The organism is Rothia sp. HMSC076D04 (assembly GCF_001814645.1).
Classification (GTDB): Bacteria; Actinomycetota; Actinomycetes; order Actinomycetales; family Micrococcaceae; genus Rothia; species Rothia mucilaginosa.
Genome location: NZ_KV817360.1, coordinates 14,754 through 71,492, shown reverse-complemented (window position 1 = coordinate 71,492; position 56,739 = coordinate 14,754). Strand labels below are relative to the sequence as shown.

50 protein-coding genes and 4 tRNA genes are annotated in these 56,739 nt (G+C 59.2%); 14 read left to right on the top strand and 40 right to left on the bottom strand.

Going from position 1 to position 56,739, the window contains the following annotated elements; translation table 11 throughout:
- Nucleotides 1-40: 40 nt before the first annotated feature.
- The 7 genes from HMPREF2980_RS00615 to HMPREF2980_RS00585 form a co-directional block, all read right to left on the bottom strand.
- Nucleotides 41-319, bottom strand: a complete 279-nt coding sequence (locus tag HMPREF2980_RS00615; protein WP_005504506.1) for an HPr family phosphocarrier protein — start codon at nucleotides 317-319, stop codon at nucleotides 41-43.
- Nucleotides 320-552: 233 nt separating this feature from the next.
- A complete protein-coding gene (gene ptsP / locus HMPREF2980_RS00610; protein ID WP_070633682.1) occupies nucleotides 553-2,247 on the bottom strand; it encodes a phosphoenolpyruvate--protein phosphotransferase in 1,695 nt (564 codons plus the stop codon).
- A gap of 100 nt (nucleotides 2,248-2,347) precedes the next feature.
- A complete protein-coding gene (locus tag HMPREF2980_RS00605; RefSeq protein WP_070689747.1) occupies nucleotides 2,348-4,354 on the bottom strand; it encodes a PTS fructose transporter subunit IIABC in 2,007 nt (668 codons plus the stop codon).
- Nucleotides 4,355-4,546: 192 nt separating this feature from the next.
- On the bottom strand, nucleotides 4,547-5,497 hold the full coding sequence (locus tag HMPREF2980_RS00600; RefSeq protein WP_005508167.1) for a 1-phosphofructokinase family hexose kinase: 951 nt from the start codon (nucleotides 5,495-5,497) through the stop codon (nucleotides 4,547-4,549).
- Complete coding sequence (locus HMPREF2980_RS00595) at nucleotides 5,497-6,288, bottom strand: DeoR/GlpR family DNA-binding transcription regulator (protein ID WP_049353963.1); 792 nt, start codon at nucleotides 6,286-6,288, stop codon at nucleotides 5,497-5,499. The genes HMPREF2980_RS00600 and HMPREF2980_RS00595 overlap by 1 nt, the downstream gene beginning before the upstream one ends.
- A gap of 400 nt (nucleotides 6,289-6,688) precedes the next feature.
- Nucleotides 6,689-7,153, bottom strand: a complete 465-nt coding sequence (locus HMPREF2980_RS00590) for a VanZ family protein (protein WP_070604178.1) — start codon at nucleotides 7,151-7,153, stop codon at nucleotides 6,689-6,691.
- Entirely contained in the window at nucleotides 7,143-8,432 is a 1,290-nt protein-coding gene (locus tag HMPREF2980_RS00585; protein ID WP_070689745.1) for a histidine phosphatase family protein, read from the bottom strand. The genes HMPREF2980_RS00590 and HMPREF2980_RS00585 overlap by 11 nt, the downstream gene beginning before the upstream one ends.
- Before the next feature lie 265 nt (nucleotides 8,433-8,697).
- Here HMPREF2980_RS00585 and HMPREF2980_RS00580 point away from each other — a divergent pair, with 265 nt between their 5' ends.
- The 3 genes from HMPREF2980_RS00580 (at nucleotide 8,698) to HMPREF2980_RS00570 (ending at nucleotide 12,024) form a co-directional block, all read left to right on the top strand.
- On the top strand, nucleotides 8,698-9,666 hold the full coding sequence (locus tag HMPREF2980_RS00580; RefSeq protein ID WP_044150924.1) for an ABC transporter ATP-binding protein: 969 nt from the start codon (nucleotides 8,698-8,700) through the stop codon (nucleotides 9,664-9,666).
- The gene (locus tag HMPREF2980_RS00575; protein ID WP_005508160.1) at nucleotides 9,666-11,084 is read left to right on the top strand and encodes an FtsX-like permease family protein; all 1,419 of its coding nucleotides are present in this window, start codon (nucleotides 9,666-9,668) and stop codon (nucleotides 11,082-11,084) included. The genes HMPREF2980_RS00580 and HMPREF2980_RS00575 overlap by 1 nt, the downstream gene beginning before the upstream one ends.
- Before the next feature lie 175 nt (nucleotides 11,085-11,259).
- On the top strand, nucleotides 11,260-12,024 hold the full coding sequence (locus HMPREF2980_RS00570) for an HAD family hydrolase (RefSeq protein ID WP_049340883.1): 765 nt from the start codon (nucleotides 11,260-11,262) through the stop codon (nucleotides 12,022-12,024).
- Nucleotides 12,025-12,144: 120 nt separating this feature from the next.
- On the opposite strand, the gene HMPREF2980_RS00565 is transcribed toward HMPREF2980_RS00570, so the two are convergent.
- The 4 genes from HMPREF2980_RS00565 to HMPREF2980_RS00550 form a co-directional block, all read right to left on the bottom strand.
- A complete protein-coding gene (locus HMPREF2980_RS00565; RefSeq protein WP_012902834.1) occupies nucleotides 12,145-12,840 on the bottom strand; it encodes a methionine ABC transporter permease in 696 nt (231 codons plus the stop codon).
- On the bottom strand, nucleotides 12,841-13,896 hold the full coding sequence (locus HMPREF2980_RS00560) for a methionine ABC transporter ATP-binding protein (RefSeq protein ID WP_044150078.1): 1,056 nt from the start codon (nucleotides 13,894-13,896) through the stop codon (nucleotides 12,841-12,843).
- A gap of 146 nt (nucleotides 13,897-14,042) precedes the next feature.
- Complete coding sequence (locus tag HMPREF2980_RS00555) at nucleotides 14,043-14,927, bottom strand: MetQ/NlpA family ABC transporter substrate-binding protein (protein WP_005507550.1); 885 nt, start codon at nucleotides 14,925-14,927, stop codon at nucleotides 14,043-14,045.
- A 311-nt stretch (nucleotides 14,928-15,238) separates the two neighbouring features.
- On the bottom strand, nucleotides 15,239-17,005 hold the full coding sequence (locus HMPREF2980_RS00550) for a long-chain-fatty-acid--CoA ligase (RefSeq protein ID WP_070689744.1): 1,767 nt from the start codon (nucleotides 17,003-17,005) through the stop codon (nucleotides 15,239-15,241).
- 147 nt (nucleotides 17,006-17,152) lie between these two features.
- On the opposite strand from HMPREF2980_RS00550, the gene HMPREF2980_RS09475 reads away from it, so the two are divergent.
- The 3 genes from HMPREF2980_RS09475 to HMPREF2980_RS00540 are packed head-to-tail and all read left to right on the top strand — an operon-like array spanning nucleotide 17,153 to nucleotide 19,110.
- Nucleotides 17,153-17,302: a hypothetical protein gene (locus HMPREF2980_RS09475; protein WP_005504480.1), complete on the top strand. Its 150-nt coding sequence runs from the start codon at nucleotides 17,153-17,155 to the stop codon at nucleotides 17,300-17,302.
- Complete coding sequence (locus HMPREF2980_RS00545) at nucleotides 17,302-17,964, top strand: sugar O-acetyltransferase (RefSeq protein ID WP_049357338.1); 663 nt, start codon at nucleotides 17,302-17,304, stop codon at nucleotides 17,962-17,964. Before HMPREF2980_RS09475 ends, HMPREF2980_RS00545 begins: the two co-directional genes overlap by 1 nt.
- A 33-nt stretch (nucleotides 17,965-17,997) precedes the next feature.
- Nucleotides 17,998-19,110 carry a hypothetical protein gene (locus HMPREF2980_RS00540; RefSeq protein ID WP_070689743.1) on the top strand — a complete coding sequence of 371 codons (1,113 nt, stop codon included), beginning with the start codon at nucleotides 17,998-18,000 and terminating at the stop codon, nucleotides 19,108-19,110.
- Between the two features lie 159 nt (nucleotides 19,111-19,269).
- On the opposite strand, the gene HMPREF2980_RS00535 is transcribed toward HMPREF2980_RS00540, so the two are convergent.
- From HMPREF2980_RS00535 to HMPREF2980_RS00510, 6 genes are all read right to left on the bottom strand, one after another.
- Nucleotides 19,270-20,745 carry a dihydrolipoamide acetyltransferase family protein gene (locus HMPREF2980_RS00535; RefSeq protein WP_070642360.1) on the bottom strand — a complete coding sequence of 492 codons (1,476 nt, stop codon included), beginning with the start codon at nucleotides 20,743-20,745 and terminating at the stop codon, nucleotides 19,270-19,272.
- Between the two features lie 99 nt (nucleotides 20,746-20,844).
- Nucleotides 20,845-21,831 carry an alpha-ketoacid dehydrogenase subunit beta gene (locus HMPREF2980_RS00530; RefSeq protein ID WP_070615321.1) on the bottom strand — a complete coding sequence of 329 codons (987 nt, stop codon included), beginning with the start codon at nucleotides 21,829-21,831 and terminating at the stop codon, nucleotides 20,845-20,847.
- A gap of 2 nt (nucleotides 21,832-21,833) precedes the next feature.
- Entirely contained in the window at nucleotides 21,834-23,000 is a 1,167-nt protein-coding gene (locus HMPREF2980_RS00525) for a thiamine pyrophosphate-dependent enzyme (protein WP_070689741.1), read from the bottom strand.
- Nucleotides 23,001-23,401: 401 nt separating this feature from the next.
- Nucleotides 23,402-24,529, bottom strand: coding sequence for a histidinol-phosphate transaminase (locus HMPREF2980_RS00520; RefSeq protein ID WP_070689739.1), 1,128 nt, complete (start codon nucleotides 24,527-24,529; stop codon nucleotides 23,402-23,404).
- A gap of 236 nt (nucleotides 24,530-24,765) precedes the next feature.
- Nucleotides 24,766-27,174, bottom strand: coding sequence for an extensin (locus HMPREF2980_RS00515; protein ID WP_070689736.1), 2,409 nt, complete (start codon nucleotides 27,172-27,174; stop codon nucleotides 24,766-24,768).
- Between the two features lie 19 nt (nucleotides 27,175-27,193).
- On the bottom strand, nucleotides 27,194-27,787 hold the full coding sequence (locus HMPREF2980_RS00510) for an ABC transporter substrate-binding protein (RefSeq protein WP_070689734.1): 594 nt from the start codon (nucleotides 27,785-27,787) through the stop codon (nucleotides 27,194-27,196).
- Nucleotides 27,788-28,038: 251 nt separating this feature from the next.
- Between HMPREF2980_RS00510 and purB the strand changes: the two genes are divergently transcribed.
- Entirely contained in the window at nucleotides 28,039-29,472 is a 1,434-nt protein-coding gene (gene purB / locus HMPREF2980_RS00505; protein WP_070689732.1) for an adenylosuccinate lyase, read from the top strand.
- A gap of 118 nt (nucleotides 29,473-29,590) precedes the next feature.
- Here purB and HMPREF2980_RS00500 read toward each other — a convergent pair whose 3' ends face one another.
- The gene (locus tag HMPREF2980_RS00500; RefSeq protein ID WP_049327021.1) at nucleotides 29,591-30,472 is read right to left on the bottom strand and encodes a hypothetical protein; all 882 of its coding nucleotides are present in this window, start codon (nucleotides 30,470-30,472) and stop codon (nucleotides 29,591-29,593) included.
- Nucleotides 30,473-30,743: 271 nt separating this feature from the next.
- Here HMPREF2980_RS00500 and HMPREF2980_RS00495 point away from each other — a divergent pair, with 271 nt between their 5' ends.
- Both HMPREF2980_RS00495 and HMPREF2980_RS00490 read left to right on the top strand, forming a co-directional pair.
- Nucleotides 30,744-31,805 carry an EamA family transporter gene (locus HMPREF2980_RS00495; RefSeq protein WP_070689730.1) on the top strand — a complete coding sequence of 354 codons (1,062 nt, stop codon included), beginning with the start codon at nucleotides 30,744-30,746 and terminating at the stop codon, nucleotides 31,803-31,805.
- Nucleotides 31,806-32,029: 224 nt separating this feature from the next.
- Nucleotides 32,030-32,965 (top strand): EamA family transporter, encoded by a 936-nt coding sequence (locus tag HMPREF2980_RS00490; RefSeq protein WP_246823616.1) that lies wholly within the window; start codon nucleotides 32,030-32,032, stop codon nucleotides 32,963-32,965.
- 128 nt (nucleotides 32,966-33,093) lie between these two features.
- Here the strand turns inward: HMPREF2980_RS00490 and HMPREF2980_RS00485 are convergent, their stop codons facing one another.
- Both HMPREF2980_RS00485 and HMPREF2980_RS00480 read right to left on the bottom strand, forming a co-directional pair.
- Nucleotides 33,094-33,882, bottom strand: coding sequence for a spermidine synthase (locus HMPREF2980_RS00485; protein ID WP_070689729.1), 789 nt, complete (start codon nucleotides 33,880-33,882; stop codon nucleotides 33,094-33,096).
- Nucleotides 33,882-34,646 carry a DsbA family protein gene (locus HMPREF2980_RS00480; RefSeq protein WP_049353203.1) on the bottom strand — a complete coding sequence of 255 codons (765 nt, stop codon included), beginning with the start codon at nucleotides 34,644-34,646 and terminating at the stop codon, nucleotides 33,882-33,884. Before HMPREF2980_RS00480 ends, HMPREF2980_RS00485 begins: the two co-directional genes overlap by 1 nt.
- 320 nt (nucleotides 34,647-34,966) lie before the next feature.
- On the opposite strand from HMPREF2980_RS00480, the gene HMPREF2980_RS00475 reads away from it, so the two are divergent.
- Nucleotides 34,967-35,041 (top strand) — tRNA-Thr (locus HMPREF2980_RS00475).
- Between the two features lie 105 nt (nucleotides 35,042-35,146).
- Nucleotides 35,147-35,413, top strand: coding sequence for a hypothetical protein (locus HMPREF2980_RS00470; protein WP_005504446.1), 267 nt, complete (start codon nucleotides 35,147-35,149; stop codon nucleotides 35,411-35,413).
- Between the two features lie 126 nt (nucleotides 35,414-35,539).
- Here the strand turns inward: HMPREF2980_RS00470 and HMPREF2980_RS00465 are convergent, their stop codons facing one another.
- From HMPREF2980_RS00465 to HMPREF2980_RS00455, 3 genes are all read right to left on the bottom strand, one after another.
- Entirely contained in the window at nucleotides 35,540-36,415 is an 876-nt protein-coding gene (locus tag HMPREF2980_RS00465; protein ID WP_044150069.1) for an HpcH/HpaI aldolase/citrate lyase family protein, read from the bottom strand.
- 235 nt (nucleotides 36,416-36,650) lie between these two features.
- Nucleotides 36,651-37,190 (bottom strand): dehydrogenase, encoded by a 540-nt coding sequence (locus tag HMPREF2980_RS00460; RefSeq protein ID WP_070689726.1) that lies wholly within the window; start codon nucleotides 37,188-37,190, stop codon nucleotides 36,651-36,653.
- 248 nt (nucleotides 37,191-37,438) lie between these two features.
- Entirely contained in the window at nucleotides 37,439-38,449 is a 1,011-nt protein-coding gene (locus HMPREF2980_RS00455) for an NAD(P)H-quinone oxidoreductase (protein ID WP_070689724.1), read from the bottom strand.
- A gap of 125 nt (nucleotides 38,450-38,574) precedes the next feature.
- On the opposite strand from HMPREF2980_RS00455, the gene HMPREF2980_RS00450 reads away from it, so the two are divergent.
- A tRNA-Ser gene (locus HMPREF2980_RS00450) sits at nucleotides 38,575-38,662 on the top strand.
- A gap of 103 nt (nucleotides 38,663-38,765) precedes the next feature.
- On the opposite strand, the gene HMPREF2980_RS00445 is transcribed toward HMPREF2980_RS00450, so the two are convergent.
- The 5 genes from HMPREF2980_RS00445 to HMPREF2980_RS00425 all read right to left on the bottom strand — a co-directional run bounded on the left by HMPREF2980_RS00445 (nucleotide 38,766) and on the right by HMPREF2980_RS00425 (nucleotide 41,891).
- Entirely contained in the window at nucleotides 38,766-39,209 is a 444-nt protein-coding gene (locus HMPREF2980_RS00445) for a hypothetical protein (protein WP_049353995.1), read from the bottom strand.
- A 188-nt stretch (nucleotides 39,210-39,397) separates the two neighbouring features.
- Nucleotides 39,398-39,835: a hypothetical protein gene (locus HMPREF2980_RS00440; protein WP_049340393.1), complete on the bottom strand. Its 438-nt coding sequence runs from the start codon at nucleotides 39,833-39,835 to the stop codon at nucleotides 39,398-39,400.
- Nucleotides 39,836-39,999: 164 nt separating this feature from the next.
- Entirely contained in the window at nucleotides 40,000-40,644 is a 645-nt protein-coding gene (locus HMPREF2980_RS00435) for a hypothetical protein (RefSeq protein WP_005504422.1), read from the bottom strand.
- Nucleotides 40,645-40,845: 201 nt separating this feature from the next.
- Complete coding sequence (locus tag HMPREF2980_RS00430; RefSeq protein WP_005504421.1) at nucleotides 40,846-41,334, bottom strand: hypothetical protein; 489 nt, start codon at nucleotides 41,332-41,334, stop codon at nucleotides 40,846-40,848.
- Between the two features lie 209 nt (nucleotides 41,335-41,543).
- The gene (locus tag HMPREF2980_RS00425) at nucleotides 41,544-41,891 is read right to left on the bottom strand and encodes a DUF4190 domain-containing protein (protein WP_049340397.1); all 348 of its coding nucleotides are present in this window, start codon (nucleotides 41,889-41,891) and stop codon (nucleotides 41,544-41,546) included.
- A 254-nt stretch (nucleotides 41,892-42,145) separates the two neighbouring features.
- Between HMPREF2980_RS00425 and HMPREF2980_RS00420 the strand changes: the two genes are divergently transcribed.
- A tRNA-Ser gene (locus HMPREF2980_RS00420) sits at nucleotides 42,146-42,237 on the top strand.
- Nucleotides 42,238-42,330: 93 nt separating this feature from the next.
- Here HMPREF2980_RS00420 and HMPREF2980_RS00415 read toward each other — a convergent pair.
- The 9 genes from HMPREF2980_RS00415 to HMPREF2980_RS00375 all read right to left on the bottom strand — a co-directional run bounded on the left by HMPREF2980_RS00415 (nucleotide 42,331) and on the right by HMPREF2980_RS00375 (nucleotide 52,510).
- Nucleotides 42,331-42,876, bottom strand: coding sequence for a SixA phosphatase family protein (locus HMPREF2980_RS00415; RefSeq protein ID WP_070689723.1), 546 nt, complete (start codon nucleotides 42,874-42,876; stop codon nucleotides 42,331-42,333).
- A gap of 151 nt (nucleotides 42,877-43,027) precedes the next feature.
- Complete coding sequence (locus HMPREF2980_RS00410) at nucleotides 43,028-43,780, bottom strand: winged helix-turn-helix domain-containing protein (protein ID WP_070599639.1); 753 nt, start codon at nucleotides 43,778-43,780, stop codon at nucleotides 43,028-43,030.
- Nucleotides 43,781-44,358: 578 nt separating this feature from the next.
- A complete protein-coding gene (gene upp, locus HMPREF2980_RS00405) occupies nucleotides 44,359-44,997 on the bottom strand; it encodes a uracil phosphoribosyltransferase (protein WP_005504417.1) in 639 nt (212 codons plus the stop codon).
- A 185-nt stretch (nucleotides 44,998-45,182) separates the two neighbouring features.
- Nucleotides 45,183-45,269, bottom strand: a tRNA-Ser gene (locus HMPREF2980_RS00400).
- Between the two features lie 167 nt (nucleotides 45,270-45,436).
- Entirely contained in the window at nucleotides 45,437-46,057 is a 621-nt protein-coding gene (locus HMPREF2980_RS00395; protein ID WP_005504416.1) for a TetR/AcrR family transcriptional regulator, read from the bottom strand.
- A gap of 80 nt (nucleotides 46,058-46,137) precedes the next feature.
- On the bottom strand, nucleotides 46,138-48,744 hold the full coding sequence (locus HMPREF2980_RS00390) for a YhgE/Pip domain-containing protein (RefSeq protein WP_070689720.1): 2,607 nt from the start codon (nucleotides 48,742-48,744) through the stop codon (nucleotides 46,138-46,140).
- A gap of 2 nt (nucleotides 48,745-48,746) precedes the next feature.
- Nucleotides 48,747-49,481, bottom strand: coding sequence for an ABC transporter ATP-binding protein (locus HMPREF2980_RS00385; protein ID WP_049352314.1), 735 nt, complete (start codon nucleotides 49,479-49,481; stop codon nucleotides 48,747-48,749).
- Between the two features lie 300 nt (nucleotides 49,482-49,781).
- Nucleotides 49,782-50,309 (bottom strand): nucleoside deaminase, encoded by a 528-nt coding sequence (locus HMPREF2980_RS00380; RefSeq protein WP_049352318.1) that lies wholly within the window; start codon nucleotides 50,307-50,309, stop codon nucleotides 49,782-49,784.
- A 41-nt stretch (nucleotides 50,310-50,350) separates the two neighbouring features.
- Nucleotides 50,351-52,510, bottom strand: coding sequence for a RecQ family ATP-dependent DNA helicase (locus tag HMPREF2980_RS00375; RefSeq protein ID WP_049352321.1), 2,160 nt, complete (start codon nucleotides 52,508-52,510; stop codon nucleotides 50,351-50,353).
- 338 nt (nucleotides 52,511-52,848) lie between these two features.
- Between HMPREF2980_RS00375 and HMPREF2980_RS00365 the strand changes: the two genes are divergently transcribed.
- Nucleotides 52,849-53,505, top strand: coding sequence for a DedA family protein (locus HMPREF2980_RS00365; protein WP_049352327.1), 657 nt, complete (start codon nucleotides 52,849-52,851; stop codon nucleotides 53,503-53,505).
- Nucleotides 53,506-53,627: 122 nt separating this feature from the next.
- Here the strand turns inward: HMPREF2980_RS00365 and HMPREF2980_RS00360 are convergent, their stop codons facing one another.
- The 3 genes from HMPREF2980_RS00360 to HMPREF2980_RS09565 form a co-directional block, all read right to left on the bottom strand.
- Nucleotides 53,628-54,452, bottom strand: a complete 825-nt coding sequence (locus HMPREF2980_RS00360) for a hypothetical protein (RefSeq protein WP_044150056.1) — start codon at nucleotides 54,450-54,452, stop codon at nucleotides 53,628-53,630.
- 201 nt (nucleotides 54,453-54,653) lie between these two features.
- On the bottom strand, nucleotides 54,654-55,490 hold the full coding sequence (locus HMPREF2980_RS00355) for a multidrug ABC transporter permease (RefSeq protein ID WP_070689719.1): 837 nt from the start codon (nucleotides 55,488-55,490) through the stop codon (nucleotides 54,654-54,656).
- A 94-nt stretch (nucleotides 55,491-55,584) separates the two neighbouring features.
- On the bottom strand, nucleotides 55,585-56,739 hold a 1,155-nt coding region (locus HMPREF2980_RS09565; protein ID WP_246823613.1), incomplete at its 5' end, for an ABC transporter permease.

Sequence of the window (56,739 nt, the reverse complement as noted above, 5' to 3'; positions counted from 1 at the left end):
GAAGCGTACCGCTCGGGGTCACCTCAGAGGCGAAAGTCAATTACTCAGCGTCGTGGTCGGTCTCGAGGATCTTAACCAGCGAGTCCAGAGCCTCTTCAGCACCTTCGCCCTCAGCGCGCAGGACAACAACGTCGCCGTGCTTTGCACCCAGGGACATCAGGGACAGAATCGATGCAGCGTCCATAGCCTCATCTGCGGGCTCACCCTTAGCAGCGATGGTCACCTCAACGGGGAGGTCGCCAGCTGCCTCAGCGAAGATAGCTGCCGGACGTGCGTGCAGGCCAACACGGCTTGCAATAGTGGCTTCGCGCTCTGCCATTATGTTTCTCCTTTGATCAAGGAACCAAAAATATATCAGTCCCTATTCTAAATGAACGGGGCGCTTCAGGACCCGCCCTTACTCTATAAATTGTACCGTTCAGCCGTACGCTAACAAGTACAAAAATGCCGGATGCAGAAATAAAACTCCGCACCCGGCATTTTCATGGACTCAGGCACCGCCCAGCACACCCCACCAAGGAGCGGCAGGCAGCCCCGAAATCGTTTTAAGGCTTAGAGGCCCAGCTCGTCCAGAATCGGCAGAGCCTGGCGTGCGCTCTCCTTCGCCTCAGCAGAAGAAATCTGCTGCAGAGCGATAGCCGCAATCTGCTGTGCCTTCTCCTTGGTCACAGACTTCAGAACCGCAGCCACAGCGGGAATAGCGCCAGCGTTCATGGACAGGGTGTCAACACCCAGACCAATCAGAACAACAGCCAGAGCCGGGTCAGCCGCAGCCTCACCACAGACGCTCACGTACTTCTTCTTACCCGCGGTGACCGATGCACGCTGAGCACCCTCAACGGTCATCTTGATCATCTTCAGCACTGCAGGCTGCCAGGGGTTGTTCAGGTGCGCCAGGTCGCCCAGCAGGCGGTCAGCCGCCATGGTGTACTGGGTCAGGTCGTTGGTACCAATGGATACGAAGTCGACCTCGCCCAGGATAGCCTCAGCGTTCATCACAGCTGCGGGGGTCTCAACCATCACACCGTGAACGGGCAGGCCGATCTCCTTGAGCATGTTCGCGAAGTTGCGTGCCTCGGAGGTGGTCGAAATCATCGGAGCCATAACCCAGATGTCAGCGTCAGAGTTCTCCGAAGCAGCCTTAATAGCCTCCAGCTGGCGGGTCAGAACGCCCGGAACGGTCCAGTCGGTACGGAAACCGCGAACACCCAGTGCGGGGTTCTCCTCGGGGTTCACGTTCAGGAACGGCAGGGGCTTGTCAGCGCCAGCGTCCAGGGTACGAACCACAATGTGCTTGCCGGGGAATGCGTCAAACACGGACTTGTAGGTCTTAGCCTGAGTCTCGATGGAAGGCTCAGCGTCGTGGCCCAGGAAGCCGAACTCGGTGCGCAACAGGCCAACGCCCTCAGCCTTCAGGCTTGCAGCCTTCTCAGCGGACTTGCCGTCACCAACGTTTGCGTACAGCGGAACGCGGGTGCCGTCAGCCAGCACACCCTGACCGTCAAAGTCAGCGACCGGCTTGCGGTTTGCGTACTTGATTGCTGCTTCGCGGTCAGCGTCGGTGGGCTCGGTGTCAACGATGCCTTCGTTGGAGTCCACGTAGACGATGGTGCCGTCAGCAATGTCGGTCACGCCCTTAGCAGCCACAATAGCGGGCAGGCCCAGGCCGCGAGCCAGAATAGCGGTGTGTGCCTGGGGGCCACCGTCAGAGGTGATCAGGGCGATAACCTTCTCGGGGTCCAAGGTCGCGGTATCAGCCGGTGCCAGGTCAATAGCAGCCAGGATGAACGGCTCATCAGAAACGGGGATGCCGGGAGCCTGCTGGCCGGTCAGCTCAGCGACGATGCGGGCACGCACGTCGTGGATGTCGGTGACGCGCTCAGCCATGTAGCCACCCAGGGCAGCCATCTGGTCAGCGAAGGAGGTTGCAGCCTCCCAGATAGCGCGCTCGGGAGCCATCTCCTGGCTCTCAACCAGCTTGATAGCACTCTTGATGAGTGCACGGTCGGTAGCCATCTGAGAGGTGGACTTCAGAACAGCCTTACCGTCGCGGCTTGCGTTCTCTGCGCGAGCCAGCAGGTCTTCCTTGACGCGGACCGATGCGTCCTTAATGCGCTGCGCTGCAGCCTCAGCGGTCTCGCCGCTCAGACGCAGACCATCCTTGGGTTCCTCGATGGGCTTAGGCATCTGAAGAACGGGGCCAATAACACGGCCGGCGTATACGCCGACGCCCTTGTAGGTAGTCATAGAGTTCATGTCCTATCTGTGGTTTGTCTACAGTGTAACGTGTTTTTTCACGCTCACGCCTGCAAACAGACGATCAAATGAAGGTGAGGTTATACGGCCTTTATGCGGATGCCTTAGAGCGGGCACCCAAAGACTTCAGCACCACGTACAGCAGCGCCGAAACGACGGTACCGGCAACAACAGCCGCCAGGAACATCAGCGGGTTCTGCGCCAGACCAATAATCCAAATACCACCGTGCGGAGCCGGGGAAGCCACGTGCGCACCCATGGAGATTGCACCGGCAATAGCGCCACCAACAATGGTCGAAGGAATCACGCGAGCCGGGTCAGCCGAAGCGAAGGGAATAGCACCCTCAGAGATGAAGGATGCACCCAGCAGCCACGCAGCCTTACCGTTCTCACGCTCGTTCTCGTTGAACAGCTTGGGGCGCAGGGTGGTTGCCAGAGCCATAGCCAGCGGCGGAACCATACCGGAAATAATGACGGCAGCCATGATTTCCTGGTTCACGGTCGCACCCGAGGACAGGCCAGCAGTTGCAAAGAGGTAAGCAGCCTTGTTGATGGGGCCACCCAGGTCAGAAGCCATCATTGCACCCAGGATCAGACCCAGCAGCAGAGCGGAACCACCAGACATGGAGGTCAGCCAATCCTGCAGGGTAGTCATAACCCAAGCCAGGGGCGCACCGAGCAGCAGGTACATTGCCAGGCCGGCGACCAGAGAAGTCACCAGCGGGGTGATGACCACGGGCATCATCGAGCCAAGCCAGCGGGGCAGCTTCAGGGTGCCCAGAGCGTACGCAATCAGACCGGCGAGAATACCGCCAACAATACCGCCAAGGAAGCCCGCGTTCACCGCAAGAGCCACCGAACCGGCGATGAAACCCGGAGCAATACCGGGACGCTGAGCCAAGCCGTACGCAATGTACGCGGCAAGAGCCGGAACCATCAGGCTCAGACCGAAACCACCGATGGTCTGCAGAACAGCACCCAGGTACAGGGTCCAGTGCACGTCACCGAGGTTGAACAGGGTTGCCGAACCCAAGATAGCCTTGGTATCCACATCACCGAGGTTCGGCATGGTGATTGCCTCGAAAACGAAGCCCAGGGCAACCAGAATACCGCCGGCGGCAACGAACGGAATCATGTAGGAGATACCGGTCATCACGGCCTTGTAGATGCGCGAGCCCCAAGCGCCATCGGTAGCGCCTGCGCTATCCTCACCGCTGGATGCGGCAGCGGCAACACGTGCACCGTTGGGGTTCTCGGCCTCAGCCAGAGCCTCCGCAATCATTTCCTTCGGCTCGTCAATACCGCGCTTGACGGGAGACTCAACGAAGGGCTTACCTGCGAAGCGGTTACGCTCACGCACGTTCACGGACACCGCAAAAATCACGGCGTCTGCGGCGTCAATATCGGCCTGGCTCAGGGTTTCGTTGCCCGAGGAGCCCTGGGTCTCAACCTTCAGGTCGTAGCCGAGTTCCTCGGCGGCGTACTTGAGGGCGTCGGCGGCCATGTAGGTGTGGGCGATACCGGTGGGGCACGCGGTCACAGCAACAATCTTCTTCACCGGAGCCGAAGCAGCGGGGGTTTCCTTCTCAGCATCAGGCGCAGCGGCAGGCGCAGCCTCGGCGGGCTTAGCCTCTGCCTTCTTCTCGCCCACGCCAAGCGCACCGTTAACCAGCTCAACGATCTCTTCAGCCGAGGAGGCTTCGCGCAGGGACGCGGTGAAGCTCTTCTTCATCAGGGAGCGTGCCAGGGTGGAGAGCAGCTTCAGGTGAGCCTGGTCAGCGCCATCGGGTGCAGCGATGAAGAAAATCAGGTCGGCGGGGCCGTCCTTTGCACCGAAGGAAACTGCCGGGTTGGGGCGTGCCATTGCCAGGGTCGGCTCGGTGACGGCGGCACTGCGGCAGTGCGGAATCGCAATACCGCCGGGGATACCAGTGTCGGTCTTGGATTCGCGCGCCTCGGCAGCCGCGTAGAGCTGCTCGAAGTCGGTAGCGCGTCCGGCATTTACGACTGCCTGGGCGAGCTTGGCAATTACGTCGAATCGGGTCTCGCCGAGGTTCTCGTCCAGCAGGACGAGATCTGCGGTGATCAGATCAGACATATTCCCTCCTCGGGTATGTGTTGGGGCGGGGGATTTGCTCAGCGGTGCCGGGCTTCTCCCCTATATGAGTTCAAAGTGTGCGCAGTGTGTGTTGAGTGTGCAGCGTGCGGATATGTGTGTACATATGCGCACAGCACCCCATCTTATATTCCCTTCTGAGAATAAAAGCTGGAGGTGCGAAAACAGCCCGGATTAGAGCTGTAGCTGACGAACAGTGACCTTCTCAGGAGTGGTCTGCTCCAGCGAAGGCATACGGGTACCGGGCAGAGCAGCAGCAGCCGAACCGTGAGCTACCGCCTGAACCAGGCAACCGGGGGCATCCTCACCACGGGTGTGAGCAATCAAGAAACCAGACAGCGACGAGTCACCGGCACCCACAGTGCTACGAACCTGAATCGGCTCATGCACAGCATGCCAGATACCCTGCTCAGTGACCAGCACTGCACCGCCGCCGCCGAGGGTGGCAAGCACGTACTCGATGCCGTCGCCGAGCAGCTTCTGGGCGGTGCGGGCGGTCAGCTCGGGGCTAGCCTCCAGCTCCTCCCAGTTATCGCTACCGGTCAGCTGAGCCAGCTCCTCCGAGTTGGGCTTAATCAGGGTGGGCTTGTGCTCACCGGCGACGGTCGCAATCAGCGGCGCCTCAGAGGTATCAATAGCAATCTTGCCCTCGTAGCCGGAGGCGCGCAGTGCCGCCACCAGCTCGGAGTAGTAGGTCGGTTCCAGACCCGGAGGCAGCGAACCAGCCAAAACCACCCAGTCGGCACCCTTGGAACGCTCAACCACCAGCTCGTCCAGCTTCTGACGTAGTTCAGCATCAAAAACGGTGCCGGGGGCGTTCAGCTTGGTGGTGGTGCCGTCCGGGTCAACCACGGTGATGTTCGAACGAATCGGCTCGCCGGTGGGCAGGTTAGCGAACTCGACGTCCACAGCCTGCAGTGCGGTCAGCACCGGGTCGGTTGCTTCACCGGGCACAATGGCGAGGGTCGGCACACCGGAAACCTGCAGGGCACGCGAAATATTCACGCCCTTGCCGCCGGGATCCTGTACGGCACCGACAGCACGCTGCACGGCACCGTGAGCCAAAGGCGCACCCAGTTCAATGGTGCGGTCCAGGCTGGGGTTTGCAGTCAGAGTAATAATCATTAGGCAATCACAATCTCAACGTTTGCGGCCTCAAGTGCCTGACGGAGGGCACCTTCGGGCTCGCGATCGGTAATGAGGGTGTCAATATCCTCGAATCCAGCGAAGCGGACCAGAGATTCCTGACCGAACTTCGCAGAGTCACAGAGCAAGACCACGCGACGAGCAGACTTGCAGATCGCGGTCTTGACAATGGCTTCGTTCATGCCGGGGGTGGAGATGCCGAAATGCGCTTCAATGCCATTGGCACCGATGAACGCAATGTCGGGGCGCATGGTGCCGAAGTGCTCTGCGGCGCGTGCACCAACAGCAGCCCAGGTCATCTTGCGCAGCTGGCCACCGACCAGCTCGAGGGTGACGCCTTCGGCTTCGGCGAGCTTGACTGCAATGTGCAGTGCATGGGTGATGACGATGCGGTCATTGCCGGTCTTGAGGCTGAAGTTCTCAGCGCCGATGTGGTCGGCGAGAATTTCGATGGTGGAGCCTGCGTCCAGGACGATGGAGCCCGCCTCGGAGTCGCGCAGCATCTGGTATGCCTTGGTGGCGATGCGGCGCTTTTCGGGGGTGTTCATGCCCTGTCGGGAGGAGATGGAGGACTCCAGGGAGGTGGACTGCTCAATGGTGACAGCACCACCGTGGACACGGCGGAGCTTACCTGCCTCTTCCAGTGCGGCGAGGTCACGACGCACGGTCTCCATGGTCACATCGTAACGGCGCGCAAGGTCAGCGCCGTTGACACGACGTGCGGAGGCAACAAGCTTTGCAATTTCGGCACGGCGTTCTTCTGCGAACATAAATCTGGTGTTCCTTTGGGCTAGTGGGAGGAAATCTGTGCGTTCTTTTCTGCGTTCTGCTCGGCTTTCAGGACCGTGAGAGACATGGTTTCAGCGAACCGACAGAACGCTTTAGGGTAATACTTGATTTTATGTGGGTTTTTGTGGGCAAGTCAATATAAAACGCTGTATTTACCGGAATATTACCCGAATGTTCCCTACCGAAACCACACCTATTTGCGAGCTGTTGCCTGTTTATGTCTGTTTGACCTAATGAACTGTTGGGTTTTCCCGCTCCCCCCTCATCCGCACAGTATCCAACACCTACACGGCGCCCTCACAGAATAAAAAGTGGAGGCGCTAGCTCCGAAAATCCTCAGCGAGAATCCTCGAAACCAGCGCCTCCACCGGGCACAGAACCTTATTTACCTTGACGTTCACGACGCACGCGACGCCAACGATGTACCCCCAAAGCACCCGCCGCACCCAGCAGTGCACCCGAACCGTTCATCAGCACATCCACCGGATCGCCGGTACGATCAGGCATGAAACTCTGGATTGTCTCAATGCAGGCGCTGACCAAAAATCCCGAGTACAGCACGTGCGGGCGAGCCTTCGGTTTGAGTAGCAGGGCGAAAAGAAAACCGCCCGGAATGAACATGATGACGTTCGAAAGCTGCTCAATGCTCGAATAGGTGATGAACGCAGGCAGCCACCCCTCGGCGTGGCCGGTATCCAGTAGCTGCGCCAGGCGGCCGCCCATCTCGTTATCGTCCACGTGCACGGGGGCGAACACGATACTCGCCACCACCGCGCAGTACAGCGCCGTGACGGGCCAGAGAATCAGCCGCCACACGCGAGCGCCAGACCATTCTTTACCAGACAAGGCGACCCACCTCGTCGAACTGCTTGGTCGAATCCCACGCGAACAGGCCCGGTACGTCAATCGTGAGCGGTTCGGCGTTCGGCACGGTCACGGTCCATTCTTCACCAGCTGCGGCGGAGAGGGCGCGGCGGATAAAGCTGCCGTGGCTGACAGCAATAATCTTCTGGTCGCCCGAGGCTTCAGAGAGTTCACGCACGATATTGCGCAGGGTACGCACCGCACGAATGTACACGTCACGTTCGGATTCCACATTCGGGTAGTAGCGTTCGGGGGCGCGGCGTTCGGGGGCGGGAATGTCCAGGCCCTCACCGGCACCGTAGGCGCGTTCCACCAGCTCGGGGTAGGTCTTGTGCACCTGCAGGTCGAAGTGCTCACCGACCAGCTGCGCGGTCTCGTGGGCGCGGGAGAGCGGCGAGGACACCAGCACGGTGAACTCCAGGCCCATGTCGGCGAGCTTCTTGCCGGTGGTGCGTGCCTGCTCGCGACCGGTGTCATTGAGCGGAATGTCGGTGATGCCCTGCATCAGGTTCGCCTTGTTCCAGTCGGTCTGGCCGTGGCGAATCAGGGTGAGGGTCGTGTTCTCGGCGCCCGCCGGTACTTCCTCGGGGCCCAGCTCAGGTTCCAGATGCTGCACGACCAGGCGGTCGATGGCATCGTCCAGGTACTGCAGGGGCACCTCGGTGAGGGAAGCGTTCACGGGGATCGGGTAGATGCCGTCCTCGTTGAGCAGTTCGGGATGGCGTTCAGCGACCAGGGCGGTCATGGTCATGGCAATCAGCATGCCGTGCGCGGCGACCACAACGGTCTGACCCTCGTATTCGCGGCGGACGCGGTTCAGCGCCGCGAGGGAGCGGGCGAGGAAGTCCTTCTTCGGTTCCACATTGAAAGCATTGTTGGACTGGCGGGAGGCGAGGATCAGCTCGCGGGTAGCGATCTGCCCTTCCAAGTCGCCAAAGGAACGTTCCTGGAAGCCGTCAACGGCACCGCGGTAGGGTACGCCCAGGCCTTCGGCTACGATTTCGGCGCTTTCTACGGCGCGGGAGAGCGGCGAGGAGACGATAGCGTCCACGGTGGTGCCTTCAGCTGCTGCCTGCTTCAGGGCGCCGATAGCGGTGCGGACCTGTTCTCTGCCGGTGTCGTTGAGGGGGATGTCGGTGCCGCCCTGGAAGCGGTGGTCAATGTTCCAGTCGGTCTGGCCGTGGCGTAGGAAGATGATGCGGGTTCCTGCCTCGGGGTCGGCTACCGGAGTGATGATGGGGGTGTTCTGTGCGTCGGTCATCCTTCTAGTATGGCACTGCCTCCATGCAGTTCAAGGCCGCCGCGCAGTTCAAGGCCTCGGTGCAGTTCAAGGGGTGCGCGGCTTATCCCTTCTGCTGAGGCGCACTCATACCGCGGTATGAGCTGCGGGGTGGTTGAGCACCCGGTCGGGCGAATTTTTTCAGGGTTTTCCCATATTTTTCAGCCCCCAGACGGAGGGGTGAGCTGCCGAGAAGCTGAGATGATAGAAGAGTACTTCCGTTAGTTCATACCCAATGAAGGTTGTCATGACGCAGAATCCTCAATCTCAGAACCCGCAGTTCCAGGCTCAGAACCCGTACTCAATGACCCCTCCGCAGGCGGCGCAGCCTGCCGGTCAGTATTCCGCTCAGCAGGGTCAGCCCCAGCAGGCTCAGCAGAGCCAGGCGGGCTACTATCAGAGTCAGCCGCAGGGCTACCCGGCTCAGGCACCTCAGCAGATGCAGCAGGCGCCCTTCGCGCGCGGCGCGATTATTTCTGCCCGTAACCTGCACAAGTCGTACGGCAATAACCCGGTGCTGCGTAACGTGAGCCTGGATATTTTCCCCGGCGAGTCCGTGGCGATTATGGGTCCTTCCGGTTCCGGTAAGACCACCCTGTTGCACGCGCTCTCGGGCATTATCAAGCTCGATGCCGGTTCTGTGCTGTTCAATGGCCCGACCGGTCAGGTGGCGGTGGAGTCCCTCAGTGAGCGTGAGCGCACCTCCCTGCGCGCTAACTCGTTTGGTTTCGTGTTCCAGCAGGGTCTACTGGTTCCCGAGCTGACCGCAGAGGAGAATGTCTCCCTCGCCGCGATGATTGCCGGTGTTCCCCGCCAGCAGGCGCGTTCCATTTCGGCTGATCTGCTGAACCGCCTGGGTTTGGGTCAGATGCTGGACCGCCGTATGGGCGAGATGTCCGGTGGTCAGGCTCAGCGTGTGGCGATTGCCCGCTCCCAGGTGAACGGTGCCCCCGTGACTTTCGCGGATGAGCCGACCGGCGCGCTGGATTCGAAGACCGCGCGTGAGGTGATGGCTCTGCTGCTGACCATGATTCCGCAGCAGGGTAAGACTCTGCTGGTGGTTACTCACGACCCGAACGTGGCGGCGGCGTGCTCCCGCGTGGTGTACCTGCAGGACGGTCAGATTGTGAGCGATCAGCGCAATAACCAGGGCGGTGTTCCCGCTTCCCAGAACCACGCTCAGAGCTTCGGCGCTCAGTCTCAGGCAGGTGCATAATGCAAATCTATGCTCTACTCGCCAAGCGAACCCTATGGAGTTCGCAGGCGATTCTTCCCGTGCTGGCTTTTGCCGCCTCCTCGGCACTGTTTTTGACGGTTGCCGGTGGTGTTCAGGCGCTGAGTACGTGGCTTGAGCACGCCAACGTTGACCACGAAATGATCAACCTGATGGGCATTCAGAAGCTCTACATGGGTTTGGCGTGGGTTGCCGCTCTGGTGCTGATTGTTCCGCTCTTTACCTTGGGCGCTTCGGCTGCTCGTTTGAGTGCCCGCCGCCGTGATGAGCGTCTGGCGTCCCTGCGTCTGATTGGTGCCTCCACGACCCTGATTGTGGGTCTGTCCGTTGCGGACGCGCTGGTGTACTCCCTCGTGGGCTTCATTATCGGTCTGTTGCTTTACCTGGTGCTGATTTTCCCGTTCGGCGCTTTGCACTTCATGAACGTTCCGCTGGGTGCTGAGAATATGCTCCTGCCGGTGAGCGTGATTTTCTACTGCTTCCTGGGCTGTATGGTTCTGGCGGCTCTTAGCTCCCTCTTCGGTCTGGCGAAGGTCAGCATCAGCCCGCTGGGTGTGCGTACCCGCGCGAAGGCCGGTTCCGCCGGTTACATTGCTCTGGGTATCGGTGTTGTTCTGGTCATTGCCGTGATGATTCTGGCTTCGACCTCGAAGGGTTTTAGCATGTTCTCACCCTTCCAGGACGGCGGTGCCGATAGCGCGATTAAGAACCTAGCGATTTTCATTGCTCTGCCGGGTCTGCTGATGATGGTTGCTATCGACCTGATTGGTACCTTCCTGGTGTGGGCGTACGCAAAGATTCGTGTGCGCATGACCCAGAAGGCGTCGGTTCTGCTGGGTTACCGTGCGGTGCTGGAGTCCCCGCGCGGGGCGTGGCGTCAGGTTTCGGGTGTGGCACTGTCGACCTTCTTGGTGACCTTCTTCGGCCCCATCCTGATTCTGGCGGGTGAGATGAACAAAACGGCGAAGGAGGTAGGCCCCGCCGCCGGCCCCTTCATGACCATCATGTCGGACATGTTCCAGGGCATGCTGCTCATGCTGTTCTTCTCGTACCTGCTGGTCACCCTCTCCGCAGTGTTGAACCAGAGCGCCGCCATTTACGAGCGTGGTTCGCTGTACTCTTCGCTGAATATGATGGGTACCCCCACGAGGATGTTGCAGGCTTCGCGCCTTACCGTGGTTTTCGGTCCGCTGGTGCTCATTAGCGTGGTTTCTGCGCTGCTGGGTCTGCCGCTGACGGCGTTGATTGCGGCGCAGGGTCTTTCCGGTGAGATTCTGACGAAGATGTTCGGTATGACCTTCGGCGCTATTGCACTGGGTCTGGCGCTGGTCTATGTGGGCCTGTTGGCGACCATTCCGTTTATGCGTCAGGTGACTCATAAGCCGGTGTCCGCTCTCTAAGCTGTACGGCTGCTACCCTCCCGTTGCGTTCTCAGTGGATGCGGCGGGAGGGTTTCTTCATGTCCAACGTTTGTGTTGCGTGCTTTTGTGCCCTCGCCCGGTTTGCGCCCTGCATGTTTTCTCACGCACCGGGCCACCGCTTCCATAGCCTAAAGCCCTGTGAGAGACTGACATTATGTTTGAACACACAGTACCCCCCGAATGGTTCCCCCGCTGCGCAATCTTCGACTGCGACGGCATCCTCCTCGACTCCGAGACCGTCTGGAACGATGTGCAGCGTGAGCTTTTCGCCCGCTGGTCTGTTCCCTTCACCGAAGAGGTGGAGCACCGCCTCACCGGCCTGGCGGCAGCCGACGTCGCGCAGGAGCTTGCCCTGCTCTCCTACGAGGCGCAGAACGGTCAGAAGCCGGACACCGCCTCCGCAGAGTACGCCGAACACCATGAACGCGTGATGAAGGACCTGCTCACCACCGAGCACGAGGTCATCAGCTCCGGCGTGGACCTGATTGAGGGTGCGCAGAAGTTCCTGGGCTTCCTGAGCGAGCACATGCCGGTTGCGGTGGCGTCGAACTCCACCGCGAACATTCTGACCCTGAAAATGGAAAGCTACGGTTACGCCCCGCTGGTGCGCACCTGGGTCAGCAGCAACGACGTTCCCACCGGTAAGCCCGCCCCGGACATGTACCTGGAGGCGGCACATCGCCTCGGCTTTGAAGGTCACGAGGCGCTGGCGTTCGAGGACTCCCCCGCGGGCGCGCAGGCGGCACGTGACGCCGGTACAAAGGTTATGATTTACGTTCCGGAAGGCACCGACCCGGCAAAGGCACCGGCCGGTTTTGGGCGCTTCGATTCGTTTAATGACCCGCAGCTCTGGGAGGCGGCACGCACCTGGATCGCCAAGCTTGAGGCGGCACAGCAGTCGGAGGCGGCGCAGAACTAAGAGGCACCCGCCCCACCGCCTCACCTGGCAGGCGGCATCAAGAAAGACCCCCGGCCCGCTCTTCAAGAGCAGACCGGGGGTCTTCTATGCTTTATCAGCTGTGCCCATGGGGGCATGAGCCTATCGGCGCATAACCTTCTTCGCCAGGAAGTTACCGATGAACTGAACCAGCTGAACCAGGACGATAATAATCGCCACAACAGCCCAGGTGATCTCATCGTTAAAGCGCTGGTAGCCGTCCACAATCGCGATCTTACCCAGACCACCGGCACCCACGTAACCGGCCATAGCGGACATATCCACCACGCCAATGACGAGGAAGGTGTAACCGAGAATCAGCGGACCAAGCGCCTCCGGAATCATCACGGTGAACAGGATGGTCAGCTTTGAAGCGCCCATCGCACGCGCCGCCTCAATCACGCCCGGGTCAATGGAGACCATGTTCTGCTCCACGATACGGGCAATAGCGAATGCAGCACCGAAGCTCATTGCGAAGACCGCCGCATTCACGCCCAGGCGGGTACCCACCACGGCGCTCGTCAGCGGGCCCAAAGCCGCAATCAAAATAATGAACGGAATCGGGCGAATCACGTTCACCAGAATATTCAGGATCGTGTACACGAAACGGTTCTGGAAGATGTTGCCCTCACGGGTGGTGTACAGCAGAGCACCCACAATCAGGCCGACCAGACCGGCGCACAGCATGGTGATAGACACCATGTAGAACGTATCGCCGATAGCCGGGAGCAGCTTCTCGGGCAGGAACTCGGACCAGTCCGTCTTAGACGCAGCCAGCGGAAGAGTAGTAGCAAACATTTAGCGCACCTCCTGCACGCGGGCAACGGTCTTCAGTTCGGCAACGGCGGCATCAATGCTGGTGATTTCGCCAAGGAGTTCCAGGGTGAGGGTACCGTACGCCTTACCCTGCAGGGTCTCAATACCGCCGCCCACAATGTTGAAGCGGACGTTACGGGCGCCCAGGTAGGACAGCACCTTACCGAGCTCCTGGTTACCCTCCACAATTTCAACGTTGATGAGGTAACCCTTGTGGTTTGCGCGCAGCTCAGCCGCTTCCTTGCCGGTGGGGGCGAGCTTGACGGTGGTCGCAACAAACAGCTTTGCCACGTCGGTCTGCGGGTTGGAGAAGACGTCGTAGACGTTGCCCTGCTCCACCACGCGGCCGGACTCCATGACAGCCACACGGTCAGCGATGCTGGAGACCACGTCCATCTCGTGGGTAATCACCACGACGGTCACACCCAGTTCACGGTTCACACGCTTAAGGAGCGCAAGAACTTCATGAGTGGTTTCCGGGTCCAGCGCGCTGGTGGACTCATCCGCCAGCAGCAGGGCGGGGCTGGTCGCGAGCGCACGAGCAATACCCACACGCTGCTTCTGACCACCCGAAAGCTGGTTCGGGTAATGACCTGCACGGTCGGCAAGACCCACGAACTCAAGCATTTCCAGGGCGCGTTCGCGGCGGTCCTTCTTAGACCAGCCGGCAATCTTCAGCGGGAACTCGACGTTACCGAGCACGGTGCGGGAGTTCATCAGGTTGAACTGCTGGAAGATCATGCCGATATTGGTGCGTGCTTCACGCAGTTCGGAGTCGCGCTTACCGGAAATCTCGAAGCCGCCAACGGTCAGGGTGCCGCTGGTGGTGGTTTCCAGGCCGTTGATGAGGCGGACCAGGGTAGACTTACCGGCGCCGGAGTAGCCGATAATTGCAAAGATTTCGCCGCGGTTAATGCTGAGGGAGACGTTGTCCACAGCAACTACTGCCTTGGGGCCGTTGCCGAAGACCTTGGAGACTCCGTCCAGAACCACCATGGGCTCGGTGCTGTCACCGAAGCTCTGTACCAGTTCACTCATAAGTTTGTATCCGTTGTATGTCGTGGTTGGGGCGCTAAAGGGCATTAACGCCGTTACGCAAAGGACGGTAAGCCTGTCGTGACCCGCATCGGGTGCTTAGACTTACCGCCTTTGCGTATGCCTAGAGGAGGCGTGTATTTAGAAGATTACTTCTTGGCGCGCAGCTTGGCTTCTTCGTTAGCCAGGGACTGACGTAGCTCGTCGGTGCTCACGTTGACCTCAACAGCGGTGCCGCGGGTCTCTTCCTGAACAACATCCATGACGGGCTTGGTGTGGAAGATTTCAACAATCTTCTTGTAGGTCTCGTCGTCAGCCTTGTCCTTCTGAGCAACGAAGAGGTTCACATACTTGATTGCCGAGGGGTCGGTCTTGGGGTCGTCCTGAGCCAGGGCGTCTGCGGGCTTCAGACCTGCATCCTTGAGGAAGTCGTTGTTGACGACTGCGCCATCAGCGGACTCCATGCCAACCACGGTCTGGGTTGCGTCGACGGGAGTGACCTTCACCTTGGAGTTAGCGGTGTCCACGTCGTCGATGGTGGGTGCGTCAACATCAGCGTTCTTGAAGGTAACCAGGCCGTTGGTCTTCAGCAGCTTCAGAGCGCGTGCTTCGTTCACGGTGTCGTTCGGGATAACGATCTCGCCGCCCTGGGGGATGTCAGCCAACTTGGAGTGCTTCTTGGAGAACAGAGCCATCGGGTAGATGACGGTCGGGCCGACAATCTGCAGGTCCTTCTTAGCGCTCACGTTGTAGTTGGACAGGTACGCGATGTGCTGGAAGCGGTTCATGTCGATGTCACCGGCGTCCAGTGCGGGGTTCGGCTCGGTGTAAGCGCTGAACTCCTTGAACTCAATGTCGATACCCTGCTTCTTAGCTTCTTCCTTCAGGGTCTTGTTGAACTTCTCAGAGCCAACCACACCGATGGTGACCTTCTTAGATGCGGAAGAGGAGGAAGAGGAGGAGTTGGTGGAACCGCAGGCTGCCAGGCCAAAGACCATGGGGACAACTGCGAGTGCAGCAGCAAACTTCTTCACGGCTATGAATCTTTCTGTTGAATGATGATGCGTTCCGCCGGGTGCTCACGTTGGTACTAGCACATCCGATGGGAATGATGATGGGACAATTACAGCACGCACAAGGGCGGGTGTGGAAGTTAATGGCTATTCATGAGACACAGAACGTCAAGGTCGTCATATTTTGTCACAATTCGTCATGCGGTGATTATTTGCCAGGTCACAAAGCGTCATTGACGGTGTATTCAGGCGCACACAAAACGCCGGCCCGGGGTACAAAAACCCAAGCCGGCGTCCATAGTGCCACCCGTTACGGGCGGTGGGGAATCAACCTACTGATCGAACTCGCCCGAAGCAATCAGCTGCTCACGCACCTTACGGCGCAGAACCTTACCCAGCATCGAACGGGGCAGATCATCCACCACCACGATGCGGCGCGGAACCTTATAACGAGTCACCTTCGAATAGCAGTGCTCACGCAGAGTATGCTCCTGCACCACCCGGCCCGGGGCGGGAACTACAGCGGCGACCACCATCTCGCCACCGGCGGGCAACGGAATACCGACTACCGCCGCATCCGCGACCATATCGTGCTGCTTGAGGGCGACCTCAACCTCCGTCGGGGAGACGTTGAAACCGCCGGTAATAATGACTTCCTTAATGCGGTCGACAATCTGAATGAAGTAGTCCTCGTCCAGGCGCACAATATCGCCGGTACGCAACCAACCCTCGGGGGTGATGGTCTTCGCCGTCTCGTCCTCACGCTTCCAGTAGCCGGCAAAACGCTGAGGGCCCTTCACCCACAGCTCGCCCTCTTCACCATCAGGCACGTCCTCGCCGGTCTCCGGGTCCACCACACGAATATCGGTGGAGGGGAACGGAACACCAATAAAACCGGCACGGCGAGTGTCATTGAGCGGGTTGCAGGACACCAGCGGCGCGCACTCGGTCAGGCCGTAGCCTTCCACCATGAAACCGCCGGACGCTTCCTCCCACTCGGCAACCAGCTCAGGCGGCAGGTTCATCGCACCAGAAACCGCGTAACGGATACCCTCCAGGGACACGCCGCGCTTCTTCGCCTCATCCATGAGGCGGCGATACACCGGCGGAACCGCAGGAAGAATGGTCGGGCGGGTCTTCTTCATCGCCTTCAAAATCAGGTCCATGTCCACGGTCGGGAACAGCACCAGGCGGGCACGGCACAGCGACGCAATCGTCACGCCCAGGGTCATACCGTACGCGTGGAACAGCGGCAGAACCGAGTAAATCACCTCGTCATCGCCCGGGTTGATCCATGCCTCACCCATGCGGCCGTTAGACTCCAGGTTGCGGTGCGTGAGCATCACGCCCTTTGGCAGGCCGGTCGTACCCGAGGTGTACTGCAGCAGCGCAATATCGTGCGCCGTCGGGCGGCGATGCGACGGGTCAATACGCTCGCTCTTCACCAGCTGAGCCCACGACACCGTACCCGGCGCAGGACCGGTCAGCTTCTCACGCGAAGCACGCGCGCTCTTCAACGGCAGCTTCAGCGCGGTACGCATCAGCGCGGGCATCGCCGAAATCATGTTCACCGAATAAATATGGTTCGGGCGGATATCCGCCGGAAGACCCGTAATATGCGAGGCGATCTTATCCCACACAATCGCGACCTTCGCGCCGTGATCCTCAAACATGTGGCGCAACTCCGCGCCCGTGTACAGAGGGTTATGCTCCACCACAATCGCGCCCAGACGCAAAATCGCGTAGAACGCCGCAATATGCTGAGGGCAGTTCGGCAAAATCAGCGCCACACGGTCACCCGCCTGCACACCAGCCACACGCAGACCCTCCGCAGCACGCTCAATCTGGTCCCCCAACTCAGCGTAGGTTGTGGTCGCGCCAAAGAACTCCAGCGCCACCTTGTGGGGTACGGTGCGGACCGCCTCGTCAATGAGGTGGCTCAGCGACGTCTCGGGCAGCTCAATATCGCGGGCAGTCCACGAAGAATAATTCTTCAACCAGGGGCGATGCGCCAACGGATGCGTACCAGCCGATACGCCAGCGGGGGATGCAGGTGCCGCCGCATCCTGCAGGTTCGTGTTCTTCTGAGCCTCAGTCATGCATTGATTGTGCCTTCCCACACCCTCACGCTTCAACTCAGCACCGTTTCTTTCCACGCTGAAAATCACACGGTACACCCACCCCAGATACCGCAATAAACACCGAAACACTAAGGCAGAACCCCGCAACTCTGGGATACTTAAAGCATGAGTAAACGACAGCAAGACATCACTGACGAGCAGTTCAAGAAGCTCCTCCGCGAAATTTCCAAACGATTCGCTATCGCCGGAGGAGTCGTCATCCTGTTCGGAATGGCCATCATCGCACTTGCTTACCTTCTGGGAGGAGCCCACTAATGCACACCCCGCAGCGCCCCAACGGCGACATCTTCAACCGCATGGTCTCCGGCGCCGCCTACATGCCCGACGCCGAATGCGCCGCGCAGACTAAGCGCATCCACGCTGCAACCGTCCTCGCCGAAGAACACTACGCACGCGGCGAGCAGGCACAGGCAATGCACGTCTACCGTGAACACCTCGGCCACCTGGGCGAGCACTCGCACATCCGCCCCGGTGCACGCTTCGACTACGGCGTGAACACTTATATTGGTGACGGCTCCTTCTTCAACTTTGGCTGCGTCTTCCTGGACGTCTGCCCGATCCGCATCGGCTCCACCGTGCTCGTCGGCAACAACGTACAGTTCCTCACCCCCACCCACCCGCTCAACCCGGTCGACCGCGCCGCATACTGGGAAGGTGGCGAGCCCATCACCGTTGAAGACAACGTCTGGATCGGTGGCGGCGCCATCATCCTGGGCGGTGTGACCATCGGCAAGAACTCCGTGATTGGCGCGGGCACCGTCGTCACCAAGGACGTCCCGGCTAACTCCCTCGTGGTGGGCAACCCCGGCCGCGTCATCCGCACCCTGGACGAGAACGAACGCCCGGCATACCCGCACACCTACTCCGCAGAAGCCCTGGAAGAAGCACGCGCCTTCTACGCTGACCGCAACCGCTAAATCAGCACCCAGGACTAGAATCCAAAGGATTTAATGAACGCACAGAACAACCCCCCGCAGCAGCGCCCGGCCGCCGCGGCGTCCTCCCCCACCGAAAGTGACCTGTGGGAGGCGGCATTCTCCTCCGACGACCCCACCGTGATTCTGACCGATGAGGAGCTGAACGCGGCACGCCGCGCCCACGAAAAGGCGCGTGAGGCGGCCTCTTCGGCTCAGTCCTCCGCGCAGTCCTCGCAGGATGCGACCCGCCCCCTCACCGAGGCGGCTACCGCAACGCAGCCGCTCCTCTCCGCAAACAGCACCGCTCAAAGTGCAGACTCCGGCGCTGACTTGGGCGAACCCGCTACCGACAACCTCAGCTGGCTCGACAAGCCTGCAGCCCCCAGCACGGACAACGTGCGCGGCGGCGTAGCTAGCGCACCCCCTACCGCACCGACCGCAGCGGCAAGCTACGAGGTGCCCGCACCCGGCAACGCCCATGCGGCACCCAGCGCCCCGCAGGCTGCCCCCGCGGCAGATGACCACTTCGTCATCCCCACCCCCGCAGGTGATGCCGCTGGCTCGGAACCCATCCTCACCGCCGCAACCGCACTGTCCATGCAGAAGAGCCGCTACTCCCGCATGCACCTACTGCCCGGCCTGCTCGGCTGGCTGATCACCATCTCCCTCATGGACGGTGGCCTGTGGGCTATCCAGTCGTGGCTGACCCTGACCGGTCAGAGCGAGTCCATCGAATACGCCTCGGTGGTCTCCCGACTCTTCAGCGGCGCGTCGAACGCCGTGCCGGTCGCGGTGGCGTTGAGTGTGCTCATTTTCTTCGCTTACCTGGTGGGCGGTTACGCGGCGGGACGCATGGCACGATTCGCCGGCGCGAAGCAGGGCATTGCCGTGTGGCTCTGGCAGATTATGGCGCTCATCCTCGGATCCCTGGCGACCTTCCTCATGCCTCAGCTGTTCCAGAATAGTGTCGCGTCCCTGTCGTTGCAGAAGCTGATTGCGGGCGATTTCGCGAACGGCCTGCTCGCGGTTCTGCTGGTTCTGGCGTTGAGCTTCCTCGGCGCTATCCTCGGCGGCCTATTGGGACGCCTGTACCACCGCCGCGTGGACAAGTACCCGAGCGACCAGGTGGCACGCGAGGACGCCTAGTCTTCTAAGCACCCGCGCCTCGTTGCGATAGGGATAAAACGTGCAGAAAACCTCCGGTACCTTACGAAAGGTACCGGAGGTTTTCTGTATCTAAGTATCTGTATCCTAAACGGCCTTAGCTACCCAGCAATACGGCGCTGACTAGCCAAAATGTTCCGCTTAGTGGTCCAGCAGCAGTGCAGGCTCCTCAAGAATCGCAGCCACATCAGCCATGAAACGAGCTGACAGGTCGCCATCCACCACACGGTGATCGAAGGAGCCACCCAGGGTCGTCACCCAGCGAGGAATGACCTCACCATCAACCACCCACGGCTTCTGCTTGATCGTACCGAAGGCAACAATCGCCACCTCACCGGGGTTAATAATCGGGGTACCCGTATCAATACCCAGCGAACCGATGTTCGTAATGGTCAGGGTGCCGTTCGCCATCTCAGCGGGCTGAGTCTTACCCTCACGGGCGCGAGTGGTCAGGTTGTTCAGCGCGATAGCCAGCTCACGCAGGGACAGCTCCTGAGCGTCCTTAATGTTCGGAACCATCAGGCCGCGCGGGGTCGCCGCAGCAATACCCAGGTTCATGAAGTGCTTAATCTGGATTTCGCTATCGGTCCAGGTCGCGTTGACCTGCGGGTTACGCTCAGCAGCCCAAATGACCGCGGCGGCAAGTACCAGCAGCGGGGTGACCTTCACGCCCTCAAAGTGGCGGGACTTCTTCAGGCGCTTCACGAACTCCATGGTGCGGGAGGCATCAACATCCACGAAGATGGACACGTGCGGGGCGCTAAACGCCGAAGCAACCATAGCCTTCGCGGTAGCCTTACGCACGCCACGCACCGGGATGCGCTCAATGCGGTCACCGGGGGTGGCTGCGGGCTGCCAGAACGGCTGGCGGGCGCCGCTATGCTGCACATCGCTCAGGTGCGCCACATAGTTCATGAGGTCCTGCTTGGTCACCTGGCCGCGCGCACCGGTAGCGGTCACGTTCGCCAGGTCAACACCCAGCTCCTTTGCGGCAAGACGCACCGGAGGCGGCGCGAGGGTCGGGCGGTGCGGAACCTGCTCAGGAGCCAAAGTCGGTGCGGGAGCCGCTGCGGGCTCGGGCGCCAGACGCTGCACCACCGAGTTCAGCGGGGTGTTCTCCACAAAGCGGGAGGCACGCTCAGCCAGCTCGCTTAGCAGGCCCTGGTTGCGGTTCGCCGAGTCAGCGGGGGTGTGCGCCACGGGTGCCTGAACAGCCGGTGCGACCGGTGCCGCAGCGGCCTGTGCGGGCTGGGCTGCGGAGGCGGGGCGCTTGCGGGCGCGGCGCTTCACAGCGTCCGCCTTGGGGCCGGAGCCGACCAGTGCGGTGCCGGACTCAGCCTCTGCCGCGGCGGGTGCCGCTGGAGTTGCGGGTGCGTTGTCGCCGCCGGAGATGCTGATGATCGGGGTGCCCACCTCAACGGTTTCGCCTTCGGCAACGAGCAGCGCCTCGACGGTGCCGGCGAAGGGCGAGGGAAGTTCCACGACGCTCTTCGCGGTTTCAATTTCGACGAGGACGTCGTTGATGGCGACCTCGGTGCCGACTGCCACCTTCCAGCTGAGGATTTCTGCTTCGGTCAGGCCTTCGCCCACGTCAGGGAGCGGGAAAATCTGGGACATTTTTACCTCTCACTAGGGCATATACCCTATACGGAATATTCTGTGCGGGCTCGCAACCCGCAATAGCGCAACACGCTGATACGTCAGATCAGGGAATGCCTAGTAGTCAAAAGCGCGGTCAACCGCCTCAAGAATACGATCAATATCGGGCACGTACTCTTCCTCAACACGGGACACCGGGTACGGCATGTAGTAGCCGCCCACGCGAATCACCGGCGCCTGCAGGCTGTAGAAGCAACGCTCCGTAATCGCCGCAGCCAACTCACCGCCCATGCCACCGAAGGTCGGCGCCTCGTGCGCGACAATCAGGCGGCCAGTCTTCGCCACCGAAGCGGCAACGGTCGGCACATCCAGCGGCGAAATCGAGCGCAGGTCAATGACCTCAATCGAGCGGCCATCCTCCACGGCAGCCTCTGCCGCAGCCAAAGCAACCGGCACCAGCGGACCGTACGCAACGATGGTCGCGTCCGTACCCTCACGCACCACCTGGGCGCTAAACGGATCAAAGGAAGTGTCGTTAAAGTCCACTTCACCCTTGAGCCAGTAGCGGCGCTTCGGCTCAAAAATAATGACCGGGTCGGGGCACTCAATCGCCTTGCGGGTCATCCAGTACGCCTCGTGCGGGGTCGAAGGGGTCACAATGCGCAGACCCGCGGTGTGGGCGAACAGCGCCTCCGGGGACTCGGAGTGGTGCTCCACCGAACCAATCACGCCACCGTACGGAATGCGGATAGTCACCGGCACCGTGTACTGCTTATCGGTGCGGTTGTGAATCTTCGCCAGCTGGCTCGTAATTTGGTTGTAGGCGGGGAACACGAAGCCGTCGAACTGAATCTCCGGCACGGGGCGGTAGCCGCGCAGCGCCATACCGATGGAGGTGCCGATAATGCCGGACTCTCCCAGGGGCGCATCCATAACGCGGCGGTTGCCGAAGCGCGCCTGCAGGCCCTCGGTCACACGGTACACGCCACCAAGCTTGCCGATATCCTCACCGAGCATGACAACGGTGCGGTCGGTTTCCATGGCGTCTTCCAGGCCGCGGGTAATCGCCTTGGCGAGGGTCAAACGTTCAATTTTCTCGCTCATGCTTACTCCTCTTCAAAGCCTGCAACGTAGTTACGATAGAACTCGCGGTCGTCTTCCACCTGCTGGTGTTCCTGCACGTAGACGCGGTCGAAGAAATACTCAAAGTCGGCAACCTCAGAGTTCAGCACTGCCTCACGCACGCCGTTCGCGACCTGCTGCGCAGATTCTGCAACCTCTTCGAAGAAGGCATCATCGGCGTAGCCGTTATCACGCAGGTGCTTCTCCAGGCGCAACATGGGGTCGCGGCGCAGGGGACCTTCCAGGTCGGCATCGGTGCGGTACTTGGTGGGGTCATCCGCGGTGGTGTGCGGGCCGAGGCGGTAGGTCTCAGCTTCAATCAGTACGGGGCCTTCACCGGCGCGGATCTTCTCCATGGCGTAGCGGGTTGCGGCGAGCACGGCGAGAACGTCGTTGCCGTCCACGCGGATACCTTCAAAGCCGTAGCCTGCGGCGCGGGTGGACACCGGCACGCGGGACTGCACCTCGAAGGGCACGGAGATAGCCCAGCGGTTGTTCTGCACGAAGAAGAGCACCGGCGCGTTATAGGAGGCGGCGAAGACCATAGATTCGTGTGCGTCACCCTCGGTGGAGGAGCCGTCACCGAAGTAGACCGCCACAGCGGGCTTCTGGGTGTCCTCGGCGGGGTCGGTTGCCTGACCCTGACCGGTGCGGCGGGTGCCGGTTTCAGCCTCGATGTCGGCGTCGAAGTTCAGACCCATGGCGTAGCCGACGGCGTGCAGGGTCTGGGCGGCAAGCACCTTGGTGTAGGTGTGGAAGTTATGTGCCTTCATGTCCCAGCCGTGGGTGGTGGAGCCGCGGAAGATGGTGATCAGGTCGCGGAAGTCCACGCCACGCGTCAGGGCGACGGCGTGCTCACGGTAGGAGGGGAAGATATAGTCGTTGGGCGCGTAGGCGAGTGCGGAACCGACCTGTGCGGCTTCCTGGCCTCGGCTGGGCACCCAGAGGGCGAGCTGACCCTGGCGCTGCAGGGCGGTTGCCTCGTCGTCGAATCGGCGGGTGGTGTACATGAGGCGGGATGCCTCGCGCAGGGTGTCTGCGTTGACGTCTTCGATGTACCGACTGTAGGTGGGGTGTTCGTGTACGGTGCCGTTTTCATCCATGAGCTGGATGCGTTCGGGCACTCCGGGGTACTTGTCGTTCTCGTGCATCTAACCTCCACACGTGACGAGGGCTTGGCCCTCAGCGGCTTGGGTTTTAGTCTCAACTTTCACCTGATGGTGCAGGGTTTGAGGTGTTCCGGTAAGCCTGTGAGGGTCTGGGCATATATAGTTACCAGTCTACTCTTTTCGGCTTTATCTCGCGGCAGTTACGCTGATAACGCAGTGTATTATGCCCTGTCATTCACTATTTGAACATCATTAAATTAAACCTCCTATATATTCTTTTTTGGGAATATATGGGAGGTTTAATTTAGCCATTGAAACCATTTTAAGGGCCAGACTTTTCTCTCCGGGGCACAAATATTGAACTCTAAATAATCCTCGACAAGGGAAAATAGTACATTGTTCAATTAGGGTCGAGTGGGTGCCCCACCCCTTCACAAGACGCTCTAGAGCCCCTTCGCGAAGACCTCACAGAGCGAGAGGAAACGGTCATTCGCCTCCACCTCGCCAATGCTCACGCGAACACCCTCGGTGCCGAACGCACGCACCGACAGCGCATGCTCAGACATCAGCTGCACAAACTCACCCGTGCGCTCCCCCAGGGGCAGCCACACAAAGTTCGCGTAAGTGCTCGGGAAATCGTAGCCCAGCTCGCGCAGTCGAGCGGTCACGCGCTCACGCTCAGCGACCAGGTGGCTCACACGCTCCATCACCGCATCCTCATGCTCGATGGAGGCGATAGCCGCCGCCTCAGCCAGCGCCGTCACGGCGAACGGGGTTGCCGCCACCCGCAGGTGCTGCGTAATCTGCGGATGCGAAATTGAGTAGCCCACGCGCAGACCCGCCAGGCCCTGTGCCTTGGAGAAGGTGCGCAGAATGATGACGTTCTCGTAGTCGCGGTAGATGTCCATGCCGTTCAGCGGGGCTTCTTCACTTTCCGGCACGGTGGAGGCGGCGCAGAACTCGAAGTACGCCTCATCAATCACCACGGGGATGTGGGCGGGCACCTTCTCCAGGAACGCACGGATCTGACTTTCGGTGACGGCGGGGCCGGTCGGGTTGTTGGGGGTACAGACCAGGATCAGGCGGGTGCGTTCGGTGATAGCTGCCGCCATGGCGTCCAGGTCGTGTGAGCCGTCGTGCAGGTTCGGCACCTGCACGCTGCGAGCGCCCATAATGCCGACGAGGATCGGGTATGCCTCGAAGGAGCGCCAGGCGTAGATGACCTCGTCCTGCACGCCGTCGGCGTTTACGCCGGCGAAGGTTTTGAGGATTTGGTTGAGCGCGCCGAGGCTTCCGGCACCGGTGACGATGTCGTCAGCGTCCACGCCCAGTCGGGCGGAGAGCTTGTGACGCAGGGCGGTGGAGAGCGGGTCGGGGTAGCGATGCGCGGTCGCAAATTCTGCGAGGACGCGCGCGACCTCGGGTACGGGGCCCAGCGGGTTCTCGTTCGAGGAGAGCTTGTACTGGGTGAGGCCTTCAACGGGTGCGGGCGGCTTGCCTGCCGCGTAGCTGGGCAGGGTGTTGAAGACGGGGCGGACCGGGATGTTGGCGTGTTCAGCTGACTGGCTCATGGTTCCAGTATGTGCCTGCGGGCGGCTCGGAGGCTAACGCTTCTCACCTGGAGAGCAGGTCGCGAGCAGGCTGTAGCTGTGCAGGCAGCAGATACTGGCCGCAAGCGCTGTACGCAAAGATGGAGGGGCGCCGCCGGGGTTGTTCCCGGTGGCGCCCCTCCTTTTCTCTTCTCTTCTCTACTCGTCCCCTCCACCCTCCACCGAGCCGTTGAGATTGGTGCTTTTAGACTCGGTGTTTAGACCATCAGGGGTTCACGCTCCTCGAGGGGAGTCAGGTCCTCGGGATGGCCTGGGGCGCGGAACCCGGGGTCAATGTTCTCGGGAGGAGCTGGGACGAGGAACCCGGGGTCAATGCTCTTGGGCGGGAGCATGGGTGCAGGCTTCTGGCCTGGCTGGATGGGAATGAGCGACTCAACGCCGCCGTAGTCTCCACCCTGTCGGGGCCCGGGGAACGGGTCCCTGAGCACAGAACCAGGACTAGGGAGCTGCAGCTGATCGATGATTGGCTGAGTAACAGCCTTTTCGATGTGCGTATGCAGATCTGCAGGTTTGGGCAGAATGTCCGGCGGGATCAGACCTGCAGGCGGTAGCTGTCCCTCTGCCTCGATTCGAGTGGGCATCTTGATGGGTGCAGGCTCAGGGCGGCTCAGGTCGCTCGGCATCTTGATGGGTGCAGGCTCCGGACGACTCAGGTCCCCGGGCATCTTGATGGCAGGCGGCAGATGCTGCGGGTTGTATCCCTGTAGGATGGGCACCTTGGGCATCTGCGGCACAGGCATTTCGGGCCATGCAGGCTTCGGGCTATGAGGCTTTTCCTGCGGAGTCGGCTCGGGATGAGGGATGGTCTTTTGGACACCCTCGATGACGGCGGGGATTTGCCCAGCAACCGCCCAGGCGGATTCTCCAGCTTCTCGCTGAAGACCCTCGGCCTTCTGCTTGGCAATCTCCATGCCCTGCTGGACATCTGAGACGGTGTCTTCGATGCCACGCTTTGCTTGCCCCAGACGCCCGCCTGTCTTCTCATCAGCGAACTCAGCTATACCCAAGGCACCAGGCACCGTTCCTGATACAAGGGCTGCCGCGCCGTAGCCCTCGGCACGTCTGATAGTTATGTCCACTCGTACAGCGGGAGGCAGACCATCCGGCAGGCTTGAGGCTGAGGTTACCTTCTGTTCCCCCAGCGCGTACTCTTTACCGTCCATTGCGGCACGCATACCGCCAAATACCGCTCCACTATATCCTTCGCGTTCTAGGGTTTCTCGATATTTTCCTCCATCATGTTCAGGATTCTGGACGGTCATTGCTGTATCACGGTCGTCAGGATGCCATCCATCTTCTCGCCATGCAGAGTCAGGAACCCAGTCTCCTTCTCCTTCCACGTAGTCCACAGCAAAATCACGGCGTTTGGCGGGCAAGCCTCGTAGCGGAGCCCCTTGGGCGTAGATACCCACAATGTTGATTTCTTTAGCGACTTCAGTACTATTCGCCATGTTGTAGGCAATCATGGCGCCCTGGCTGAAACCCTCCATGTACACGCGTGCGCCCTGAGGCGCGCCGGCATCGCGGAGGGCTTGCAAAACCATCTGATAGGCGGGGTTTTCCAGGGTATCTTTGCCCAATGCTTCGCGTTCGGCACCAGGGACATCTATGATGGATCCGCCCCAGGAGTTAAAGTTGGTACCCGGAACGCTCACCACATACAGGGCATGGGCGGGGTCGCCTTCGTGCCCTGCTTCGTACATGACGGTGACGAGCACGGCACTACGTTCAGCGGTCGAGGGGTTTTGCCGGGAATGCTCAAATTCCTGATCCTGTGCCTTAGCAGCCGCAAGAAGACGATCTGAGCTGGCACCTACAGAAAGCTGGCTTTTCTCACCACGATGCGTAGCAATACCGTATGCATCGGCGGAAGCGGTCCGAATATTATGAGCCTTAGTGCCAAGATAGGTATCGATTCCAGATTTGACGATACTGAAGATACTAAATAAGCCACCTCCCAGTGCCTTTCGAGCAAGTCCTCGCGGAATGCCCAACATGTCTGCAACGCGGTCAATTGCTCGCTGATGGGCAATTTCAGGGTTCCATAATGCGTCCATGTAGGCGGTGAAGCCGAAAAGAATACCCGCTACGAGAGGCGAATACGGTAGCGTCCGAGATGCCGAGAAGTACCCAAGCTCGGGAATGGTGAGCTTCAAGAGGTAGTTAGCTTCGCCGGGTTCTCCAGCGATGAGGCCGCGCAGGTGGTCTCGGGTGCTGCGTCCGTCGGTGAGCTTACCGTCCTTTGCGATGCCCATGGAGTCGAACCAGCCTGCGACGATATTTTCGGTCTGCAGGTAGGAGCTGTGGGCGGCTCGGACGGCGGCTGCGGTGGCGCCGAACTTTGCGGCACTCATACCGAGGTCTGCGGCGAGGCTGGTGCAGAGGGCGGCAGCCTGCTGGGCGCGTCCGTTGATGCCGAGGAAAAGACGGGTTTCAGCGGCGATACCGAGAATGGGCATGGTGCGGTCGGCGCAGGTGCGGCTGACGGTGTCGAGCCCGTCGGCGATGGCGGGCATTTCTTCAAGCTCAACGCTGATGGTGCCTGCGGTGGGCCCTGCGGAGTTGCTGAGGTCACCGATGGGCGCAACGGTGGGTCCGGTAATCATGGTGTCTCCTAGGGTGAGGTTAGTGGGTTCGGATGAGCGAGCTCAGCCCGTCGGGCAGGTTCACGTGCATGAGTGAATCGAGCGTTGACTGGGCTTTTTGCACGCCTGAGCGGGCGATGATTTCGCCGGGGTTGAGTTTTTCGAGGGCGTCGGCGGCGCTGTCGGCGAGTTTGCCGAGTAGGCTATCTACGGCGGAGGCGGCGGCTTTGATTGCCTGCGCTTTGCCGGTGAGGTCGTTGGCGAGTTCTTCACCGGCGGCGGCGATTATGGCGGCGGTGCCTTCGGCTTGTTCGGCTTGATTGCGGATTTTTTCGCTGTGTTCTTCGAGTTGTCGCCGGTAGGCGCGTCCGGCTTCGGATGCCCAGCGATCGCCGTTGAGTTCATTGGCACGTTGGTGTGCGGTGCGGATTTCTTGGGCTTCGGTGCGCATCCTGTGGGCGAGTTCTGCGCCTTTGGCGCGGGCGAGGGCAGCGGCTGCCATGAGCTGCTCGGCGAGGGCGTGGCCGGCGGCGGTGCCGATGCCCATGTGTCCTGCTGCGCGGAGGATATCAGTCGGTTCGATTCTGGGCAGGTGGGGTGCGGGAGGTGGTGCAGTGTCGGCAATCGTGGTCATGGTGTGTCCTTTCGCGGCGGGTTTGTTTTAGGCTAAATCTGCCGCGGTGACTGTGCAGGCTGAGTACGCCAACCTGTGGATAACTCAGGCTTGTTTCGAAAAATTCGCACGTTTTGACCCCTCAAGACCCGAAAAATACCCCTTCCGCAGCACCTCGTTTTGTCATATTTCTGCAACTAACCGAGCCACCCGTCACGTCCATATGCTCTTCCCGCCTCTTTTTTTCAGCGAATTCATGCAAAAATAGAGCTATGTCTCACACCAATAACACCTTCTTGCCTTCTGGCCGTATTGACCTGGGCACCGGCGAACTTGCGCTGGGCCCCCTCGACGGACGCTACGCATCCGTGACCGCGCCCCTGACCAACTACCTTTCTGAGGCGGCTCTGAACCGCGACCGCATCCACGTTGAGGTTGAGTGGTTCATTTACCTGTGCGAGCACGAGGTGCTGCCGGGTCTGTCCCCGCTGAGCGAGGAGCAGAAGAAGGGCCTGCGCGCCATCGTGACCGATTTCAACGCTGATTCTGTGGCGGAGCTGGCTGAGATTGAGGCTGTCACCGTTCACGATGTGAAGGCGGTCGAGTACTACATTGGCCGCCGCCTGGAGGGCCTGGGCCTGGGTCACCTGGTGCCGCTGGTTCACTTCGGCTGCACTTCTGAGGACATTAACAACCTCTCCTACGCGCTGGGTATCAAGGATGCCGTTGAGAACGTGTGGATCCCCGCCGCTGAGGAGCTGATTGAGGTTCTGCTGAATCTGGCTGAGGACGGTCGCGACGTGCCGATGCTGTGCCGCACTCACGGCCAGCCGGCAACCCCCTCCACCCTGGGCAAGGAGATGGGCGTGCTCGCCTACCGCCTGAAGCGCCAGGTCAAGCACGTGAAGGCGACCGAGTTCCTGGGCAAGATTAACGGTGCGACCGGCACTTACGCTGCTCACTATGCATCGGTGCCTAGCGCTGATTGGCAGAAGATTTCTCGTGGTTTTGTGGAGCACCTGGGTCTGACTTGGAACCCGCTGACCACTCAGATTGAGTCGCACGACTGGCAGGCCGAGCTGTACTCGGATATCGCACACTTCAACCGCGTGCTGCACAACCTCTGCACCGATGTGTGGAGCTACATTTCGATTGGTTTCTTCCGCCAGATTCCGGTGGCCGGTGCGACCGGTTCGTCCACCATGCCGCACAAGGTGAACCCGATTCGTTTTGAGAATGCGGAGGCTAACCTGGAGCTCTCCAACGCTCTGCTGGATTCGCTGGGTTCGACCCTGGTGACTTCTCGTTGGCAACGCGACCTGACTGACTCCTCGGCTCAGCGCAACATTGGCGTGGCGTTCGGCCACTCGGTGCTGGCTATCTCTAACGTGGTGAAGGGCCTGCAGCGTCTGGATATTGCGACCGACGTGATTTCCGCTGACCTGGATTCCAACTGGGAGGTCCTGGCTGAGGCTATCCAGATGGTGATGCGTGCGGAGGCTATCGCGGGTGTTCCCGATATGGAGAACCCGTACGAGCGTCTGAAGGAGCTGACTCGCGGTCACCGCGTGGATGCCGCTCGTCTGAAGGAGTTCGTGGCTACTCTGGGTCTCTCCCCTGAGGCTGAGGCGCGTCTGTCGGCGCTGACTCCGCACACCTACAACGGTATTGCGGCTCAGCTGCTGGATCACGCGAAGAACGCGTAGCCTGTAGCGCCCGCTAATCAACAAAGCTAAACACTAAAGACCCCGGATTCCTAACTTAGGGATCCGGGGTCTTTAGCGTGTTGGGTCTTTTTATGTTCTGGTTTTATGACCAGCGGGTTTAGCGGCCGAGCATGCGGCGGTGGCCGGTTTCGGTGTCGTGGCCCTTGCCGCGGGTGAAAACCTTGCCTGCCGCCTTTCCTGCGTCCTTGACGCCCTTGAGGAGGGCACCAGCCACGCCGGAGGAGCTTTCCGAGCCGTCGCCACCCTGTACGCGGGGTGCGCGCGGGGTAATCATGAGCTCTGCGGGGAAGTAGGCGGGTGCGTCGCCGAAGGCACGGCGGGTGTTGCGCACGACGTCCTTACCGAGGGTCAGGTTTGCGCCGCCACCAACGACTGCACCCACGCCGAAGGGCAGGGCACGGCCGAGCAGTGCGCCGGTCTGGCGGGTCAGGAATCGGCGGATGAACATATTGCGGATGGTGCGTTCGACGCTGAACATCTTGCCGCCGGAGGAGTTACCGAGCAGCATGCCCCACTTGTTGGAGACGCCGCTTGCCTTGCCGGTCTGCAGGAGCACGGTGTTCATGAGCTGGGAGCCTTCGTCACCGAGCATGATTGCCATGACCATGGAGCGGGCGGTTTCGGCGTCGTGTACGTGCACGCCGTGCAATTCTGCGACTGCCTGGGCGTAGAGGGCGGTGCGTTCGAGGTAGCCGCCGACTGCGAGCGCGGACAGGCTCATGGAGGTGACGGTACCTACGCCGGGCACGAATGCGGATGCGCCGGTGACGCCGCCGATGGCGGTGATGTCGCGCAGGTAGGTGCGGTCGAGGCGCTTGTGGATTTGTTCGGGGGTTTCGTCGGGGTGCGCTTCACGGAGTTTTTTGACGATGGACAGCGCGAGCGGTCGTTGCATGCGCAGTACGTTGTCGAGGGTGGTGGTTAGCGCGGGACGGGGGTTGCCGTCTTCATCGAATAGAGACTTCTTCGGGTCAAGCATGCTCTCAGTAAATCACGGCTGGGTGAATATTTCCTGAATATGGGGGTTGTGGTGGGGTTTGGGGGTGTTTTTTCACTGAGGGCGTGCGGGTGGTATGCGGTTGGTTAGGGTGTTTTGGTCATTATTTGCGCCCATTTTTAAACCGCGTAAAATTGTCCTAGATTACACACTATTCATTGTTTGCATAGTGCGTGACCTGTTTCACGATGATTCCGGGTCGCGCCTGATGACAGATAGCGGCTAATACCTCTTCTGGACTATAAGGATTGCTATGACTTCTTCCACCCATACGCCCAATGCTGCGCGTTCTCCTGTGATGACTCAGGGGCTGGGTGTTGCTTACGCGACCGGCGCGATTATTTCGGCGCAGTTCGGTGCGGCTCTTGCTAAGCAGCTGATGGGCGATTTGGGCCCGTGGGGCGTGGTGACTCTGCGCCTGTTGACCTCCACCATTTTGATGTGGGCGTTTTTCCGTCCGCAGATTCGTTCGTGGACTCGTGCGCAGTGGCTGACTGTTGTTGTCATGGGTATTGCGCTGACGGGTGCGAATGCGTTCTTCTATGTGGCGATTGAGCAGGTTCCGCTGGCGATTGCTGTGGCTATTGAGTTTATGGGTCCGCTGGTGTTGGCGACGGTTATGTCGCGCCGCAAGCTGGACTTGGTGTGGATTGCCCTGTCCTTTACGGGTATGGCGATTCTGACGGCTGAGTCGCAGGCGAAGCCTGAGGATTTCGCCCTGGTGGGCGTGTTCTTTGCGGTGCTGACCGCTATTTCTCGTGCCGCCTACATTTTGGCGACTGAGAAGGTGGGCGCGCTGATCCCGGGTATGGGCGGCATGGTCATGGGTAACGCGGTTTCGACTCTGCTGGTTCTGCCGTTCCCGTTCCTGATTAGTGGAAATAACCTGTTGAAGGTGACCCAGGATGTGAACCTGCTGGCTATTGGTTGCCTGATGGGTCTGTTGGCTTCTGCGCTTCCGGCGTTGGGTGAGGTTTCTTCGCTGCGTCTGCTGCCCGCGCATATTTACAGCGTGGTGCTGTCCCTGGAGCCTGCGATTGCGGCGGCTGTGGGTATTGTGATGCTTGGTGAGGCTACCGGCCTGGTTCGTTGGGTTGCTATTGCCCTGCTGGTGGCTGCGAGTATCGGTATTTCAATTTCTCACGCTCGTGCGCAGAAGAAGGCGCAGGAGGAGGGCACTATGGAGGATCCCGATCGCTACCTGCCCGGTGCGGTGGATGCCCACGCGGTTGATATTGCGCAGATGGCAACCAGTTCCATTACGCTTCCGTCGGCCGCGCAGATTAAGGCTGACCGTGAGGCGAAGGGCCTCTAATCTGCTGAACGGTAGCCGTATCAACGGTTTCTAGCACCCCCGGGTGACGAGTAGGATAGTATCTCGTGTTGCCCGGGGGTGCACTTTTTAACTGCGCTAGTCAGGTTCTTGCCCCCCCGAGTCGATTCGTCACCTGTACACCTTGAGAGATGCACCGCCTCCTTGTGAGGTGCAGGAAGGAGAATCATGCCGCATACTTCATCTCAACGACCGCACTGGGCATTATGTTTGTGCTGATATCCTGCTCGTCGCTGCAGTTCGGTGCCGCGTTCGCGGTGAGGCTCTTCCCGCTGTTTGGTGCTCTGGCTATTAGCGTCAGCCGTCTGGCAATTGCTTCCATGGTGGTGGGTAGCGCCGTGTGGTTGGCGGCGCGTTGGCGTACCCGCCGCGGCGGCGAAATGCCGCCGGGTGCGCTGTCCTGGTCGAAGGAGCAGTGGCGTGCCGTCATCATTTTCGGTATGACTTTCGGTCTGATGAACGGCTTCTTCTATTGCGCGATTGACCGCATCCCGATTGGTTTGGCGGTTGCGGTGGAGTTCTTGGGCCCGCTGGCGTTGGCGTCCATGCTGACGCGCAGGCTCCGCGACGCGGTGTGGGTGCTCTGCGCCCTGGCGGGCATGCTGGTGCTCGGCTACGAGGCGGCAGTCGGCAAGGATACCGACTACCTGGGTCTGACGTTCGCGCTGATTGCTGGCGTGTTCTGGGCGCTGTATATTCGCTCTAGTGCGAAGGTGGGTGCCCTGGTTCCGGGTGCGAGCGGCCTGGCGGTGGCGATGCTTGTTGGTGCTGCGTTTATTGCCCCTGTGGCGGCGGTTGTTCCAGCGCCTCAGCCGATCTGGAATGCGGTGCAGGATCCGATGTTGCTCCTCATGATTTTTGGTACCGCCATGTTCGCTTCGGTGATTCCCTATAGCGCGGAGCTGATGGCTCTGCGCAACCTGCCAGAGCGCGTATTTAGTGTGCTGATGAGCTTGGAGCCCGCTATTGCGGCGATTGCCGGTTGGGCGCTGCTGAATCAGGAGACCGGCCCGATTCGTTGGGTGGCGATTTTCCTGCTGATGACTGCGAGTGTGGGTATTACGCTGACCACCACGAAGGGTGGTTCCCGCAAGCAGCAGGATGTCGGCGAGGACCCCGTCCCCATGCCGCTACCCGAGTAAAGCCAATGTCCTGAGTAAAAATCCAAATTCTGCCGGTGTACGGCGCGCGGCGTATAGAAAACCCCTATAGAAAACCGTTGAGGCGGGTACCTGGTTGGTACCCGCCTCAACGGTTTTGTATGTCAGGTTTAGCTCTCAGCCAGCTCATCCAGCAGGTCGCGCAGCTCATCGGTGGTGAGCACCTCCGCCGGATGCGGGCCCAGGGCGTACAGCCAGTCCTGGGTGTCCTCGTCCAGCTCACGGGCGGTACCAACCAGCACGAGGTTGCCCTCATTCTGCCCGCTAAGCATGGAACTTTCGCACAGGCACCACACGTGGTCGAAGACTTCCAGCATGGCGGTTGCCTGCAGCTGGAAGAAGGGCAGACCCGCGTCGTCACCCACGTTGATGGCGACCATACCGCGCTCGTTCAGGGCGTCCTTGAGTCCGCGGTAGAAGTCGCGGTTCGCCAGGTGGGCGGGTGCGTCCATGCCGGTGAAGATGTCGAGAATGATCGCGTCGAAGCCGGGCACGCCCAGCAGTTCGGGCAGGTTCGCCAGCTGCTCGCGGGCGTCACCGACCACCAGCTGGCAGTCGGTTCCGGCGGGGAGCGGCAGGCGGTCCGTTACGAAGCCCATGAGCTCGGGTTCAATATCCACGGCAACCTGGCGGGAGCCGGGGCGGGTCGCCTGAATATAGCGCACGAGCGTGAGCGCACCGGCGCCCAGGTGTGCGGCGGTAATGGGTTCGCCGGCGGGTGCAAGCGCATCCACCGCGTTTGCGATGCGGCGCAGGTACTCGTAGAACACGTAGTCGGGGTTCTGCACGTCCACGTGGGACTGCTCGGCGCCACCGATTTCGAGGACGTAGCCGTGGTCGCTGAACCCGTCCGGGTGGATTTCGGCGCGCTGACCGCCGGAGAGCTGAATGTGCGCCACTACTTCACGCCAGCTTCACGCTTGAAGGTGCTGACCAGGTCGTCCACCGAGGAGGAGGAATCCAGACCCTCAACGACCTTGTCGTTCACGGCGAAGGTGGGGGTGCCCTTCACACCAATCTTGACGGCGTGCTCGTAGTCGCGCTGGATGGGCTTGACGGTGTCTGAGGCTAGTAGGACCTTGTCGAATTCTTCGGTATTCAGGCCCAGTTCCTTGGCGTAGTCATTGAAGAGGGTGCGCAGCTTATCGCGTTCTTTGATGTTCTTCCAGTCGTTCTGGGTGGCGAAGAGCTTGTTCGCCATTTCAACGTGCTTACCCTGAGCTGCTGCGGCTTCTACGGCGAGCGCGGCGGGTACGGCGTTGGCGTGCATGTTCAGCGGCATGTGACGCACGGTCACGTTCATGATGCCGTCAAGCTTCTTGGCGGCTTCTTCAAACTTAGGTTCTGCCTTAGCGCAGTAGGGGCACTGGTAGTCGGTGTACAGGGTTGCGGTGCCTGCACCGGGTACTTCGCGGTTGAGGCGGTAACCGACGTAGCCGTCATCGGCGGTTGCCGAAGCAGTACCCGAAGGGTCAGCGGATGCCGAAGCGCTAGCGGATGCACTTGCCGAGGTAGCGGCGGTGCTTGCAGATGCGCTCGCCGAACCGCTCGCAGACGCCGATGCGGAAGGCTGGGAGGAGCTGGAACCGCATGCGCTCAGCCCCAGGGCGGCGGCGGGCACTACGCCCAGTAGCAGGGTGCGGCGGTTGAGGGGTGAAGTCATGGTGGTTCCTCTCTCTACGGGTGGCGGGCTGGCCTGTTTGCTACATCTGTGGTTGATTAATCTGTGGTTGATGTGCACTCTGAGGTGCTGTCAGCCGCCGTGGGTATAGGGTTTATTGTATGCCTCTGCCCTGAACTTTCCCTATCTTCGGGCGGGTTTGCGGGGTGAATGCAGTGCACACCATAGCCGCCCTGTCGCCTGCTCCCAGCTGCGGGGCCGGTGTTGAAAGTAATTAGCCTCTCCCCCGCCTTTTTGGTACTATTGCGGGGTATGCACTGTTCACCGGTTGCTTTCGGGCAGTTGAGAACGGCAGCATATGCGCCTCTATAGCTCAGGGGTAGAGCATTTCCCTCGTAAAGAAAAGGTCGTGGGTTCGAATCCCACTGGGGGCTCCACATCCGCCGTAACGCGTGCCGGTTTCCGGTGTGTTGCGGCGGTTTTTAGCATCTGAGAGTTGTCGTTTTCTCGAAGATGTCACCGTCGAACTTTAGGAGATTCTCATGTCTTCTCGATCCGCATCCGCTAAGCGCCAGAGTGGCCGTGCGCAGGCAGGTCGCGCCGCTGCGGGCTCTGCACGCCCGATGAGCCCCACGATGCGTTTTGCTCTGGTGTACGTGCTGGCGCTGGTGGTTTCCCTGGCGGTGTGGTTCTTCTACCGTTCCGTGTATGAGGATGACACCTCGTTCCTGGTGCCGATTGTGATTTCCTTGGTGACTTCGTACGTGTGCGCTCATGCGCTGACGGGCGGCAAATCGCCCCGCAACTAGACCGCCGACCAGCAGCCCGCCAGGCTGTAGCCTCGTGAGGTTTCAGGCAGACAAAAGCCGCGCATCCGGTTCCCCGCTCGGGGGTCGGATGCGCGGCTTTTTACGTGTGTACTTTAGACCAGCGCCTTACTTGGATGCGCGCTGGAAGTCGCTGTCGGTCTTGCCCCACAGGCCGTAGACCTTGGCGAGTTCCTTGACCTTCTTTGCACGCAGGTAGCGCGGCAGGTAGGAGCCGTCGCGGGGGCCGTCGAGGGGCACGTCGAGCATCTGGTGTGCTTCTTCGATTTCGAGCTCGCTCGGGGAGAATGCCGCGTTGATGGTCTCAGCCTGGCGAATGTCGAGGGTGATCTTACCGGTCATGCCGTGGTCGTTCGCGTAGCCGCATGCCTTGGAGAGGTCAGCGCCGTATGCGCCGAGGGTCGGGCCGTCGATGGGGCCGGGCAGACCGCCCAGGGTGGAGGCAATCACCAGTTGCGAACGCACGTAGGCGAGCGCCATGGGGGTTGCGGAGGAGCCGGTGTCGCGGCGGTAGTCGCCTGCGCCGAATGCGAGGCGGAAAGTGCCGATTGCGCGCGCAATTTCGATGGAGTGGTGCACGCCGAGTGCGGACTCGATCAGCGCGATGATGGGGGTTCCGGGGGGCAGCTCGGCTGCGGTGCGGTCAATGTCGGTCGCGTGCTCTGCGGTAGCGAGCATGACGCCTCGCAGGCCCTTCACGTTCTTGAGGGCCTTGACGTCCTTCCACCAGTGTTCGGTGGTGATGGCGTTGATTCGCACCCATGCGACGACGCCGGAGTTGAGCATACGGACGACCTGTTCGCGAGCGGCGTCCTTCTCTTCGGCGGGGCAGCCGTCTTCGAGGTCGATAATGATGGAGTCGGCCTCGGATTCGAAGGCCTCTTCAAAGACTTCTTCGGAGGAGTTGGCGCGCACGAGGAGCCAGGAGCGTGAGAGGCTGGGGCGCAGCTGACGCGCACGCTCATTGCGGTGGAATTCAAACATGGTGTGTGACTTCTTCCGTGAATTGTATATGCATTGGGTTGTGCCGTAGAGGGGCAGGAAAAAGCCTGCGGTTCTTCCGCGCGTACCATCGCATTGTGTCGTCACCTCCATTGTGACGGAACCGCATAAGAAGTGTCCTACACCTCCTCTTTAAGCGTATCGCCTGTTGAAGTGCACATCAAACTAGCTCGCCTGCTGACCGCAATTTAGGCCCTGTGTTATGCCTCAACCGGCGCTATGCCTCAACTAGTTGGGTGCGACCCACCGGAATACCGTCGTCGAAGGTCAGCTCGCCGGCGGCTTCCTTCTGGGCGCGCTGAATCAGACGTTCGGCGTCCTCAATGTGCTGGATGACGGTTTCCACGCGACGGTGCACGCTCACCTGGCGGTCGCATCCGGTGGCGCATTCGCCGAAGCAGCGTGCCATGGCGAGTGCTTCCGCGCAGAGTGCCACGGCGTTACCCGCCTTGGAGAGGGCGCGGTTCAGGTCGGAGTATGTGCCGAATGGGGAGGCGGGAATATCGCCGTCGCTGGGGGCGAGGCGGTGCGCTTCCATAGCGACCGCACGCACGCGTGGGATGAGGTCGGCGAGCGCGTTAGCGTCCGGCACGATGAGCTCAATCATGGAGGCGGACGGATCGGTTGCCGCTAGGCGTTCGAGGACCTGGTGGAAGCGGTCAATACCGCGAATGAACCGGTCGTGGGATCGGCGCCAGATACCCTTACCGAGTTCGGCGTCGTCGCGGCGTGATTGCAGGTAGCTTTTAAGTCCCATGTGCCCTCCTCTGCGTGGTGTGTGTGCCGTGTTGGTTGGTCGGTGGAGGCTGCCGGCGTTGGGCTCTGTGGCGACCCGCAAACCTCCCTGTACTTAGGTTACCCTAAATCTCTTTTGGTGACGAGATGTCAGCAGTCAACTGTTTATTTCAAACCCAGATTTTCTTCACGCCGCTCACGCGACGCTCCCCGCAGCGCCAGTCTAAAATGGCACCGGCCTAAAATAGCACCGCAGGGGCGCAGCGATTTCTAGACCATGCGCAGCACAATCTTGCCGCGATGCTGACCGGAGTCGAAGTATTCGTGGGCGGCAGCCGCCTCCTCCATGTCGAAGATACGGTCCAGACCCACGCCAATCCTGCCGGATTCAATCAGCGGCAGCACGTGTTCGCGTACACCGCGCAGAATCTCAGCCTTCTGCTGATCCGAACGGGTGCGTAGGCTCGTGGCGTGCACCGACAGGCGGCGGGAGAGCATATACCCCAGGTTCACTTCTGCTTTGGCGCCGCCCATCAGACCGATAATGCACAGGTGCCCGCCGTCGGCGAGAGTGTGCAGGTTATCGTCCAGGTACTTTCCGCCCACGACGTCGAGGATGTAATCGGCGCCGCGTCCGCCGGTTTCAGCCAACAGAACTTCACGGAACGAATGTTCTGTATAAATAATGGGTTCAGCACCTAGTGAGCGAACATATTCTGCTTTTTCCTCGGTTCCCACGGTTGCAAACACGCGGGTACCTACGGCGAGCGCCAGCTGAATAGCGTGCACACCGATACCGCCGGTACCACCGTGCACGAGCACCACCGCGGGTTCGCCGTCTTCCTTGAGGTTTTCGGCGGGGTTCATGCTCATGCCGCAGGTGAGCACCAGGTTCGAGTAGACGGTTGCCGCGACTTCGGGAATGCCGGCGGCTTCAGCGAAACTCAGCTGTTCGGGTACGGGCAGCACGTGGTCGACGGGGACGGTCACGTAGTCGGCGTAGCCGCCTCCAGCGAGGAGCGCCATGACGGGGGTGCCACGGTTCTCCACAGAGGCGCCCTCACCGACCGCCTCAATAACGCCGGCTACTTCGAGGCCGTAGATGGCGCTCGCCCCGGCGGGCGGCGGGTAGAATCCGCGGCGCTGTAGCGCGTCGGCGCGGTTGATTCCGGCGGCGTGAACGCGGATGAGAACTTCGTGGGATCGGGGTACGGGGGCGGGGACTTCACTGATTGTCAGAGCCTCAGGTCCACCGTGGCTGTTCTCAATAATTGCTCTCATGAGTCCTCCTCATTGCCGGAAGCACCATCGTTGGTGCGCGATTTACAGAAAGCTTATCGCATGAGATAATCTCGTAGTGCCCTGCGGCACGGCATTGCCATAAAATGCCGGTCTCTGGCGCGTATGGATGGTTGTCCGAGCGGCCGAAGGAGCTGGTCTTGAAAACCAGTAGGCGGTAACCCCGTCTCAAGGGTTCAAATCCCTTACCATCCGCGTTTTAGCTTCTGCTCCACGTGTGGAGCGCAAAGAGCCCCGTTCCTCGTATTGAGGAACGGGGCTCTTTGCATACGCCGTTTTGAGTTACCGGAGGGCGTCGTCAGTTGATTTGTGACAAGGCATTCGCAATATACATGAAGAGGGCGGCGATACCGATGAAAAAGCATAGCCCCAGCCAGTTGAGAATACGACCCGCTAGGGCAGGTACACCGTGCCTCTGCGCTACCCACCCCTGCCAGATACCCAGGATGTTCAGCACCGGCGCGGCGAGAGCTACCTGCAGACCACTTTCTCCAAGACCCTGGACAAGCAACCAAAACCCTAGAACGAAAGACAGCGGGCTGAGGAAGCCGAAAAGCAGGGAGAAGTTCGCAGCCCTTTTACCGTCTTGTGTTCCTTGCACAGCGGGAGGTTGCTCGCTCGCAGGTTGCTCCCAGTCGTCCGTGCCGTCAGTCTCCGGCTGTTGGCTGTCATCCGCTTGGTAGAGCTTGGCGTATTCAGGGTTGTTATCAAAATCTTCGTTATTTTGGGGTAGCTGCGACATCGCATCCACAACCTTTCACATTCCGCACGAGGGGGGTGTTAACTTCACCCTAGACCCTCCCCCGCCGAGAGAACAAGCATGTCGAGCCGATTCCACCAAACATACGGCATACATACAGCAAAGCCTCGTACCTCAACACGAGGAACAGGGCTCTTTGCATACGCCGTTTTGAGTTACCGGGGGCGCCGTTATATGCGGCCGGCTACGGCAATCAAGAACAATGCGACGATGATGGCGAAGGGAAGGGCAAAAATTACACCCGCCCAGCTGAGAATACGACCCGCTAGGGCAGGTACACCGTGCTGTTTCGCTACTCGCCCCTGCCAAATACCCAGGACGTTCAGCAACGGTGCAACAACAACTATCTGCAGACCACCACTGTCAAAATCGTGGACAAACAACCAGCACCCTAGAAAGAAAAATAGGAGGCCGAGGGCGCCGAAAAGCAGGGATACGTTCGCTGCCTTTTTACCGTCTTGTGCCCTTTGCTCGTCGGAAGGTTGCTTGCTCGCATGTTGCGTCCAATCGTCCGTGTTGTCAGCGTCAGACTGCGGGCTGCCATTTCCCTGGTAGAGCTTGGCATATTCGGGATTGTAATCAAAAACTTCATTATTTTGGGGCATCATAACCTTTCAATACCGGGCGTTATGCCCACCCTAGACTTTCCCCCACCAAGGGAACAAGTATGTCGAGCCGATTTCACCAAACATACGGCATACATACAGAAAAGCCCCGCACCTCAACGTGAGGAACGGGGCTTTTGCGTACCCTCCAATGAGGGTGAAAGTGTTTAGAAAAGTACCAGCATCTGCGCAGTCTCCACGAGCCTAGAATTTGCGGCAGAATCAGAAAGAGCCAGCATAATCGCCAGCAGCATACCGCCGCCAAAAAGCACCAGGAACATGCCACCAATGACTACGCTAATCCAGTTCAAGATACGCCCAGCCGAAGCAGCCGCGCCATAACGCTCTGCCTCGTTCGCCTTGAAAATACCGATAACACCCAGAATCAGGGAAGGCAGACCAAACAGCCACCAGCTGAGAGTCACTATACACGCCAAGCTGATAATACCCAGCACCGTGGAAGTCTGAGCAGCCTTCTCACCGGCAAGCTGCTCGGGGGTCTTCTGAACAATGCCAATAGGAACCATCATGGGCTGACCGTACTGGCCGGGCTGCTGGTACTGCTGACCGTACGGGTCGTACTGATTCTGACCATACGAGTCTTGACCGTACGAATTCTGACCGTACTGGTCATAAGAATACTGATCGTAGGAGCTCTGCCCGTACTGGCCGTAAGAACCCTGACCGTATTGGCCATACTGACCGTACTGAGTGTTCTGCCCGTACTGGCCGTTCTGGTTGTACTGCTCGTTCAGACGGTTGTAGTCCGGGTTGTAGTCGTAGGGGTCTGAACCCCGAGGATTCTGAGACATGGCATCTCACTTTCGTACGGCTGGTGTGTGTTAAACAGTATTCACCCTAACCTATCACCGAAACGGGTACAACTACATCTGTCGCACAAACCCGCGCAATACATTTTAAGAGGGCAGTAGAGTGCCAGCTGGTACGCGAAAGCCCCGCTCCTCAATACGAGAAACGGGGCTTTTATGTACCCTCTAGGAGGGCGAGACCTTTTAGAAGAGTGCCAGGGTGCTGACCAGCTCAGTAAAGTGGTTGGAAGAGGAAGAAGCAGCACCTGCCGCGCCGATAAGACCCAGCAGCAGGAAACCACCGATTACAACCAAGAATAGGCCACCAAAAGCTGCGTTAATCCAGCCCATGATGCGACCACCCGAAGCTGCAGTGCCAAAACGCTCAGCCTCATTAGCCTTCATAATGCCGATAACACCCATGATCAGCGAGGGCAGACCGAACAGCCACCAGCTAACAAAGAAGTTGCAGATCAGACCAATAATGCCGAGCACCATGGAGGTCTGACCAGCCTTCTCGCCAGCAAGCTGCTCGGGGGTCTTCTGAACAATGCCGACGGGCACCATCATGGGCTGACCGTACTGACCAGGCTGCTGGTACTGCTGCTGACCGTTCTGAGCGTTCTGCTCGTTCAGGTTGCCGTATTCCGGGTTGTAGTCGTAGGAGTTAGAGTCCTGCGGGTTCTGAGACATGTGGTCCCTCTTTCGTGTGAATGGTGTGTATTGAACCTTACTCACCCTAACCTATCGCTGAGGTGGGCACAAACGGATTCGTCATTCTGGAGCTATACGCACCATATATGCACTAATTAGAAAACTAATTAGGCACGCAAAAGCCCGCGTGCGCACGGGGCGCTCGCGGGCTTTCTCAAATCATGAGGCTACTGCAGGTAGCTTCAATCTTACTGCTTTACAAAAATCTTCAGAGCGACCAGCAAAATAATACTGACGACACCCAGAACAGTACCGGCAATAGCCATACCGCGGTTCTTCAGCTCGGGGTTATTCATAGCCAGGCGGCCGGTCGCAATAGCTACAGCACCAAGGATGAAACCGAGGACAAAGAAGCTCACAATACCGCTCACCAGAGAGACAATCGACAGGGTCTTTGCCTTCTTCGCCTGAGCCTGCTGCTCAGGGGTCTGAACGGGCACACCGTAAGGAGCCTGCTGATTGAACTGAGGTGCCTGCTGGCTAAACTGGGGGTCCTGGTTGAACTGGGGCTGGGGGTTGTTGGGGTTTTCAGACATGATCTCTCATTTCGTTGAGTAAATAAGACACCTCTGGCAACGTTGCATGGAAAAATCACACGCCAGAGACGCCCTCTATTTATCGGTTGGACAGTAGCAGTCTATCGAAAATGTATATGAGCCTCAAAGCGCACAATCCATAATCCGCCCTATAAAGCAACACATACTCAGAGATATCCTCCAAAGCACGGGCCGAATTGACCAAGCGCAAAACAGCCTATATTCTTATAGGGATGCGCTCACGAGCGCACCGTGGAGACGTGCCAGAGCGGCCGAATGGACTTCACTGCTAATGAAGGGTCGGGGTTAAACTCGACCGGGGGTTCAAATCCCCCCGTCTCCGCCACAAAAAGCCCCGTACCGGTTGGTACGGGGCTTTTGCTTTACCCATCTCATTCAGGCACGAAGCCTAGAAGCTCTTGGGCTAGAAGTTTCAGGACTAGAAGCTCTTGAAATCCACGAGGCGCGCATCCGCCCCATCAAGCAGAGCCCACTCCCCCGGCACCTCAAACACCGCAATGGAAGAGGGCGGGAAACCGTAGTACACATCCATGGACGCGTTCGGGTCAGAATCAGGGCTCATCAGGCGCTGCGCGGCGTCCTGCACACCGGGCAGATGCGAAACCACCATCAGAGAATGAACATTCTCCGAAACGCTGTTAATGCGCGCAATAATGCGGGACGCAGACACCTCGTACAGCCCCTCATCCAGATGAGCAGTAGGCGCCTTCGCACCCAAACCATCCGAAACCCAAGTCGTCGTCTGACGAGTACGCAAAGCCGACGACGACATAATCTGCTCCGGAATATAACCGCGAGCCGCCAGCCAGGCGCCAGCAGCGGCAGCCTGCTCATGGCCGCGCTTCGTCAGCGGACGATCAAAATCATTCAGACCCCAATCAGCCTCCGCATGGCGCATAATAATCAGACGCTTAACCCCGCGGCGGTGCGAACCAGATGCAGTGTTGGAAGAATTTTCAGCCATACACCCATTCTATCTAGAGGGCGCCGGAACATGCCGCACACCGCCACAGCACGCACACTAACACCCCCAGGCGGGCACAAGTAAACCCCGGTGCACCGGCATCACGCCAGCACACCGGGGTGCACTCTACAGAAGCTAAATTCTGTACACGCTAAATCGAGTATTCCGGAGCAGCCCAGACAACAACCTCGGGGTGCTCAAAGAAGCGGTAACCCTGACCGCGCACCGTACGCACGGTACCCGACAGGCGACCCAGCTTCGAACGCAGACGACGAATATGCACGTCAATCGTACGCTCATGCGGATGCTCGTCACCGGAGCTCCACAGCGCCTTCAGCAGCTCCTCACGACCCACGGTGCGGGAAGAGTTCTCCACCAGGTGTGCCAGCAGCTCGAACTCCTTGAAGGTCAGCATGAGCGGCTCACCATCCAGGAACACCTCGCGGCGTGCCAAATCAATCAGCACACCCGAAGAGTGGCTATTCGTGGTCTCTGCTTCGCGGGCGACATTCGCCTCCGGGTGCATGTACATTGCGGTCGGATCACCGAGCGCATTACGCACCACCTCAAGGTCGCTACCCTCAGCGTTCACCGGAGCCAACGCCACAGCGGCGTACGACTCCGACTCGGGAGCCAGGTGGTGTGCATAAGTGCGCAGATCCTGAACGATACGCACCAGGGAGGTACCGTTCGCTGCAGCAAGTTCCTCGTTCAAACCAACATAGAGCACAAAGCCGCGTGCCTCATTTTCCTGAGCCTGCTTATGGGCAGAGTCACCGGCTGAGAAAGTCATCGGACGCAACGTTGCGGCCTGCGCAGCGGGACGCTGAGGCTGCACGACCTGGCGCTTAGCGGCGCGGCCGCGCTGGGAGATGTGCACATATCCAGGTACAGCGCCTGACATGATTCAACCTTCTCTCAAAGTCTGTGTACGGGATCCCTGTCGTACGTAGTGTGGGGTGCGCCGGAAGTGACGCCGAGTCAAACAGTCCCCAATACCTGTTCGAGCTTCAATCCTCTTACTTAATATTTCTCCTATTTGACGGATAAATCAAGCGGATTCGGCATAGTGGATTCATCTTTATGGGCAAGAGGAGTACAATACCCCCTCTCGCGTTTTGGGGTTTCAGGGACTACCTGAAGCTTTCAGTATTTTTTCTCTTATAAATATTCATAGCTTCTTTTATTTACTGGTTTCACCCTGTATTTTCATGTGAAGCTGTGAATATGCTCAATATATTTTGAGTCCTTCAAAGCACTATAGTGTTCCTCATCACATATTATCAAGGGTGTTTCATAAACCCACACAAGCGCCCAACAACACCATAAACACCCAAGACAGCAGACCGTTAGACACACATCCCCCAACACCACACCATATGACCTGCACACAGCCTCCAGCAGACACAACAAAGCGCCCCCGCACATGCTTAAACATATGCAGAGGCGCCCCACTCACATCACGTGAATAACGCTGAAAAACTACTCAGCCAGACCGTACAGGCGGTCACCAGCATCGCCCAGACCCGGAATAATGTACGCCTTCTCGTTCAGACGCTCATCACGAGCAGCCAGGAACAGGTCAACATTCTCCATACCCTCAATGCCCTTCTCCAGAGCAGCAATGCCCTCAGGAGCAGCAATCAGGCACACGCAAGTCACAGACTCAGCACCACGCTCACGCAGGAACTTAATGGCCTCAATCAGGGTGCCACCGGTAGCCAGCATCGGATCCAGCAGGTACACCTGACGACCAGTCAGGTCCTCCGGCAGACGCTCAGCATAAGTCACAATATCCAGCGTTTCCTCGTTGCGAGCCATACCCAGGAAGCCCACCTCAGCGGTCGGCACCATGCGAGTCATACCCTCAAGCATGCCCAGACCAGCACGCAGAATCGGAACAACCAGCGGCTTAGGATCAGCAATACGGACACCGGTAGTAGTCGCCACCGGAGTCACAACCTCAACCTCTTCCACACGAATCTCGCGAGTCGCCTCATAGGCAAGAAGGGTCACCAGCTCATCAACCAGCTGACGGAAAATCGGGGACGGGGTGTTCTTATCACGCAGAACACTAATCTTGTGAGAGACCAGCGGGTGGTCAAGAATCTTAATACGCATAATACGATTTTACCCACCCCCGAATCAGCAAGCACCGGCAAAGCCCCGGAAGTGGCACACAACCTATAAAACGAGGCGAAGTACCCCCGCACAAACACCCACCAACGCACCCGCCAACACCACCCCAGAACAATCCAGGCATGCAAAAACCCGCCGAGACGAATCTCGACGGGTTTTCGTTGGTGCGGTGGTGGAGGGATTTGAACCCCCGTTGGCTTTTACACCAAACATCATTTCGAGTGATGCACCTTCGGCCGCTCGGACACACCACCAACAGTGGAAAACTATAGCACACCCCCAACAGGAGGGCAAGAATGAGCCTACATATCGTGCGCGTACGGCAGCCGGGTGTCGCCCCTTTCACGGCCCCTTTCACCGTGCCCTTTTCGACACCCGACACCGAAGTCCCGGCTACGTCTACAGACCCTAACAGGTCCGCCTAATGACGGATATACCCATCTACAACCAGCATGACAGCACGCGTTGCATCCTCAGCATTGCGCTCCGCCTGATGCACTTCACGATCCATAGCAAACATGTAAATCGCGCCGAACATAGAGATCGCAATCGCACGAGGATTCTGAGCGGTATCAACCGTATAGCGGCGAGCCACAGCCTCCGTCATCTCCTCCAAAAAATCCAGAAGATTCAGACGGTTATCGCTCATCGCCTCAGTCCAACCATCCGCACCCTTCCACGCCTCCGAAAGCCACATCCGAGTAAAACCCGGACGGTCCTCAAGATACTGGAACGCGGCGCGAACAGCACTCCGCAACGCCTCACGCGGATCAGAATGAACCGACGCCGCGCGACGCGCATCGCTCAGCAGCAACTGCGTGCCGTACTGAACCAGCTGATCCACCATGGTCTTCTTAGAACCGAAGTTGTAATACACGGTTCCCTTAGAAACACCCGCCCGGGCAGCCACCTCTTCAACAGTGGCGTACTCAAGCCCCTTTTCGGTCATGATTTCCATAGCAGCGTTGAACAACTTCAACTGAGTTCTACCTGTACGGCCGGGACGACGACTTGAAGCTTCAGCGACTGGGCGCTGCAACATCAGCAGTCCTCCCTCCCTTTTTGCAGATATATCTCTATTTTATTAGACAGTTTTCCCCCGGTGCGACCAAACAGGGTTTGTTACACCGTAATCTCCGGAGCCAGCTTCTTCAGCGACCACGTACGATCACGACGCGTGCCAATGTAACCCAACATCAGACCAGCCAGACCCCACAGAGTCAAAACCAGCATGATGCCCCACAGGCTCGACTCATTAATGCCATACGCCAAACGACGCGTACCCGCCACCGCATAACCCATCGGGAAGAAATCATGCATCCAACGAATCGACTCAGGCAAAGTCTCATACGGCATCGTGCCGCCCGCAGTAATCAACTGCAGAATCAGAATGACCAAAGCAACAAGCTTGCCCGGCGCACCCAAAATCACCGTCAAACCATGAATGAAACCGGTAAAGACCAAAGCCACATAGCAGAGGAACAGCCACACCAGCCACGGATGAGCCATCTCAAAGCCCAAACCAAACTTAATCGCGGCAAACATCAGAGTCGCCTGAGCAATACCCACCAGGCCGAACGGCATCCAGCTACCGAGCATCACACGAATCGACGGAGCATGCGACGCCAACGCACGGTTATTCATCACGCGCAGCGTCTGAACCAGCATCAAGCCGCCAATCCACAACGCCAAGCACATGAAGAACGGACCCATGCCCTCACCATAGTTACGAGCCGACGCCAAGGAATCATGCGACAAAGTCACCGGGTTCGACATCGTATCCGCAACCTTCGCCTGATCAGTCGGCGCAAGACTCGGAACCTGCTTAACACCAGAAGCCAGGCCGCTCTCCAGCGACGAAGTACCATCCTTCAACTCGGAAGCACCATCATTCAGCTGAGCAGAACCATCAGACAGCTTCGCCGTACCGTCAGAAAGCTGCGACGCACCATCCTTCAGCTCATTCGCGCCATCAGCCAACTTCTGCTGACCCTCAACCGCAGACTGCTCCTTCTGCGCCAAAGTACCGCTACCATCCTTCAGCTCGGCAGTACCGCTCTTCAAAGAATCAGTACCCTCCTTCAGCTCAGAAGCACCACCAGACAAAGTCGCAGAACCACTCGCAAGGCTCGAAGCACCCGAAGCAATCTTAGAATTACCATCAGCCAGGCTCGCCGAACCTGACGCCAACGAGGACGCGCCAGCATCCACACGAGCGGCGCCATCAGCTACCGACGAAGCGCCCTTGGCAAGCGAAGACGCACCGGAATCCAGCGAATCCACGCCAGCAACCAAAGTCTGAATCTTCACCGCAGTCGACGACGAACCATCAGAAATACAATGGCTCGACTTCAATGCGCTCAGCTTCGACAGGGCATCAGCAGCGGCAGCATCACGAGTAGCCAGGTGCGACTGCAGAGCCTTCTGATTCAGCTCAGCAACCTCATTCTTCGTCTCCTCAGAATCAACAGCAGCCACCAGCTGATCAGCCTGCTCCTGAGTCAACGTACCCGCCTCAACCAGAGGAGTCACCTGAGCACGCACCTTCTGCGCAGTCGCAGACACCACGGTATTCGACAGATCACGACCAAAATCGCCACTACCGGCAGACGTATCCGTCTCATGCAGGCGCATGCACATCGCGTTCAACTCGGCCGGCAACTCACGAATACCCGCCTGATCCATACCTTCACGCAACTGATGGATACCAGACGCCAAATCATTAGCACCCTTCGCCACCGAAGCCGAACCACTCTTCAAGCTCGCAGTACCCTCAGCCAGAGTCGCCGAACCATCCTTCAGCTTCGACGCACCATCAGAAGCAGACGCCGCAGCCGAAGCCAAAGTCGACGAACCATCCTTCAAACTCGAAGCACCATCGGCAAGCTTCGCAGCACCAGAATCCAGCTTCTCGGCACCAGAATCCAAAGTCGAAACGCCATCAGCAAGCTTCGCGGCGCCCTCCGCCAACTGCTTCTGACCATCCAACAACTGGGACTGACCATCAGCCAGAGAAGAAGTACCATCCTTCAGCTTCACGGCACCATCATTCACCGTGGCAGTGCCGTCCTTCAGCTGAGTGATAGCGTCCGCCAGCTTCACCGTGCCGTTATTCACCTTCGACGCACCATCAGCAGCCTCACCCATCTTCGAATGAATCGTCGTGAAGCTAGCCAACAGCGAATTCGCCGTAGAATTACCGACCTTCTCCGCCACCGAATCACGCACCGCAGTGCCCGCCTTCGTGACAATATTCGTCAGCACATAGTTATTGGCATCATTCGTAATGACCTCAATGCCCGCCGAACGCGCATCAATAGTGCCCGTCTTACCGTCAGCATCAGGCTTGAACGAACCGGCACTCTGCAAATTACGGGAGAAGTCCTTCGGAATCACCATCGCAAAGTCATAGGTGCCGTTCTCCACGCCCTCAACAGCCTCAGTGCGAGTCTGCACCTGACGCCAATCAAACGTGCCAGCATCCAGCAGGGACTGGCGCACATCAGCACCGGTGTTCACCTGCTTACCTTCAGAATCCTCCGCGCCCTCATCCTCAACCACCAGGGCACCCACAATGCCATTCACATGGCCGTAAGCATCCCAGTTACCGTACAGGTACAGGGCGCCGTACAGCAGAGGAATGCAGGACATCGCAAGCAGCACCAGAACCGGCAGAACACCGCTGGTCAGGCGCTTCAGCTCAACGAGTGCAACACGCAGAACAGTCATTCTTACTCCTTCTCAGCGTTTTCGCCATGTTCGGGGGAATCATTGGAGGGTTCAATCTCGCCCTCAACAGGAGCCGACACGTTTTCCTCAGAGGCTTGTTCCTCAGGGGCACGACCGACCACAGCACGCGCACCATGCCAAGACTCAGAAATATGAGGCACAATCGCCACCACCGTGCGCGGGTGGTCCTCATCGGCGGCAAGCTCCTCCAGGTACGGAAGCCACATGTACGTATGGTTCAGGTGGCGGGAAGGAGTATCAAAAACCAGCAAGTCAGAGGGGCTATGCTGCGCCAAAGCAGCCATCAGCTCAATGTTCATCTCGCCGCTAATCTCGTCCATCCACAAGCCGTCCAGGTCCTCAAGACCGCGCTCGGCCAGCCAGCGGCTCGCGCGGGAACGACCAAAAATCGGCAGGTTATAGGAGAGCATCTCCGACACGTAATCGTGCACGCGCATATGCTGCTCAGGAGCGGTCACATCAGGAGAGTCCACCACGCTGCTGAGAGCACGCAGACGCTTCATCGAAATAGGGCGAGGCTCATCATCGCCTTCGCTCCAGCTAATCGTGCCGCCGGACAGGGGAAGGCGACCAGTCAGCGCCAACGCGAGAGAGGTACGCTCCAACTGGCTATCCGCCTGAACAATAATGACTTCACCCTCACCCACTGAGAAGGTGGTGCGGTCAAAAAGCGGAGTGTGGCGCCCTTTCGCCCAAATATTGTCAACGCTTAACACGGTTAGATCCCCTCAGAGAATGGATGGTTCGGGTGAGTTTCTGGGAGTCATCCGCGGGCACCGCGCGGGGTATTAAACGTCAAGCGCGGGCAGGCGGAGGCTCCAATGCCTATATATGGTAGACCCGGTTATGTGTGATGTGGTGGGCTTTTCTTGAAATTCAGGGGTCATTTTTGAAATTTTTGAAGTATTTTTCAAATAAATCGGGTTTTTCGTACAAATAACGCGAAAAGCCACGTAATCTCTGCACGGCTTTTCGCGTTTTACGAACCATCTTTTAGGGGTGAGGCCTAGGGGCGATCAGGGGCGGCGTTCCTTAAAGAAGTCCACCATCAGCTGCGCACACTCATCAGCACACACACCCGCATACACCTCGGGAGCCGGAGCAACCCTGCCGTCACGCAGCACATCGTAACGACTGCCAGCAGCCCCCGTCTTCTCCTCCCAGGCTCCAAAAACCACCGTCGAAACGCGCGACGCCAGGATCGTGCCGGCGCACATCAGGCACGGCTCAACCGTCACCACGAGCGTGCACCCGTCCAGGCGCCACTGACCACGATGCGCCGCCGCCTGACGAATCGCATTCACCTCCGCATGGGCACTGGGGTCATGCTCCCGCTCGCGGGTATTGCCCGCCGAACCAATAATGACGCCCTGCTCATCCACCACCACAGCACCGATAGGGATCTCGCCACGCTCACCCGCGGCGGCACCCTCGGCGAGGGCGCGGACCATCCACTCGCCGTGTTCGGGGCGAGCGGGAATATCGCTGAGCACAGCGGAAGAACCGTCTGTGACCGTCAATTTTGAATATTCCGAATATGACATACAACCTCGTCAGGGGAATAAATAAACACTAATGGGCGCAACTAGTGGGTGGCAGCCAAAGAGAAAGGATACACCGCAGAAGCACCTGCCAGCCGCAGCTCACGCGCCACAACCGTAAACGCCCACCGCGAATCCACCACATCAGAAACCAGCAGAACAGGGCACCGATGCTCACGCACATAGTCCAGAACCTCTGCAGGCACCCGGTACGAGCGCAGCACATCCGCACAACGGAACGCGCTATTACCGCCAAAGAAACGCGGCTCCCCCACCAGAGACACCCAGCCCAAATCCACCAGACGACCCACCGACGCCAATCCCCTACCCAGGGACTGAGCCAAACGAGGACGCACCGGCGAAGGCAGAGTCAACACCGCCACCGGACGACCCGCCTCAGACCACTCCCAAGCGGCAAGCACCTTCACGCAAGCACGACCCAGCTCGGCAGGGACCTCAGAATCAACCGGCTCACCCAGCTCATTCGTCGCCAGAAACTCACGCAGACGAGTACCGTACCCCATGTCGCTCAGACGCGCCAAAGCGTAACCGGATTCAGCCTGCTCATCCTTAGACAAACGACCGCGCGGCGCATCCGCACCCATCAGCTGATCCAGCCCGCTCGGCCACATACGGCGCGGTTGCAGGGGCACACCCACCGTATTGAAGCTACTCTGCGCCGCCTGCTGCGCCTCAGCAGGAACTTCAACCGGGTACCAGGGACCCGCACACACATCGCAACGACCACAAGCAGTCGCGGAAGCATCATCAAGCTGCTGAGCCAGGAAAAGCATACGACACTGACTAGTGCGTTCATACTCGAGCATAGCGTTCTGCTCCAGCACACGCGCCTGCGCCACCGCCGCGTAACGGGCACTATCGTACTGCCACGGCGAAGAGGTTCGACGCCAATAGTTGCCTTCCTTCACGGCGGCACCCTCAACATCCAGCACCTTCAGCAGAAGCTCCAGGGTGGAGCGGCGCAACTGAACGCGCGCCTCCAACGCGGTAATGCTCAACCCCTCCGGGGACTGGGCGAGGGTATCCAGCACCGCCAACGCCTGCTCCTCGTTAGGCATGGAGGCTGTCGCAAAATACTCCCAAATGGCGCGGTCTTCACGACCGGGCAGGAGCAGAACATCAGCGTTGACGGCGCCTCGTCCGGCGCGGCCAATCTGCTGGTAGTAGCTCACCGCAGACGACGGCGCGCCCAGGTGCACGACAAAACCCAAATCAGGCTTATCAAAACCCATACCGAGGGCACTTGTCGCGACAAGAGCCTTCACCCGGTTTTCCTTGAGTGCCTGCTCTGCAACCAGCCTCTCATCCGGGTCAGTTTTGCCGGTGTAGGCGAGCACTTTGTAGCCGCTGGCACGCAGAGCATTTGTGGTATCTTCTGCCGCAGAGACAGTCAACGTGTAGATAATGCCCGAACCGGGCAGGCTGTTCAGGTGCGTGAGCAGCCAACCGATGCGTTGCGCCTCATGGGGCAGGGTCAGAACGCCCAGGCGCAGGGACTCGCGGGACAGCGGACCACGCAGCACATGCACGGGTGCGGTGGTATCGGTGCTGAGCTGTTCGGCGATATCGCGGCTAACGCGGTCATTCGCGGTTGCGGTAGTCGCCAGCACCGGCACACCCACCGGCAGAGATCTAATGAGCGAACCAATACGGCGGTAGTCGGGGCGGAAGTCATGGCCCCAGTCAGAAATACAGTGCGCCTCATCAATGACGAGCAGACCCAGGCGCGGCAGCAGGTACGGCAGCCACTGCTCACGGAACGCCGGGTTATTGAGGCGTTCGGGGCCCACCAGGAGCACATCAAGCTCGTCAGCTTCGAGGCGGGTACGGATTTCATCCCATTCGGTGACGTTCGCGGAGTTCACCATGGCGGCACGCACTCCCGCGCGGGATGCCGCCTCAACCTGATCACGCATGAGGGAAAGCAGCGGGGAGACGATAAGAGCCGGGCCCATACCGCGGGCACGCAACAGCAGGGAAGAAATAAAGTAGACCGCAGACTTACCCCAGCCGGTACGCTGCACGACGAGGGTGCGGGCGCGGTCGGCTACGAGGGCGCGAATCGCCTCATACTGGCCGTCGTGGAACTCGGCATTAGTGACGCCGGTGAGGCAGCGCAACACTTCACGGGCTTCAGCATGCAGGAGATCGGCGGGGCTGGACGCTGGCTGTTCGGGGTTCATGGTTCTCTCCAACGGTGGATGGTTGGGTCAATCGCTACGCCGCGACGCGCCGTGCTCTCTTTCCATCATGTCACACCCCGGTATCGCCCGGCTCTGCGGATAGTCATTTCTTGAGGAAGCGTGCGAGCGCCGCGTCACCTCCGGCTGTTTAGCCGCGATGGTGGGGAGATTTACGCCTCGCTCACCCGTGCGTCCGGCGTAAATGCCGGTAGAATTGTGCCAGTAATACACAGCCTCCGCATAGTTTTGCACAATGTTCACCATAGGTACACTTTCTATGCTGGTGTTATTCCGCCGCCGATCCGTGCGTGCGGTCCACTCACAGTTCAGGATTTTTCATGACTTTTCTTGCCATCGCTTTGGCGCATCTTCCGGTTGCGCTCTTGGGCCTCGACCTTGAGCAGTTCCTGCTCGATACCGGCCCCTGGGTTCTGGTTGTTTCGGCAATTATCGTATTTATTGAGTCCGGTGTTCTTTTCCCGGTTCTTCCGGGTGACTCCCTGATTTTTGCTCTGGGTATGCTTCATGAGCAGATGGGCCTGTCCCTGTGGGTTGCTTTCCCGGTCCTGGTGCTGGTTGCTATTGCTGGCGCTGAGGTTGGCTACCAGATTGGTGCCCGTTACGGCCGTAAGATCTTCAAGGATGACGCGAAGATTCTGAGCACTAAGAACCTGCACACTACTGAGGAATTCTTCCAGAAGCGCGGTAGCTTGGCTCTGGTTCTGGGTCGTTTCGTGCCGATTGTTCGTACTTTTGTGTCTCTTGCGGCTGGTATTTCTTCGTACGACCGTAAGAAGTTCCACCTGTGGAATGTTGTTGGCGCGGTTGCGTGGATTGGTTCGATTGGTCTGGCGGGTGTGCTGCTGGGCGGTATTCCGTTCGTGCACAACAACATTGAGTACATTGCTGTGATTATTGTGGCGGTTTCTGTGGTGCCGGTTATTATCGAGTACCTGCGTGGCCGTTCGAAGGCGAAGCAGGAATCTGCTGAGTAATACGTGAGTCCTTCTCGGCTGCTGAGCCGGGGATGAGAAAGGGTGGGGATACCGTTTGGTATCCCCACCCTTTTCACGCTCTGAGCCTTTTGGTGATAGTGGCGCCGTTTGAGGCAAACATCCTAGTTGAGGCGGTTCCCGCCTTCATTGAAGTTCGTGTTAGGTGCCTGTGGATTCTGATCAACCACCTGACTATGCGACGTTCTGCCGGTAGCCGTGTACGCCCACACAGATGGACGGGTCAGCAACACAATATTCCGGATGTAGAGGACAGTAATGAAGACACCAATCGCAGTATCTATGAGAAGAGTGACCGCAAAATCTGCAGAGTCGCGGGACTGCAACTCGTCCATCAACAAGGCGAGATAGCTGGAGTCTATGAGGAAATCTTCCACATACACAAACATGCGGCTCAAGACCTCGTAGGCGCTGTACATGAGGGTAAGTATGTGCGCCCATCTGTGTCCTTTCCAGGTCATCCAGAAGAGGAAAATCTGGATAAGAACAAAGATGAGAGGGTACCCCAGCATACGCACGATAAGCTCAGGTAGCGTCACCACACCGGCGATTGGTTTACCGTAGAGCAGGAAGAATTGGATAGTACTGAAAAGCGACAGAATAATAATCGCGGCGGTGCACCACTTAGCACTGTGCAGAGCCTTCGGGCGTACCCGCCCCGCATGTTCGGAGGCGGCAACGTAACCGGCGGTCGCGTCCCGGTAGCCGGTAGTGGCATGCTCGGGAGCGCCGTTGCTGGGTGCGTTATCCTCTGCCGCGTTATTGTCTACCGCACCGGTGGGGGCGGCGTTGTTGGTGGCGGTGTTGTTGGATGTGCCGTCACCCTCTACCGTGCTACTTTCAGGCTCATTGGACGGTAGCAAAACACTGTACTCGGGAACCGTGTACTCCGGATTATTCAAGGGCTGCTTCGGGGTACGTTCTGACATCGTCGTTCCTTTCTCCCCTGGCACCCACCCCGCGCTACAGTGCACGGAGCGGGCGTTAAAGAGTCTTACCTTAAGGATATAAAGAGGCGCGCCGCACCCTAGGAAAGCAGTACCCTTTCTCAGCGTATTCAGAGGTATCCGAGTAACCACGTGCACCATTCCGAGGGCTAGCCCCGGAACTCCTGACGTTGATGTTCCTTTCTACGTGCCCCATCCCGCGCTACGGTGCGGGGGTCGAGGGGTATTTCCCCCTGATGAGGTGCGTTCGTCATCCTCATCGTCAGCGAAAATCTCTCGAAGTTCTGCCGGGACCTGACCGGCAGCCTGTCTCGTCTCAGACATCATCTGCTGGTGTTCTAGCGCACGTGCCCCGCTAACGATTTGGGTGTACGTCCTAATAGGAGCACGAGTCAGCAGCACAATCATCAGGAGGTAAAGAACGAGAGTAAGAACGCCGCTCGCGATACGCACCAGGCTGGACGCCGCAGCCGCTCTAGAGCTTAACTCCGAGAAATTATCCGCAAGAATAAGCACACCGCTAGCAGCCGCGAGAGCGCAGTAGATGATGGCAAGAATGCGCGCCCACTCACGGCCATCCCAGACTTTCCAGATGATAAAGATCGGGATGATGGAGGCGAAGAGGGTAAACGCCAGCATGGAGAAGAGAGTTCTCACCACCATCTCAAAATCGATATACGACTGCCATGGGAGCATAACCGACAGAAAATTACTCAGGGTCCCCAACGCAATCATGGCGGTTGCACACCATATGACGCTGCGCATAGCCTGCGGGCGCTTCGGAATTACCTGCTCGGCGGAGACAGTCGCGGTGTAGTCGGCGGTCGCCTCCCGATAGCCGGTAGTGGCTTGCTCGGGGGTGCTGGCGTGCTCGGGGGCGCTGTCGCCGGGCGCGTTGTCCTCTGCCGCACTACTCTCCACCGTGCTATTTTCAGCCTCGTCGGAGGGCAACAGCACGCTGTACTCGGGAACCGTGTACTCCGGATCGTTCAACGGTTGCTTTGGGGTGCGTTCTGACATCATTGTTCCTTTCTACTCTTCGCGCCCCGCCCCGCACGCTATAGCGCAGGGCGGGTGCAGAAGAGAGTTTCCCCATGAGGAGGGGCATCTTGCCCTAGTTGAGGCGGTAGCCTTCTTCGGTGTACACGGAAGTATCCTTGTAGCCGCGCTGTTCGCTGCGGGAGTTCCTCCGTGCATCCGTGCGGCGGGTCGTCTTGTACTGCTGCGCGACCGCTTCTTCAGCTCGTCGGTTAGCTTCCGTTTCTTCCCAACGCGTCTGCTCTTCTTCCATGTGAGCACGCATTTCTGCGTCCTGATGCCTAACGACCCGAGTCTCACCGGCGTTCACCTGTTCGCGCGCCTTCAACCGCGCCAACCTCGCGGTAGCCATATAAACCCTGGTGGAACGGCTCAAGAGCAACACAACAATCAGGGTGGAGAGGAGCGTAATCAAGGTGTCGGCAACATTCCTAGACAGCACAGCTGCCGCGTAGTACTGAGAACTCCACGTCTGCGTGCCATTCAGCAACCGGGAAAGATAACCAGTCGTCAGGAAGGTGTTCACAAAATCTATCAAGCCCCTGATAGCTATATAAGCGAAGCTAATAAAGATGACGACATACGCCCAGAATCGACCTCTCCATAATCGCCAGAGAACAAACATCGGTATGGCGTGCTCAACGAGGAGGAGCACTACACCGGGGATAATGAAACCCACCCATAATTCGACGCCATCGGCTGAACGCCCGTCAATCATATGTAGGAAGATTTTATGGGTTGCTTCCACCGCCATAATGGCGACAAAGCATCGCATGACGCCGCGCAGCGCCTTCGGGCGCGGCGGGAGCACCACCTTAGGCGCGGCAGGCGCGGCAGGCGCGGTAGAGCCAGCAGTAGCCTTCTCGCCCCCGTGTGCTTGCTCGTGGGGCTTACCCGCCTCACCAGTGGAGGCGCCACCAACATTAGGCTTTACACCCGCCTTCTGGGCGCGCTGAACCTGCTGTATCTCATCCAGCAGGCGGTTCTTCTCCACCGGATCATTCGAGAGCGCATAATCGGCAGAAAGCTCACGCAACAGATGCTCGGTAGAGTCCTTAACAGGGCCCTCTTCCTTCTCGAGCTGACGAAGAACATCCTCGCGAGTCAGCTCTTCGTCATCCTCGGCACCCGAGGTGTTTTCCTCGATAGCCCACATCTGTTTCCGAATTACCGCACGGCTCGGAACCGCCCCCACGGCAGGGCGAGTCAGCAGGAACATGAGGACGGCGCT

Bases quoted from the DNA above. Each gene is read 5' to 3' on its own strand.
- HMPREF2980_RS00390 (WP_070689720.1), bottom strand. From the start codon at position 48,744: ATGACTGTTCTGCGTGTTGCACTCGTTGAGCTGAAGCGCCTGACCAGC.
- HMPREF2980_RS00550 (WP_070689744.1), bottom strand. From the start codon at position 17,005: ATGACTGAGGCTCAGAAGAACACGAACCTGCAGGATGCGGCGGCACCT.
- HMPREF2980_RS00395 (WP_005504416.1), bottom strand. From the start codon at position 46,057: ATGTTGCAGCGCCCAGTCGCTGAAGCTTCAAGTCGTCGTCCCGGCCGT.
- HMPREF2980_RS00545 (WP_049357338.1), top strand. From the start codon at position 17,302: ATGCACACCCCGCAGCGCCCCAACGGCGACATCTTCAACCGCATGGTC.
- HMPREF2980_RS00560 (WP_044150078.1), bottom strand. From the start codon at position 13,896: ATGAGTGAACTGGTACAGAGCTTCGGTGACAGCACCGAGCCCATGGTG.
- HMPREF2980_RS00565 (WP_012902834.1), bottom strand. From the start codon at position 12,840: ATGTTTGCTACTACTCTTCCGCTGGCTGCGTCTAAGACGGACTGGTCC.
- HMPREF2980_RS00355 (WP_070689719.1), bottom strand. From the start codon at position 55,490: ATGTCAGAACGCACCCCAAAGCAACCGTTGAACGATCCGGAGTACACG.
- HMPREF2980_RS00530 (WP_070615321.1), bottom strand. From the start codon at position 21,831: ATGAGCGAGAAAATTGAACGTTTGACCCTCGCCAAGGCGATTACCCGC.
- ptsP (WP_070633682.1), bottom strand. From the start codon at position 2,247: ATGACTACCTACAAGGGCGTCGGCGTATACGCCGGCCGTGTTATTGGC.
- HMPREF2980_RS00445 (WP_049353995.1), bottom strand. From the start codon at position 39,209: ATGTCGCAGCTACCCCAAAATAACGAAGATTTTGATAACAACCCTGAA.
- HMPREF2980_RS00525 (WP_070689741.1), bottom strand. From the start codon at position 23,000: ATGCACGAGAACGACAAGTACCCCGGAGTGCCCGAACGCATCCAGCTC.
- HMPREF2980_RS00585 (WP_070689745.1), bottom strand. From the start codon at position 8,432: ATGACCGACGCACAGAACACCCCCATCATCACTCCGGTAGCCGACCCC.
- HMPREF2980_RS00365 (WP_049352327.1), top strand. From the start codon at position 52,849: ATGACTTTTCTTGCCATCGCTTTGGCGCATCTTCCGGTTGCGCTCTTG.
- HMPREF2980_RS00580 (WP_044150924.1), top strand. From the start codon at position 8,698: ATGACGCAGAATCCTCAATCTCAGAACCCGCAGTTCCAGGCTCAGAAC.
- HMPREF2980_RS00440 (WP_049340393.1), bottom strand. From the start codon at position 39,835: ATGATGCCCCAAAATAATGAAGTTTTTGATTACAATCCCGAATATGCC.
- upp (WP_005504417.1), bottom strand. From the start codon at position 44,997: ATGCGTATTAAGATTCTTGACCACCCGCTGGTCTCTCACAAGATTAGT.
- HMPREF2980_RS00535 (WP_070642360.1), bottom strand. From the start codon at position 20,745: ATGTCCCAGATTTTCCCGCTCCCTGACGTGGGCGAAGGCCTGACCGAA.
- HMPREF2980_RS00465 (WP_044150069.1), bottom strand. From the start codon at position 36,415: ATGTTTGAATTCCACCGCAATGAGCGTGCGCGTCAGCTGCGCCCCAGC.
- HMPREF2980_RS00470 (WP_005504446.1), top strand. From the start codon at position 35,147: ATGTCTTCTCGATCCGCATCCGCTAAGCGCCAGAGTGGCCGTGCGCAG.
- HMPREF2980_RS00425 (WP_049340397.1), bottom strand. From the start codon at position 41,891: ATGTCTGAAAACCCCAACAACCCCCAGCCCCAGTTCAACCAGGACCCC.
- HMPREF2980_RS00605 (WP_070689747.1), bottom strand. From the start codon at position 4,354: ATGTCTGATCTGATCACCGCAGATCTCGTCCTGCTGGACGAGAACCTC.
- HMPREF2980_RS00595 (WP_049353963.1), bottom strand. From the start codon at position 6,288: ATGTTCGCAGAAGAACGCCGTGCCGAAATTGCAAAGCTTGTTGCCTCC.
- HMPREF2980_RS00380 (WP_049352318.1), bottom strand. From the start codon at position 50,309: ATGTCATATTCGGAATATTCAAAATTGACGGTCACAGACGGTTCTTCC.
- HMPREF2980_RS00360 (WP_044150056.1), bottom strand. From the start codon at position 54,452: ATGTCAGAACGTACCCCGAAGCAGCCCTTGAATAATCCGGAGTACACG.
- HMPREF2980_RS00410 (WP_070599639.1), bottom strand. From the start codon at position 43,780: ATGTCAGGCGCTGTACCTGGATATGTGCACATCTCCCAGCGCGGCCGC.
- HMPREF2980_RS00510 (WP_070689734.1), bottom strand. From the start codon at position 27,787: ATGACCACGATTGCCGACACTGCACCACCTCCCGCACCCCACCTGCCC.
- HMPREF2980_RS00460 (WP_070689726.1), bottom strand. From the start codon at position 37,190: ATGGGACTTAAAAGCTACCTGCAATCACGCCGCGACGACGCCGAACTC.
- HMPREF2980_RS00430 (WP_005504421.1), bottom strand. From the start codon at position 41,334: ATGTCTCAGAACCCGCAGGACTCTAACTCCTACGACTACAACCCGGAA.
- HMPREF2980_RS00600 (WP_005508167.1), bottom strand. From the start codon at position 5,497: ATGATTATTACTCTGACTGCAAACCCCAGCCTGGACCGCACCATTGAA.
- HMPREF2980_RS00495 (WP_070689730.1), top strand. From the start codon at position 30,744: ATGACTTCTTCCACCCATACGCCCAATGCTGCGCGTTCTCCTGTGATG.
- HMPREF2980_RS00415 (WP_070689723.1), bottom strand. From the start codon at position 42,876: ATGGCTGAAAATTCTTCCAACACTGCATCTGGTTCGCACCGCCGCGGG.
- HMPREF2980_RS00515 (WP_070689736.1), bottom strand. From the start codon at position 27,174: ATGATTACCGGACCCACCGTTGCGCCCATCGGTGACCTCAGCAACTCC.
- HMPREF2980_RS00540 (WP_070689743.1), top strand. From the start codon at position 17,998: ATGAACGCACAGAACAACCCCCCGCAGCAGCGCCCGGCCGCCGCGGCG.
- HMPREF2980_RS00575 (WP_005508160.1), top strand. From the start codon at position 9,666: ATGCAAATCTATGCTCTACTCGCCAAGCGAACCCTATGGAGTTCGCAG.
- HMPREF2980_RS00455 (WP_070689724.1), bottom strand. From the start codon at position 38,449: ATGAGAGCAATTATTGAGAACAGCCACGGTGGACCTGAGGCTCTGACA.
- HMPREF2980_RS09475 (WP_005504480.1), top strand. From the start codon at position 17,153: ATGAGTAAACGACAGCAAGACATCACTGACGAGCAGTTCAAGAAGCTC.
- HMPREF2980_RS00615 (WP_005504506.1), bottom strand. From the start codon at position 319: ATGGCAGAGCGCGAAGCCACTATTGCAAGCCGTGTTGGCCTGCACGCA.
- purB (WP_070689732.1), top strand. From the start codon at position 28,039: ATGTCTCACACCAATAACACCTTCTTGCCTTCTGGCCGTATTGACCTG.
- HMPREF2980_RS00435 (WP_005504422.1), bottom strand. From the start codon at position 40,644: ATGTCTCAGAATCCTCGGGGTTCAGACCCCTACGACTACAACCCGGAC.
- HMPREF2980_RS00490 (WP_246823616.1), top strand. From the start codon at position 32,030: ATGTTTGTGCTGATATCCTGCTCGTCGCTGCAGTTCGGTGCCGCGTTC.
- HMPREF2980_RS00500 (WP_049327021.1), bottom strand. From the start codon at position 30,472: ATGCTTGACCCGAAGAAGTCTCTATTCGATGAAGACGGCAACCCCCGT.
- HMPREF2980_RS00375 (WP_049352321.1), bottom strand. From the start codon at position 52,510: ATGAACCCCGAACAGCCAGCGTCCAGCCCCGCCGATCTCCTGCATGCT.
- HMPREF2980_RS00570 (WP_049340883.1), top strand. From the start codon at position 11,260: ATGTTTGAACACACAGTACCCCCCGAATGGTTCCCCCGCTGCGCAATC.
- HMPREF2980_RS00480 (WP_049353203.1), bottom strand. From the start codon at position 34,646: ATGACTTCACCCCTCAACCGCCGCACCCTGCTACTGGGCGTAGTGCCC.
- HMPREF2980_RS00520 (WP_070689739.1), bottom strand. From the start codon at position 24,529: ATGAGCCAGTCAGCTGAACACGCCAACATCCCGGTCCGCCCCGTCTTC.